At 64.1% G+C, this 57,671-nt stretch carries 44 protein-coding genes and 3 pseudogenes (2 of these 47 running past the window's edge); 21 read left to right on the top strand and 26 right to left on the bottom strand.

The window, feature by feature from the left end:
- Window positions 1-628 carry the 5' portion of a LysR family transcriptional regulator gene (locus tag DXT59_RS27945; RefSeq protein ID WP_116141426.1) on the bottom strand. The gene continues 311 nt to the left of window position 1, outside the view, so the window shows 628 of its 939 coding nt (coding positions 1-628); its start codon is at window positions 626-628; its stop codon lies beyond the left edge, outside the window.
- A 159-nt stretch (window positions 629-787) separates the two neighbouring features.
- Between DXT59_RS27945 and DXT59_RS27940 the strand changes: the two genes are divergently transcribed.
- The 4 genes from DXT59_RS27940 to DXT59_RS27925 are packed head-to-tail and all read left to right on the top strand — an operon-like array spanning window position 788 to window position 5,724.
- Window positions 788-2,371 carry an efflux transporter outer membrane subunit gene (locus DXT59_RS27940; RefSeq protein WP_275895794.1) on the top strand — a complete coding sequence of 528 codons (1,584 nt, stop codon included), beginning with the start codon at window positions 788-790 and terminating at the stop codon, window positions 2,369-2,371.
- Window position 2,372: 1 nt separating this feature from the next.
- The gene (locus tag DXT59_RS27935; protein WP_116141421.1) at window positions 2,373-4,568 is read left to right on the top strand and encodes an FUSC family protein; all 2,196 of its coding nucleotides are present in this window, start codon (window positions 2,373-2,375) and stop codon (window positions 4,566-4,568) included.
- 13 nt (window positions 4,569-4,581) lie between these two features.
- Window positions 4,582-4,782, top strand: coding sequence for a DUF1656 domain-containing protein (locus DXT59_RS27930; protein ID WP_116141418.1), 201 nt, complete (start codon window positions 4,582-4,584; stop codon window positions 4,780-4,782).
- Between the two features lie 33 nt (window positions 4,783-4,815).
- A complete protein-coding gene (locus DXT59_RS27925) occupies window positions 4,816-5,724 on the top strand; it encodes an efflux RND transporter periplasmic adaptor subunit (protein WP_116141416.1) in 909 nt (302 codons plus the stop codon).
- A gap of 83 nt (window positions 5,725-5,807) precedes the next feature.
- On the opposite strand, the gene DXT59_RS27920 is transcribed toward DXT59_RS27925, so the two are convergent.
- Window positions 5,808-7,484 carry a methyl-accepting chemotaxis protein gene (locus tag DXT59_RS27920; RefSeq protein WP_116141414.1) on the bottom strand — a complete coding sequence of 559 codons (1,677 nt, stop codon included), beginning with the start codon at window positions 7,482-7,484 and terminating at the stop codon, window positions 5,808-5,810.
- Between the two features lie 372 nt (window positions 7,485-7,856).
- Between DXT59_RS27920 and DXT59_RS27915 the strand changes: the two genes are divergently transcribed.
- Together DXT59_RS27915 and DXT59_RS27910 are read left to right on the top strand one after the other, a co-directional pair.
- Window positions 7,857-9,119: an MFS transporter gene (locus DXT59_RS27915; RefSeq protein ID WP_116141576.1), complete on the top strand. Its 1,263-nt coding sequence runs from the start codon at window positions 7,857-7,859 to the stop codon at window positions 9,117-9,119.
- A gap of 313 nt (window positions 9,120-9,432) precedes the next feature.
- A complete protein-coding gene (locus DXT59_RS27910) occupies window positions 9,433-10,740 on the top strand; it encodes a S8 family serine peptidase (protein ID WP_116141412.1) in 1,308 nt (435 codons plus the stop codon).
- A 67-nt stretch (window positions 10,741-10,807) separates the two neighbouring features.
- Here the strand turns inward: DXT59_RS27910 and DXT59_RS27905 are convergent, their stop codons facing one another.
- Both DXT59_RS27905 and DXT59_RS27900 read right to left on the bottom strand, forming a co-directional pair.
- Complete coding sequence (locus DXT59_RS27905) at window positions 10,808-11,620, bottom strand: 5'-methylthioadenosine/adenosylhomocysteine nucleosidase (RefSeq protein ID WP_116141574.1); 813 nt, start codon at window positions 11,618-11,620, stop codon at window positions 10,808-10,810.
- 68 nt (window positions 11,621-11,688) lie between these two features.
- Entirely contained in the window at window positions 11,689-14,043 is a 2,355-nt protein-coding gene (locus DXT59_RS27900) for a UvrD-helicase domain-containing protein (RefSeq protein WP_116141410.1), read from the bottom strand.
- 216 nt (window positions 14,044-14,259) lie between these two features.
- Between DXT59_RS27900 and DXT59_RS27895 the strand changes: the two genes are divergently transcribed.
- Both DXT59_RS27895 and galU read left to right on the top strand, forming a co-directional pair.
- Window positions 14,260-17,148 carry a valine--tRNA ligase gene (locus tag DXT59_RS27895; RefSeq protein ID WP_116141409.1) on the top strand — a complete coding sequence of 963 codons (2,889 nt, stop codon included), beginning with the start codon at window positions 14,260-14,262 and terminating at the stop codon, window positions 17,146-17,148.
- Window positions 17,149-17,200: 52 nt separating this feature from the next.
- Window positions 17,201-18,082 (top strand): UTP--glucose-1-phosphate uridylyltransferase GalU, encoded by an 882-nt coding sequence (gene galU, locus DXT59_RS27890; protein ID WP_116141407.1) that lies wholly within the window; start codon window positions 17,201-17,203, stop codon window positions 18,080-18,082.
- Between the two features lie 197 nt (window positions 18,083-18,279).
- Here galU and DXT59_RS31375 read toward each other — a convergent pair whose 3' ends face one another.
- The 6 genes and pseudogenes from DXT59_RS31375 to DXT59_RS27865 all read right to left on the bottom strand — a co-directional run bounded on the left by DXT59_RS31375 (window position 18,280) and on the right by DXT59_RS27865 (window position 22,941).
- On the bottom strand, window positions 18,280-18,591 hold the full coding sequence (locus tag DXT59_RS31375; RefSeq protein WP_162878261.1) for a hypothetical protein: 312 nt from the start codon (window positions 18,589-18,591) through the stop codon (window positions 18,280-18,282).
- 336 nt (window positions 18,592-18,927) lie between these two features.
- A pseudogene (locus DXT59_RS31370) lies at window positions 18,928-19,125 on the bottom strand (RHS repeat-associated core domain-containing protein); the annotation flags it as partial.
- A 228-nt stretch (window positions 19,126-19,353) separates the two neighbouring features.
- Window positions 19,354-19,581, bottom strand: coding sequence for a sulfurtransferase TusA family protein (locus tag DXT59_RS27880; protein ID WP_116141572.1), 228 nt, complete (start codon window positions 19,579-19,581; stop codon window positions 19,354-19,356).
- Window positions 19,582-19,885: 304 nt separating this feature from the next.
- A complete protein-coding gene (locus tag DXT59_RS27875) occupies window positions 19,886-20,941 on the bottom strand; it encodes a Gfo/Idh/MocA family oxidoreductase (protein WP_116141405.1) in 1,056 nt (351 codons plus the stop codon).
- Between the two features lie 112 nt (window positions 20,942-21,053).
- Window positions 21,054-22,067, bottom strand: coding sequence for an inositol 2-dehydrogenase (gene iolG, locus DXT59_RS27870; RefSeq protein ID WP_116141404.1), 1,014 nt, complete (start codon window positions 22,065-22,067; stop codon window positions 21,054-21,056).
- Window positions 22,060-22,941: a MurR/RpiR family transcriptional regulator gene (locus DXT59_RS27865; RefSeq protein ID WP_116141403.1), complete on the bottom strand. Its 882-nt coding sequence runs from the start codon at window positions 22,939-22,941 to the stop codon at window positions 22,060-22,062. Before DXT59_RS27865 ends, iolG begins: the two co-directional genes overlap by 8 nt.
- Before the next feature lie 235 nt (window positions 22,942-23,176).
- On the opposite strand from DXT59_RS27865, the gene DXT59_RS27860 reads away from it, so the two are divergent.
- The 8 genes from DXT59_RS27860 (at window position 23,177) to DXT59_RS27825 (ending at window position 35,495) form a co-directional block, all read left to right on the top strand.
- Window positions 23,177-24,235, top strand: coding sequence for a sugar ABC transporter substrate-binding protein (locus DXT59_RS27860; RefSeq protein ID WP_116141402.1), 1,059 nt, complete (start codon window positions 23,177-23,179; stop codon window positions 24,233-24,235).
- Between the two features lie 118 nt (window positions 24,236-24,353).
- Window positions 24,354-25,514, top strand: a complete 1,161-nt coding sequence (locus tag DXT59_RS27855; RefSeq protein WP_116141401.1) for an ABC transporter permease — start codon at window positions 24,354-24,356, stop codon at window positions 25,512-25,514.
- Window positions 25,515-25,529: 15 nt separating this feature from the next.
- Complete coding sequence (locus tag DXT59_RS27850; RefSeq protein ID WP_116141399.1) at window positions 25,530-26,345, top strand: ATP-binding cassette domain-containing protein; 816 nt, start codon at window positions 25,530-25,532, stop codon at window positions 26,343-26,345.
- A 34-nt stretch (window positions 26,346-26,379) separates the two neighbouring features.
- Complete coding sequence (locus tag DXT59_RS27845; RefSeq protein WP_116141397.1) at window positions 26,380-28,395, top strand: bifunctional 5-dehydro-2-deoxygluconokinase/5-dehydro-2-deoxyphosphogluconate aldolase; 2,016 nt, start codon at window positions 26,380-26,382, stop codon at window positions 28,393-28,395.
- Window positions 28,395-30,350 carry a 3D-(3,5/4)-trihydroxycyclohexane-1,2-dione acylhydrolase (decyclizing) gene (gene iolD, locus DXT59_RS27840; protein ID WP_116141570.1) on the top strand — a complete coding sequence of 652 codons (1,956 nt, stop codon included), beginning with the start codon at window positions 28,395-28,397 and terminating at the stop codon, window positions 30,348-30,350. The genes DXT59_RS27845 and iolD overlap by 1 nt, the downstream gene beginning before the upstream one ends.
- 91 nt (window positions 30,351-30,441) lie before the next feature.
- Window positions 30,442-31,371 (top strand): myo-inosose-2 dehydratase, encoded by a 930-nt coding sequence (gene iolE / locus DXT59_RS27835; protein WP_116141394.1) that lies wholly within the window; start codon window positions 30,442-30,444, stop codon window positions 31,369-31,371.
- Window positions 31,368-32,171, top strand: a complete 804-nt coding sequence (gene iolB, locus DXT59_RS27830; protein ID WP_116141392.1) for a 5-deoxy-glucuronate isomerase — start codon at window positions 31,368-31,370, stop codon at window positions 32,169-32,171. The genes iolE and iolB overlap by 4 nt, the downstream gene beginning before the upstream one ends.
- Before the next feature lie 252 nt (window positions 32,172-32,423).
- Window positions 32,424-35,495 carry a type IV pilus assembly protein FimV gene (locus tag DXT59_RS27825; RefSeq protein WP_116141390.1) on the top strand — a complete coding sequence of 1,024 codons (3,072 nt, stop codon included), beginning with the start codon at window positions 32,424-32,426 and terminating at the stop codon, window positions 35,493-35,495.
- Window positions 35,496-35,499: 4 nt separating this feature from the next.
- Here the strand turns inward: DXT59_RS27825 and DXT59_RS27820 are convergent, their stop codons facing one another.
- The 10 genes from DXT59_RS27820 to DXT59_RS27775 form a co-directional block, all read right to left on the bottom strand.
- A complete protein-coding gene (locus DXT59_RS27820) occupies window positions 35,500-36,222 on the bottom strand; it encodes an ABC transporter ATP-binding protein (RefSeq protein ID WP_116141387.1) in 723 nt (240 codons plus the stop codon).
- Entirely contained in the window at window positions 36,219-37,016 is a 798-nt protein-coding gene (locus DXT59_RS27815) for an ABC transporter ATP-binding protein (RefSeq protein WP_116141385.1), read from the bottom strand. The genes DXT59_RS27820 and DXT59_RS27815 overlap by 4 nt, the downstream gene beginning before the upstream one ends.
- Window positions 37,013-38,266, bottom strand: coding sequence for a branched-chain amino acid ABC transporter permease (locus tag DXT59_RS27810; protein WP_116141383.1), 1,254 nt, complete (start codon window positions 38,264-38,266; stop codon window positions 37,013-37,015). Before DXT59_RS27810 ends, DXT59_RS27815 begins: the two co-directional genes overlap by 4 nt.
- Window positions 38,259-39,197 (bottom strand): branched-chain amino acid ABC transporter permease, encoded by a 939-nt coding sequence (locus tag DXT59_RS27805; protein WP_116141381.1) that lies wholly within the window; start codon window positions 39,195-39,197, stop codon window positions 38,259-38,261. Before DXT59_RS27805 ends, DXT59_RS27810 begins: the two co-directional genes overlap by 8 nt.
- A gap of 1 nt (window position 39,198) precedes the next feature.
- A complete protein-coding gene (locus DXT59_RS27800) occupies window positions 39,199-39,690 on the bottom strand; it encodes an acyl-CoA thioesterase (protein WP_116141378.1) in 492 nt (163 codons plus the stop codon).
- A gap of 30 nt (window positions 39,691-39,720) precedes the next feature.
- Window positions 39,721-41,079, bottom strand: coding sequence for a sensor histidine kinase (locus DXT59_RS27795; RefSeq protein WP_116141376.1), 1,359 nt, complete (start codon window positions 41,077-41,079; stop codon window positions 39,721-39,723).
- Between the two features lie 19 nt (window positions 41,080-41,098).
- Window positions 41,099-41,782, bottom strand: coding sequence for a response regulator transcription factor (locus DXT59_RS27790; protein WP_116141374.1), 684 nt, complete (start codon window positions 41,780-41,782; stop codon window positions 41,099-41,101).
- A gap of 9 nt (window positions 41,783-41,791) precedes the next feature.
- On the bottom strand, window positions 41,792-42,637 hold the full coding sequence (locus DXT59_RS27785; RefSeq protein ID WP_240324711.1) for a MipA/OmpV family protein: 846 nt from the start codon (window positions 42,635-42,637) through the stop codon (window positions 41,792-41,794).
- Between the two features lie 131 nt (window positions 42,638-42,768).
- Window positions 42,769-43,299 carry an NUDIX domain-containing protein gene (locus DXT59_RS27780; protein ID WP_116141370.1) on the bottom strand — a complete coding sequence of 177 codons (531 nt, stop codon included), beginning with the start codon at window positions 43,297-43,299 and terminating at the stop codon, window positions 42,769-42,771.
- 128 nt (window positions 43,300-43,427) lie between these two features.
- Window positions 43,428-44,702 (bottom strand): YbfB/YjiJ family MFS transporter, encoded by a 1,275-nt coding sequence (locus tag DXT59_RS27775; RefSeq protein WP_240324710.1) that lies wholly within the window; start codon window positions 44,700-44,702, stop codon window positions 43,428-43,430.
- A gap of 178 nt (window positions 44,703-44,880) precedes the next feature.
- Here DXT59_RS27775 and DXT59_RS27770 point away from each other — a divergent pair, with 178 nt between their 5' ends.
- Window positions 44,881-45,831 carry a LysR family transcriptional regulator gene (locus tag DXT59_RS27770; protein WP_116141368.1) on the top strand — a complete coding sequence of 317 codons (951 nt, stop codon included), beginning with the start codon at window positions 44,881-44,883 and terminating at the stop codon, window positions 45,829-45,831.
- Between the two features lie 20 nt (window positions 45,832-45,851).
- Here DXT59_RS27770 and DXT59_RS27765 read toward each other — a convergent pair whose 3' ends face one another.
- The 5 genes from DXT59_RS27765 to DXT59_RS27745 all read right to left on the bottom strand — a co-directional run bounded on the left by DXT59_RS27765 (window position 45,852) and on the right by DXT59_RS27745 (window position 50,979).
- Entirely contained in the window at window positions 45,852-46,217 is a 366-nt protein-coding gene (locus DXT59_RS27765; protein ID WP_116141366.1) for a response regulator, read from the bottom strand.
- A gap of 34 nt (window positions 46,218-46,251) precedes the next feature.
- Window positions 46,252-47,214, bottom strand: coding sequence for a chemotaxis protein CheX (locus DXT59_RS27760; protein WP_116141364.1), 963 nt, complete (start codon window positions 47,212-47,214; stop codon window positions 46,252-46,254).
- Window positions 47,215-47,245: 31 nt separating this feature from the next.
- Entirely contained in the window at window positions 47,246-47,782 is a 537-nt protein-coding gene (locus DXT59_RS27755; protein ID WP_116141361.1) for a hypothetical protein, read from the bottom strand.
- Complete coding sequence (locus DXT59_RS27750) at window positions 47,779-48,510, bottom strand: methyl-accepting chemotaxis protein (protein WP_116141359.1); 732 nt, start codon at window positions 48,508-48,510, stop codon at window positions 47,779-47,781. Before DXT59_RS27750 ends, DXT59_RS27755 begins: the two co-directional genes overlap by 4 nt.
- Before the next feature lie 81 nt (window positions 48,511-48,591).
- The gene (locus DXT59_RS27745; RefSeq protein WP_116141357.1) at window positions 48,592-50,979 is read right to left on the bottom strand and encodes an ATP-binding protein; all 2,388 of its coding nucleotides are present in this window, start codon (window positions 50,977-50,979) and stop codon (window positions 48,592-48,594) included.
- A gap of 664 nt (window positions 50,980-51,643) precedes the next feature.
- Between DXT59_RS27745 and DXT59_RS31680 the strand changes: the two are divergent.
- The 4 genes and pseudogenes from DXT59_RS31680 to DXT59_RS27730 all read left to right on the top strand — a co-directional run.
- Window positions 51,644-51,736, top strand: a pseudogene (locus DXT59_RS31680) (capistruin family lasso peptide); the annotation flags it as partial.
- A 74-nt stretch (window positions 51,737-51,810) separates the two neighbouring features.
- Window positions 51,811-52,536 (top strand): lasso peptide biosynthesis B2 protein, encoded by a 726-nt coding sequence (locus DXT59_RS31525; RefSeq protein ID WP_116141355.1) that lies wholly within the window; start codon window positions 51,811-51,813, stop codon window positions 52,534-52,536.
- Window positions 52,475-54,225: pseudogene (locus DXT59_RS31640) on the top strand (asparagine synthase-related protein). Before DXT59_RS31525 ends, DXT59_RS31640 begins: the two are co-directional and overlap by 62 nt.
- Before the next feature lie 24 nt (window positions 54,226-54,249).
- Window positions 54,250-56,019 carry an ATP-binding cassette domain-containing protein gene (locus DXT59_RS27730; protein ID WP_116141353.1) on the top strand — a complete coding sequence of 590 codons (1,770 nt, stop codon included), beginning with the start codon at window positions 54,250-54,252 and terminating at the stop codon, window positions 56,017-56,019.
- A 118-nt stretch (window positions 56,020-56,137) separates the two neighbouring features.
- On the opposite strand, the gene alaS is transcribed toward DXT59_RS27730, so the two are convergent.
- Window positions 56,138-57,671, bottom strand: the 3' portion of a protein-coding gene (gene alaS, locus DXT59_RS27725) for an alanine--tRNA ligase (RefSeq protein WP_116141350.1). It continues 1,091 nt past the right edge of the window; only the last 1,534 of its 2,625 coding nucleotides appear in the window; its start codon lies off the right edge, out of view; the stop codon is at window positions 56,138-56,140.

The following is a 57,671-nucleotide window of genomic DNA, read 5'->3' as shown; positions in this document are numbered from 1 at the left end:
CGCCCGGGCCGTCGAAATTCCATTTGTCGAACACCGATGCCGGCGTCACGATCCGCAGGCACGTATGGTTGGCGAGGTCCGCCGGCGTGCGCGGCACGCCGCGCCGCTCCAAATAGGACGGCGACGCGCACGCGATACTGAAGACGTTGCCGAGCCGCTGCGAAATAAGCCCCGAATCGGGCAGATCGCGCCCGACCACGACCGAAACGTCGTAACCCTCGTCGAGCAGGTCCGGAATTCGCTGAGCAAGCGTCAGATCGACGGCAACGTCGGGATAGCGCCGTTGGTAGCGCGCGACCGCGGGCACGATGTAGCGCGTGCCGAAACTCGCCATCGCGTGCAAGCGAAGCTTGCCCGACGGGCGCGCGTGCGCGTCGCTCGCCTCGGCTTCGGCCTGCTCGACGTACGCGAGAATCTGCTGGCAGCGCTGCAGATAGCGCTCGCCCGCCTCGGTCAACGCGATGCGGCGCGTCGTCCGGTTCAGCAACCGCGTATGCAGATGCGCTTCGAGATCCGATACGGCGCGCGAAGCATATGCGGTCGTCGTGTTCAAGTGCTGCGCCGCCGCGGTGAAACTGCCCGACTCCACGACGCGCACGAATACGCGCATATTTTGAAGCGTGTCCATACCCACCCCTTTGTCCCTGTGCGCTGCGATTGTTGCATGTTCCGCAACGCGGATTATCTCAAAAGAGGCAAGAATGCGTTACATCCTTACGGCTTATTCGACAATCCGCTGAAAAATATAATCGGTTGCGTTCAATAACGTGGCCGAAGGGAGAAAATCGTGCGTTTGCCGTTCGGCAAGGTGTGTCTCGCGAGCGCATTTCTTGCAGTGTCGATAATAATGGCCGGTTGTGCGAGCAGCCGCGGCATTGCGCCGCAACAAACGCCGCTCGATGCGTCGGCACTCGACGCCGGCGCCGCCGTGCAAGCCGCCGAGCGCAGCGCTCGCTGGCCGGATGCAGATTGGTGGCGTGCGTTCCACGACCCGCAGCTCGATTCGCTCGTGGCGGCCGCCTTCGCCGACAACCCGTCGCTGGCCGCCGCCGACGCACGCGTGCGCGAAGCGCAATCGCTGGCCGGCGTGAGCGCCGCCGCGCTGCTGCCGCGCGTGAACGGCAATGTGTCGATTACGCGGCAGCACTGGTCCGACAATCCGCTTTATTACGGGCCCGGCGAGCTCGCCAATCAAAATACCTGGAACAACACGGGCACGCTCGGATTCTCGTACCGGTTGGATCTGTGGGGCGCGGACGAGCACGAGCACGAACGCTCGCTCGACGCCGCGCACCAACGCGTGGCCGACCGGCGTGCCGCGCAGCTCGAGCTCGAAGTGAATCTCGTGCGCGCCTACGTCGATTTGTCGAAACAATACGCGCTACTCGACATCGCGAGCGATACGCTCGCGCGTCAGCAGCAACTCGTGGCGCTCGCTCAACGCCGGCTCGCCGGCGGCATCGGCACGCAACTGGAACTGGCGCAGGCGCAGGCGCCGCTGCCCGAATACGAACGCCGCATCGAAGCGCTGCACGAGGCGATCGATCTCGACCGCAACGAGCTTGCCGCCCTGACGGGCAAGGGCCCGGGCTTCGGCGCCGCCCTGAACCGGCCCGCCCTCGCGCTCGATGCGCCCGTCGCGTTGCCCTCGGCCCTGCCCGCGGAATTGATCGGACACCGGCCCGACGTCGTCGCGGCCCGCTGGGCCGTCGCGGGCGCCGCGCGCGGGATCGACGTGGCGCATGCCGCGTTTTATCCCAACATCGATTTGATGGCGTCGCTCGGCGGATTCGCGGCCGGCGGCCCATTGTTCCAATTCCTGCACGCGGCCAACGGCGCCTGGACCGCCGGACCGGCGCTTTCCTTGCCGATCTTCGAAGGCGGCGCGCTCCGGGCAAGGCTCGGCGCCGCGGCGGCCGGTTACGACGAGGCCGTCGACCACTACGATTCGACGGTCGTGGCCGCCCTCAAGCAGATCGCCGACCAGATCGTGCAGTTGCATTCGCTCGCCGCTCAGCAAGGCGACGCCGAGCGCTCCGCAAGCGTCGCCGAACGCAGCCTGCGGCTCGCGCAAGTCGGCTATAAGCGCGGCTTGAACGACTACGTCAACGTCGTCGTCAGCGAAACGCAATGGCTCGGGGCCCAGCAAGGCGTGGCCCAGATACGGGCGGCGCGGCTCGCCGCCTACGCATCGCTGATGGGCGCATTGGGCGGCGGGCTCACGGTGCCGGCCGACGGTCCCGATACCGACGCCATGCAGCCCACGCCGCATGTTTCGCTCGGCGAGCGGGTGAAGCATCGCCTCGCAGCGGACAGCGCGGCCGGCCGCGGCGCGCACGAGGCCGGCGACGCGCCCGCCGCCTCCCGCTAGGATGGCCGCCATGCCGGATCCCGCCTTGCATTCGCCGCGTTCGCTGCCCGCGCTCCAGGCCGCTCTTTTCGATTGGGCGCGCACCGACGGGCTCACTTGGATCTATCTCGTCAAGGCGCTCGCCGCAGCCTTTCTCGCCCTCGGCATTGCGATGCGGCTCGATCTGCCGCAACCGCGCACCGCCATGACGACCGTCTTCATCGTCATGCAGCCGCAGAGCGGCGCCATTCTGGCCAAGAGCTTTTACCGTATCGGCGGCACGCTCGTCGGCCTCGTCGCAACGCTCGCGCTCGTGGCCGTGTTTGCGCCGCAGCGCGAACTCTTTCTCGGCGCGCTGGCGCTGTGGACCGGCATCTGCACCGCCGGTGCCGCGCGCAACCGCAACTTCCGCTCCTACGGTTTCTTGCTTGCCGGTTACACGGCCGCGCTGATCGGCATCCCCGCGGCGCAGCACCCCGATACCGCCTTTCTGTCGGCGCTGACGCGCGCCGCGGAAGTCACGCTGGGCGTGGTCTGCGCGGGCCTCGTCGGCGCCCTCGTTTTTCCGCAGCAAGCGAGCACGCAAATGCGGACCACGGTGCGCGCCCGCTTTTCGGCCTTCGTCGAATACGTCGCGGCCGCGCTGTCGGGACACGTCGATCGCGCGCAAATCGAGAAGCAAAACGCGCGCTTTCTCGCCGAGATCGTCGGCTTCGAGGCTATGCGCAGCGTCGCCGTTTTCGAGGGGCCGGAGTCGCGCGGCCGCAGCGGGCGGCTTGCGCGGCTCAATAGCGAGTTCATGACGGCCTCGACGCGCTTTCACGCGCTGCATCAACTGATGAATCGCCTGCGGGCCGCCGGGGCAATGGATGCCGTGGACGCGCTCGAGCCGTATTTCAAGGAGCTTGCCCCGCTGCTGCACACCCCCGGGGAGCCCGTGCTGAGCGCCGCCGATGCCGCCGGTTCGGCAAGCAAACTCGAGGCATTCAAAGCCGCCCTGCCGCGGCGCGTGCGCGAGCAACGCGCGGTGCTGGCGCAGCGGCCCGGCTTTGCGCTGCTCGACTTCGACACCGCCTCGGAACTGCTCTACCGGTTCGTGGACGACATGCATGCCTATGCGTTGACGTATGCGTCGCTCGCCGCGTCGACGCACGCGCGCGAGCGCACGCCCGAGCGCTACGAGCCGAAGACCAACGCCGTCCTAACGTTCGTGGCCGGCGTGCGCGGTGCGATCGTGATGGCCGTGCTCAGCACGTTCTGGATCGCCTCCGCTTGGCCCAACGGCGCGACGCTCGTGCTGAACGCGGCAGCCGTATGCGCGCTGGCCTCGTCCTCGCCGCGCCCCACGCGCATGACCTATCAGATGGCGCTCGGCACGACCCTGGCCACGGTAACCGGATTTATCGTCGTGTTCGGCGTCTACCCGCACATCGACGGCTTCCCGCTGCTGTGCGCCGCGCTGGCCCCGGCGCTCGCCCTCGGCATCTTGATGACGACGCGGCCCAAATTCGCGGGCTACGGCGCCGGCTACTGCATCTTCTTCTGCGTGCTCGCGGGCCCCGACAACCTCGTGCATTACGACCCGGCGGGCTACGCGAACGACGCGGCCGCGCTGATTTTGTCGATGATCGCGAGCGCGGTCGCCTTCGCGGTGCTCCTGCCGCCATCGACGCCCTGGCTGCGCCGCCACCTCGTCGCGGATTTGCGGCGCCAGGTCGTCTGGGCCTGCCGGGCCCCGATCGCTCGCGTGCGCTCGCGCTTCGAAAGCCGGGCCCGCGATTTGGCGTTTCAAGCCCATGCTTTGATGGAACACGATCCGGCCGAGCAACGCCGCTCGCTCGCGTGGCTGATCGCCGTGCTGGAAGTCGGGCACGCCGTCATCGACCTGCGCCGCGAACTGAGCGCGTTGCCGAGCGACGCACGCTACGCGCGCACGATGCCTTGGCGGCGCGCCATCACACTGTCGGCCAAGGCCCTGACCGCACTCTTCACGCAACCGACCGATGCGCGCCTCGACGCGGCGCTGGCCGCCAATTTCGATGCGATCGCCGCCACGCAGCAAGCACTTGCGGCATTCGCGCCGCCGCGCGAGGACCGGCACCGTCTGCAACGTATCCTGAGCTACCTGCACTTCGTCCGCACGGCGCTCATCGACCCTCAATCGCCGCTCGCGCGCTATGCGGGCGAGGCTCGCCGCGATACCGCGGCGGCGGCTTGAAGGAGCTTTTCCCATGACTCGCGAGATCGCCGTGCTCGGCGCTTATATTCCCGGGCTCATCCCCCTGTGCATCGGCGGAGCGGCGCTGACCTGGCTGGCCGACCGCCTGCTGGCGCAGATCGGCTTGTACCGTTTCGTCTGGCATCCCGCCCTCTTTCGCGCGAGCCTGCTCGCCTGCATCTGCGGCGCGCTCGGGCTCGCCGTCTACCGTTGATTTTTTCGCCGATCGCTTTTTCTCACCGCCATCATGACGCTTCGACAACTCATCGGTTTCATCGCCACGGCCCTGCTGCTGGTGCTCGCGCTGGCGATCGGCCAGCGGCTCTGGGTCCATTACATGGATGAACCGTGGACGCGCGACGGCCGCGTGCGCGCTCAGATCGTCAATATCGCACCCGACGTTTCGGGCGCCATCGTCGAATTGCCGGTCGCCGACAACATGCTCGTCAAGAAAGGCCAGGTGCTGATGCGGATCGACCCGTCGCATTATCAAGTGGCCGTCGAGCAAGCCGAGGCGCAAGTGGCCGCACGCCGGGCCGAGTGGCAGATGCGCCGCGCCGAAGCCGCGCGGCGCGCCGACATGGACAGCTTGGTCGTATCGAAGGAAAACCGGGAAAACGCATCGAGCGCGGCGACGGCCGCCCAAGCGCAGTATCAGCAGGCCGTGGCGGCACTCGACGCCGCGAAGCTGAACCTCTCGCGCACGACGGTTATTTCGCCCGTGAACGGCTACGTCACGAACTTGTCGGTATTTCGCGGCGACTATGCGACGGCCGGCACGCCCAAGCTCGCGATCGTCGATAGCCATTCGTTCTGGGTGTATGGCTATTTCGAGGAGACGAAGCTGCCGCGCGTGAAGGTCGGCGACCCCGCGCAGATCCGCCTGATGAGCGGCGGGGTGCTGCAAGGCCATGTGGAAAGCATCTCGCGCGGCATCTACGACCGCGACAATCCGCAAAGCCGCGAGCTCGTGGCCGACGTGAATCCGACCTTCAACTGGGTGCGCCTTGCGCAGCGCGTGCCCGTGCGGATCCATATCGACAGCGTCCCCAACGACATCGTGCTCGCCGCCGGTACGACCTGCACGGTAGTGGTCTCGCCCGCGGCCCGGCCCGCATCCAATGCTGCGCGCCATCCCGGAAACGCCGTACGTTAGCGGCGGAACAACGCCGCAAGGCGCTCGCCGCAACGAAAATGGGCCGCTTGCGCGGCCCATTTTCCATTCGATCACAGGGCGCGTCAGTGTCCGGCGCGCAGCTTGAACTGCCCTACGAGACGCTTGAGCGCCTGCGCTTGATCGTCGAGCGAACGTGCGGCGGCCGTCGCTTCTTCGACGAGCGCGGCGTTTTGCTGAGTACCGGCATCCATCTGCGTGACGGCGCGGTTCACTTCCTCGATCCCCGCGCTTTGTTCGGACGATGCCGCGGAAATCTCGCCCATGATGTCGGTCACGCGCTTGACCGCCTTGACCACCTCGTCCATCGTCTGCCCCGCATCGCTCGCGAGACTCGAGCCATTGGCGACGCGTTCGAGCGACGTGTTGATGAGCGTCTTGATTTCCTTGGCCGCCGCCGCGCTGCGCTGGGCGAGCGAGCGCACTTCGCCGGCCACGACCGCGAAACCGCGGCCCTGTTCGCCCGCGCGCGCCGCCTCGACGGCCGCGTTCAGCGCCAAGATATTGGTCTGGAAGGCAATGCCGTCGATCACGCCGATGATGTCGCCGATGCTCTTGGCGCTGTCGTTGATTTCGCCCATCGTCGTGACCACGCGCGACACCACGTCGCCGCAAGTGGAGGCGATCTCCGATGCGTTGTTGGCCAGCGAACTGGCCTGCTTGGCGTTATCGGCATTTTGCTTCACGGTCGAAGTGAGCTGCTCCATGCTCGTCGCCGTGCGCTCGAGCGAGACGGCCTGCTGTTCCGTGCGTTGCGACAAATCGAGGTTGCCCATCGAGATCTCGCCGGCGGCCGAGGAGATCGCCTCCGCGCTGGCGGCGATCTCGCCGACCGTGGCGGCGAGTCCGGTCTGCATCTCTGTCAGCGCGAACAACACGCTCGAATTGTCCTTCTTGCCGAGCCGGATATGGTTCGACAGATCGCCGGCCGCGATATGGCTCGCGATTTCCTTGGCATAGGCCGGTTCGCCGCCGAGTTGGCGCGTGAGGCGCCGCACGACCCATTCGCTGACGACGAACGCCACGAGGATCAGCGCGACCGTCATCGCCGCGATCATGACGAACGAGGACTTGAAGATGAAGGCCGACGCGCTGATCGTCGCCTTCGCCGCGGTGCCGCGGCGCTCCACGAGTTCGTCGACGAGCTTTTCCAGCTTGCCCGTCTCCACGAGTAGCGAGACGTCCTGCATCCCGACCTGCCAATTCATTTGCGACAGATCGAGCGACTGGCCTTTGATGAGCGTCACGAACGTGCGCAGATGGCCGGCCCACGCGCCGACGGCTTGGGCGAACTTCTTTTGCTCGGCGATGCCGTCCGCGTCGGAGGCGTCCGTGTATTTTTGCAGTGTGTCCAGTTGGCCGTTGATGGCGCCGAGCCCCTTCTCGACGTCTTCGCCGAGCTCATCGCGCTCCTTGGCGGTCGTCGCCGTCAGCAGCATTTTTTGCGCGCGGCTCGCGCGCAGCACGTTCGCCCGTAGTTCCTCCACGGCGCGGCTCGCGACGTGTCCCTGTTCGTAGATCGATTGCGTCGAGCCGTTCAGGCGCTCGATCTGCATCAACGAAAACACGCCGATCAGCAGCGTGCCGACGAGCACGATGGCAAATGCCAGGCGCAGCGAAGCCTTGACCGAGAGGGCATTGAGCTTCGACTTCGCCGTGCGCTTGTGGGACCGCCCTGCCGCCCCGCTGCCGTCCGCCACGAACCCCGCGCTCGAACGTTTGCCCAGCGACACTGCCTTCATATGAATCCCCTTCTTTTTTCACTTGCCGCCGTGGGTTGGGCGGCGCAATCCTTGATGACCTTCTCGGGACTACGGCATCCGAGCTGCACTTCTTTAGTGCGCGATCGTTAGGTAAACCCTCTAGCGGGCGTTTTTGACGCGCGGCCGCAGACGTTATAACCGGACAAAAAGGCCGCGCGGTGAAATGCGACCGTCAAAAGAGCCGCGTCGGCTCGCGCCCGACGTGTCTCGTACGCGACAAACTTTGTCCGGTTATTGTTTTCAGGACAAATTACACTCGGTACACATACCGCCGACGAATCGCGCCGACGTCTCCATTTCCCGCGCGCGTTTCTGGCGGCGCACGTTTTTCTTTTTTCCAAAGTGCCCACGATGCAAACGAGTATTCAGAAAAATACCCTTGCCGGGGACCCGGCACCGGCCATACCGGCGTCCACCCACGCAGCGTCCGGTGCCGTTTCGCGCACCGCCTACGGCGTGCTCGGCGCGATCAGCTTCTCGCATCTGCTCAACGACATGATCCAGTCGCTGATTCTCGCGATCTACCCGATGCTGAAGCAAAACTTCTCGCTGTCGTTCGCTCAGATCGGCCTCATTACGCTGACCTATCAGATCACCGCCTCGCTGTTGCAGCCGCTCATCGGGCTCTATACGGACAAGCGGCCGCAGCCGTTTTCGCTGCCGGTCGGGATGGGCTTCACGCTGAGCGGCCTCGTGCTGATGTCGATCGCGCCGAACTTCGGCGTGCTGCTCGTGGCCGCCGCGCTCGTGGGCTGCGGCTCGTCGGTCTTCCATCCGGAATCGTCGCGCGTGGCGCGCATGGCCTCGGGCGGGCGCTATGGGCTCGCACAGTCGCTCTTTCAAGTGGGCGGCAACGCCGGCTCCTCGCTCGGGCCCTTGCTTGCGGCGCTGATCGTCATCCCGCACGGCCAACGCAGCATCGCCTGGTTCTCCGTGGCCGCGCTCGTGGCGATCGTCGTGCTGTTCAATATCGGCCGCTGGTATAGCCGTCACCCGGCCACCAAGAAAAAGGCAGGCGCGAAGGCCGCGCACCCGTCGCTGCCGAAGTCGCGCGTGGTGCTCGCCGTGACGGTGCTCGTGCTACTCGTCTTCTCGAAGTACTTCTATCTCGCGAGTCTGAACAGCTACTTCACGTTCTATCTGATCGACAAATTCCACCTGTCGGTGCAAGCCGCCCAGATCCATCTGTTCGTATTCCTCGCCGCCGTGGCTGCGGGCACGATCATCGGCGGCCCGATCGGCGACCGCATCGGCCGCAAATACGTCATTTGGGCGTCGATCCTCGGCGTGGCGCCGTTCACGCTGCTGCTCCCCTACGCCAATCTCTTTTGGACGGGCGTACTCACGGTCGTCATCGGCGTGGTGCTCGCCTCGGCGTTCTCGGCGATCATCGTGTACGCGCAGGAACTCATTCCGGGCAATGTCGGCATGGTGGCGGGCCTGTTCTTCGGCTTCGCCTTCGGGCTCGGCGGCGTCGGCGCGGCTGTGCTCGGCGACTTGGCGGATGCCACCAGCATCGGCTTCGTCTACAAGGTCTGTTCGTTCTTGCCGCTGATCGGCATTCTCACGATGTTCCTGCCCAATATCGAGAACAAGCGTCAGGCGCGCGCGTGAGCACCGCCCTCGACGGCCCCTCGCCACACGGGCTTCCGTCGGTCTGAAAGCGTTCGCGCCGACAGCGGGAGGCGACTGAGAACGGTTAGTTTGCGGCACCCGACGGTTAGCCCGTCACCGCAAAGGATCCGTTGATGACCGTTCCGAAACGAGGCCGTACTCCCCGGCCAGCCGCACATCCTCCGGCGCCTCCTGCGCCGCGCACTTTCCTCGCCGCCGCCCTCGCCCTCGCGCTCACCGCCTGCGGCGGCAGCGAGGAGGCGCCCGCACCTAGCGCCGCGCGCGAGATCCACGATCCGTTGTTCCCCTACCAATGGCATCTCGTCAATACGGGGCAGGTCGCCGACCCGCATCTTCTGTTGCGCGGCACGCCGGGGGTCGACATCATAGCTGGGGGAACCACTACGCCCTCATACCCCGTCCGCGAAACGACATCTATGAAGCCGTGGCCCGCCGAGGCGTCGACCGGGGACGCAACGGCAAAGGGATCGTCTATGTCTTCGCGGCCGGCAACCTCGACAAGGACGGCCGAGAGCCATATCCGCGCACGGCTCACTTCCAATGGGCCAATTTCGACAATTTCTTGCCCAAGCAAGCGCTCGTCGTCTGCGCAGTCAATGCAAACGGATTAGGCTCCGACTATTCCACGAACGGATCGAACCTGCTCGTCTGCGGCCCCAGCGACAACGGGTTCACACCGTTCGGCGCGCAGCAGCCCGGCATCACCGCCCCGGTCACGGACAACGGATACGTTCACTACTTCGGCGGCACCTCCGCAGCGGCGCCCGTCGTATCGGGCGTGGTTGCGTTGATGTTGCAAGCCAATCCCAAGCTGACCTGGCGGGACATCCGCTTCATTCTGGCCCGAACCGCCCGCATCCTGCCTTCGATGGCGGACGCCCCGGCTGCGAACTGGATCCATACGGCGGCGCACAACCCTTACACCGGGGGGGCCTATCGTTACAGCACGCGGTACGGCTTCGGCTTGGTCGACGCCGATGCCGCCGTGTCGTACGCGGAACGCTTCGTGTCCGTCGGCGGGTCCTCGGCGCAGTATTGGCAACAGGGGTGCCACGGCTCGTTATCGTTGCACGGAGAGCGGGACGGCAACGCGACGACGGCCGCCAGCCTCGCACAGGCGATCCCCATGCATTGCGGCCCGGATCGGACCGTGGAATTTCTCGAAATCGAAATGGGGATAGAGGTCAAAGTACCGCTTTATCGGCAACCGAGGCTGCAAGCTTCGTCAAATCGGCCGCCCGCGTCCGCCAGTTCGCCTCGCGTTGTCGCTAGGCGAGACGAACGATCCATTTACAAACGTGCGGTCGACGACCCACGCGGATACACCGTCTATTCGATAACAGCGGACCCGCGCGGATCATCGCTCCTGGTTCAAGCGCCGGGCGTCCTATTCACCGTCGATGACGGCGCAAGCACCCATCGCGTCCAGCAATGGCTCGCCGCGCGCGGCCTGCGCGCTAGGCCGATCGCGGGCGGCGCGGCATTCGAGGTCGACGGTATCTCGGGCGAGAAAGCGCTCGATCTCGCGAACGCGCTCTATGAGAGCAAGCTCGTTCGACACGCTCGGCCCAATTGGGTTACCGATTCAGGCAGACGCTAGGCTGATGCACGCGCGCCTACCGCGATCGTCTCTCTCGTGCACCGACGGTTCGACAGTGAAAGGAAGACTAGACACCGGCCCTCGCGGCCGCATACGCCCCGAGGAAACGCCGCAGCACGCCCGACGAATAGGCGCCGGCGATATCGGTCAAGAAATTCGTAAACGAAGCCGTTGCGTGATCGTCGGCCGTGTCGGAAATGGTGCGGACGATCGCGCACGGCACACCGTGTTCGTAACAGACCTGGGCCATCGCCGCCCCTTCCATCTCCACGGCCATCGCCTCGGGCAACGCCTGCGCCAGCGCGCGCACTTCGCTCGCGCTCGAGACGAAGCGGTCGCCGCTGATGATCAACCCGCGGTGCACGCTAGGTGCGTGAAAACCGAAGCGATCTGCGAGGGCCGCGCCCTCCTCGGCAACGAACGTCCGGCACGCGGCAGCGAGCGCATCGGCCAGCGGTGCGTCCGCGGGAAACTGGGCGCGCTCGAGCAGCGGCACCTCGTAGCGCGGAAAGAGCGGCGAGGCGTCGAGATCGTGCTGCAATAGCGAATCGGCGACGACGATGTCGCCCACGCGCACGCCGCGGCCGACGCCGCCCGCCACGCCCGCGAACACCATCGCATCGACGCCGAATGCATGAATCAGCGCGCTCGCCGTAGCCGCGGCCGCGACCTTGCCGACGCGTGCCAGCGTCACGACGCACGGCACCCCATGCGCGTTGCCGACATGGTAGTCGCGCCGCCCCAAGGTGACCGTGCGCATCCGCCCTTCGGCGCGCATCGCCTCGACGAGATCGCCGAGTTCCTGCGGCAGCGCCGCCAGTACCGCCAAGCGTCGCACCGCGCCAGTGCCGCCGTTATCGCTTTCTTCGTTCATGCTCATCGGAATATGCTCGTTTGTGCCGCTACGGCGCGTGCCGGCGTGCACTCTCATTCGACATCGAAGTGACGTTATTCGATCACTTGTAGCTTGGCAACCGACAAAGCGAGCCATTTCTCGCCATGGCGCTTGAAGCGAACTTGCGCGCGCGCATCGCCGCCGCTGCCTTCGAGCGCCGTGATCGCGCCCTCGCCGAATTTCGTGTGAAACACCTGCTGACCGACCCGAAAACCCGTGTCCGCCGCGCGTTGCTCGTTCGCGAACGCCGGCAACGGCGCCGCTTCGAAATTCGCCGCGGGGCCGCCACGATCGGGACGGGAGAACCAATCGCGCCCCCACCCGGCACTGTCCGACCGGCCGCCCCAGCGCGATCCCGCCTCGGCTTTCGGCGTCAACCATTTCAGCGTGCCTTCGGGCAATTCATCGAAAAAGCGCGAACGCACGTTGTAGCGCGTCTGCCCATGCAGCATGCGGCTTTGCGCCAACGACAAGTACAGCCGCTCCTTCGCGCGTGTAATCGCCACATACATGAGCCGGCGTTCCTCTTCGAGCCCGTCGGTTTCCTTGGCGCTGTTTTCGTGCGGGAAGAGTCCCTCCTCGAGCCCGGTGATGAAGACGGCCGTAAACTCGAGCCCCTTCGCCGCATGCACGGTCATCAACTGAACGGCGTCTTGCCCCGCTTGCGCCTGGCTCTCGCCGGCCTCGAGGGAGGCGTGCGACAAGAAGCCCGCGAGCGGCGTCATCGTGTCGGGATTTTGGGCCGGATCGCCGAAACCGGCGGCGTCGATCACCACGGTCTCGTCGTCGAGCGAAGAAGCCGCGAGCTCGGGCGCCGCCGTCGCGCCGGGCGCGAGGCGGATCGCACGCGCGGGCGTATCGAGGCCATAGCCCTCTTCGCTGACGAACGCAGTCGCGGCGTTGACGAGTTCCTGCAAGTTCTCGAGCCGGTCCTGGCCTTCGCGTTCGTTCTGATAGAACTCGGCCAAGCCGCTCACGCGCACCACGTACTCGACCGTTTCGGGCAAGCTCATCCGCTCCGTTTCGGCGCGCATCTTCGCGATCAGATTCGCGAACGAGCCTAGGCTCGTGCCGGCCTTGCCCGTGACATAAGGAATCGCGGCCGCCATCGAGCAGCCGTACAGACGCGCCGCGTCGGCCAATTGCTCGATCGAGCGCGCGCCGATGCCACGCGTCGGGAAGTTGACGACGCGCGCAAACGCCGTATCGTCGTTCGGATTGTCGATCAGGCGCAGATAGGCGAGCGCATGCTTGACTTCCTGCCGCTCGAAAAAGCGCAGGCCGCCGTAGACGCGATAAGCGATCCCCGCATTCACGAGCGCATGCTCGATCGTGCGCGATTGCGCGTTGCTGCGATACAGGATCGCAATCTCGCCGCGCGTCAAACCCGTGTTGATGAGCGCGCGAATTTCCTCGACGATCCAGCCCGCTTCCTGCGAATCGGTCGCGGCTTCGTAGACGCGCACGGGCTCGCCGTGGCCCGCGTCCGTGCGCAGATTCTTGCCGAGCCGCCGCGAGTTATGCGCGATCAGCGCGTTCGCCGTATCGAGGATGTGCCCATGCGAGCGATAGTTCTGCTCGAGCTTGATCAAATTGCGGACGTTGAACTCGCGCTCGAAGTCCATCATGTTGCCGACGTTCGCGCCCCGGAACGCGTAGATCGATTGATCGTCGTCACCCACGGCGAAGATCGCATTGTTTTGTCCGGCGAGCAGCTTGAGCCAAGCGTATTGCAGCTTGTTCGTATCTTGGAACTCGTCGACGAGAATCTGCTTGAAGCGCGCTTGATAATGCGCGCGCAGCGGCGCGTTGTGCGCGAGCAGTTCATAGCAGCGCAGCAGCAGTTCGGGGAAATCGACGACGCCCTCGCGCTGGCATTGCTGCTCGTATGCGCGGTACAACTCGACGAACTTCAGGTTGAAGCTGTCGGTCGCGTCGACCTGGTCCGGTCGCAGACCCTGCTCCTTCGCGTTGTTGATGAAGTACTGCAGGTTCTTCGCCGGGTATTTTTCGTCGTCGACGGTCAACCCCTTCATCAGCCGCTTGATCGCCGAGAGCTGATCGGCCGTATCGAGGATTTGGAACGTGGCGGGCAGCCCCGCATCGCGGTGATGGGCGCGCAGCATGCGGTTACAGAGCCCGTGAAACGTGCCGATCCACATGCCGCGCGTGTCGATCGGCAACAGCGCCGACAGCCGGCTCATCATCTCGCGCGCCGCTTTGTTCGTGAAGGTCACCGCCAGCACCGTGGCCGGCGAGGCGAACCCTTGCTGGATCAACCAAGCGATGCGGGTGATGAGTACGCGCGTCTTACCGCTGCCCGCGCCCGCCAGGATCAATGCCGGTTCGTTCGGCAACGTGACGGCGGCGTATTGTTCGGGATTCAGATTGGCGAGCAGTTCTGGCATGGAGAAAGCGGTCCTTCAGCGGGCGGACGGAGCGTGCAATGCCGCATGCGGCAACGCTTCGCGAGCCCATCATTATAAGGCCGCGCGCGGCAGGCATCGCCCCTCCCCTTATAATTGACGGTTTCGGACTTGCAAACCCGAGCCGGCTGCGGCTCCAAGCAGGTTCCTACCCGGATCATCCATATCACCTCAGGCATTTTTCGGCGGATTTCCAACATGACCGACACTACGCTGGCGAAAAGTTTCGAGCCCCAGACGATCGAGGCCCAGTGGGGCCCCGAATGGGAAAAACGCGGGTATGCGAAGCCCGCCTTCGCGCCCGATCCGGCCCGGCCCGACGAAGCGCATTCGAACTTTTCGATCCAACTGCCGCCGCCGAACGTCACCGGCACGCTGCACATGGGGCACGCGTTCAACCAGACGATCATGGACGGCCTCACGCGCTATCACCGCATGCGCGGCGCCAACACGCTCTGGCTGCCCGGCACCGATCACGCCGGTATCGCCACGCAAATCGTCGTCGAACGCCAGCTCGATCAGCAAGGCGTCTCGCGGCACGACCTCGGGCGTGAGAAATTCGTCGAACGCGTATGGGAATGGAAGGAGCGCTCGGGCTCGACGATTACGAACCAGATCCGCCGTCTCGGCGCGTCGATCGATTGGTCGCGCGAGTACTTCACCATGGACGAGCGGATGTCCAAGGTCGTCAGCGAAGTGTTCGTGCGGCTCTACGAGCAGGGCCTCATCTATCGCGGCAAACGGCTCGTCAATTGGGATCCGAAACTGATGACGGCCGTCTCCGACCTCGAGGTGTCGAGCGAAGAGGAAAGCGGCCATCTCTGGCACATCCGCTACCCGCTCGCCGACGGCAGCGGCCATTTGACGGTGGCCACGACACGGCCCGAAACGATGCTCGGCGACACCGCCGTAATGGTGCACCCCGAAGACGAGCGTTATGCGAGCCTGATCGGCAAGACGGTCAAGCTGCCGCTTAGCGATCGTGAAATCCCCATCATCGCCGACGATTACGTCGACCGCGAATTCGGCACGGGCGTCGTCAAAGTCACGCCGGCGCACGATTTCAACGACTACCAAGTCGGCCAGCGCCATGGCCTGCCGCAAATCGAAATCCTCACGCTCGAAGCAACGATCAACGATAACGCGCCGGCCGCCTATCGCGGGCTCGACCGTTTCGAGGCGCGCAAACGCGTGGTCGCCGACCTCGATGCGCTCGGCCTGCTCGAATCGGTCAAGGAGCATCGGCTCATGGTGCCGCGCGGCGACCGCACGGGCGTGGTGCTCGAGCCGATGCTGACCGACCAATGGTTCGTGGCGATGAGCAAACCCGCGCCCGAAGGCACGTTCCATCCGGGCAAGTCGATCGCGCAGGTCGCGCTCGACGTCGTGCGCAACGGCGAAATCGCGTTCGTGCCCGAAAACTGGACGACGACTTACTACCAGTGGCTCGAAAACATCCAAGACTGGTGCATTTCACGGCAACTCTGGTGGGGCCACCAAATCCCCGCGTGGTACGGCGAGAACGGCGAAGTGTTCGTCGCGCGCGGCGAGGACGAAGCGCGCGCGCAGGCGCAAGCGCGCGGCTACACGGGCGCGCTCAAGCGCGACGACGACGTGCTCGATACGTGGTTCTCGTCCGCGCTCGTGCCGTTTTCCTCGCTCGGCTGGCCGAGCGAGACGAAGGAGTTGGCCGCGTTCCTGCCCTCCTCGGTGCTCGTCACGGGCTTCGACATCATCTTCTTCTGGGTCGCGCGGATGATCATGATGACGACGCACTTCACGGGGAAGGTGCCGTTTCACACCGTGTACGTCCACGGCCTCGTGCGCGATCACGAAGGCCAGAAGATGTCCAAGAGCAAGGGCAACACGCTCGACCCGATCGACATCGTCGACGGCATCGATCTGGAAACGCTCGTCGCCAAGCGCACGACGGGGCTCATGAACCCGAAGCAAGCCGCGACGATCGAGAAAAAAACGCGCAAGGAATTCCCCGAAGGCATTCCCGCGTTCGGAACCGATGCGCTGCGCTTCACGATGGCCTCGATGGCCACGCTCGGACGCAACGTGAACTTCGACCTCGCGCGCTGCGAGGGCTACCGCAATTTCTGCAACAAGCTCTGGAATGCCACGCGCTTCGTGCTGATGAATTGCGAAGGACACGATTGCGGCTTTTCGAAGCCCGGCGCCTGCGCGCCCGGCGATTGCGGCCCCGGCGGCTATACGGACTTCTCGCAAGCGGACCGCTGGATCGTCTCGCTGCTGCAACGCGTGGAGGCGGAGGTCGAAAAAGGCTTTGCCGATTATCGGTTCGACAATGTCGCCAATACGATTTACAAATTCGTCTGGGACGAGTACTGCGACTGGTACCTCGAGCTCGCGAAAGTGCAAATCCAAAACGGCACGCCCGAGCAGCAGCGCGCAACGCGCCGCACGCTGTTGCGCGTGCTCGAAACGATTCTGCGGCTCGCGCACCCAATCATTCCGTTCATCACGGAAGCGCTCTGGCAAAAGGTGGCGCCGTTGACCGATGCCTACCCGGCCGGTGCGGCAAGCGGCGAGGCGTCGATCATGGTGCAACCTTACCCGCGCGCCGAAGAGAAAAAAATCGACGAAAATGCCGAGCAATGGGCATCGAATTTGAAGGCGGCGATCGACGCTTGCAGAAATTTACGTGGTGAAATGAACCTATCGCCCGCAACCAAGGTCCCTCTGCTAGTGCACGGCGATGCGGGTCAATGGCAGACGTTCGCGCCTTACGCACAAGCGCTCGCGCGTTTGTCCGAGGTGCGCATCATGGCCGATGAGGCGACGCTCGACGCGCAATCGCAGGGCGCCCCGATCTCGATCGTCGGCGGCGACAAGCTCGCGTTGCTCGTCGAAATCGACGTGGCGGCCGAGCGCGAACGCTTGGGCAAGGAAATTGCTCGGCTCGACGCGGAAATCGTCAAGTGCGAGGCGAAGCTCGGGAACCAGGCTTTTGTCGCAAAAGCACCGGCTGCCGTGGTGGAGCAAGAGCAGAAAAGGCTGTCACAATACCGGGACACCATTGCGAAGCTCAGCGCGCAACTCGCGCGCCTGCCCGCTTGACCGTTTGCATCGATTGGGCACGTGGTCCCACCAGTACAACTAGGGTAACGCCATGCTAAAAGTCACCAAGGCAGTCTTTCCCGTAGCGGGCCTCGGCACGCGCTTTCTTCCGGCCACCAAGGCAAGCCCGAAGGAAATGCTGCCGATCGTCGACAAACCGTTGATTCAGTACGCGGTCGAAGAAGCCATGGCCGCGGGCATCACCGAAATGATCTTCGTGACCGGGCGCAGCAAGCGCGCAATCGAGGATCACTTCGACAAGTCGTACGAAATCGAGGCCGAACTCGAGGCGCGCGGCAAGGAGAAGCTGCTCGAACTCGTGCGCAGCATCAAGCCGAGCCATGTCGACTGTTTCTACGTGCGCCAGCCCGAGGCCCTCGGCTTGGGCCACGCCGTGCTGTGCGCCGAGAAACTCGTCGGCGACAACCCGTTCGCCGTCATCCTCGCGGACGACTTGCTCTACGCCGAACCGCCCGTCATGAAGCAGATGATCGACGTGTTCGATCACTACCATAGCTCGGTCATCGGCGTGGAAGAAATTCCGCCGCAAGACACGCGCTCGTACGGCATCGTCGACGGCAAGGAGTGGGAAGACGCGATCATCAAGATGTCGGGCATCGTCGAAAAGCCGGCGCCCGAAATCGCGCCGTCGAACCTCGGCGTCGTGGGCCGCTACGTGCTCAAGCCGCGCATTTTCGACCACCTGCGCGCGCTCAAGCCCGGCGCGGGCGGCGAGATTCAGTTGACCGACGGCATTCAGTCGCTGCTCGGCGACGAACAAGTGCTGGCCTATAAGTATCACGGCACGCGTTTCGATTGCGGCAGCAAGCTCGGTTATCTGAAGGCGACCGTCGAGTTCGCGCTGCGTCACCCCGAAGTGGCCGAGGATTTCGAGCACTATCTGCGTACGCGCTCGCCGGTGATGGATAGCTGATCCGCCGTTGAGCGGAGCCGGGCGGCCCTCGATCAATCGAGGGCCGTTTTTTTATGGGTGGCCCACCAAAGTTAAGGCCCGATCGCCCCAAACAAGACTTGTTGGTTGTCGGTCGGGGCGGCCCAGTAGCGCCTGTACCCATACCCCGCTGGCGTTGGACCCTATGCCTGTCGCCCGGCAGTTGAAAAAACGCGCATTCAGTTGGCGTTCGAACTTCCGCCGAACCGGAAGACGCTCTCACCCGTCGCGTCGACCTCGTCTCTGAGTGTTGGATATAGATCCCAAGCTTCTCGGTGGATCGCTCCGACTCTTTCCTGAAGGCCGCGTATTTCAATGCGCTCTTTTTCGAACTCTCCCGCGCGCCCTGCCAGTTGCATTTCGACCTGGCTCAATTTCGTGAGGAGATCGTCGGCCTCCAGCGCAACTTGATGAACCGCCAATCTCGCTTCTTGCGCCACGATCGGATCGGGCAGTCCGAGCGCTGCCCGTTCCATGCGCGATTCGCGCATCAAGGCGGGCCATTGCTGCCGCAGAGCGTTTGCGCCGCGTTCGAGGGCATCGGCCGCCCTCCGGTACCTCGTCAACGATCGGCTTAACGCGTCCAAGTCGGGGGCGCCGTGCCTCAAGCTATAGGGCAACACCAAAGAAGCGGGTCGCGGCCGCCTCGCTCGCGCAGGGAGCGGCCCCCCGGCGCTCGGCGCGTTGGCCGTTCCACTTGACGACGGTGCGGTTCCGCTCGCCTCTTGCGCCGCACTCTCCGACGCTCTAGCCGCGAGCGACGCCGCGTCCTCGTCCGTCACCTTACCAATATCGGAGGCCAAGCCATTGAACATATGCCCGCTAGGATCGCTGCGGTTGATTGGATCGGCCGCGCAGTAAGCGTACGCATTGCTGCCGCCGGCGCCGAATGGGCTCAAGCTGTCCGGAGCATTGAAGCGCATCAGCCAGGGTAGATACCATCGATAACCATTGCCGAGCGGATTCGCGAACGTCGCGCAATCCCGATATGCGCCGGTAAATCCCGCTGGAGCGTTGCGAACCATGGACCCTCACCTCGTTAGCCGTCGCGGCGGTTTCGAAGACCGCCGCTCCGTCTTCCGAGCTAACGACCTACCGGCTTCATCGTAGGTGGCGCGCCGTGCTTCGTCAAAGCCGCTTCGGCGCGGAATCAAAGCGCATTCTCACCTTCTGACTCGCCCTACGGACGAAGCGCCGGCGACGCGCATGCCGCCTAAAGAGAAATGGAATCGCGAAGACGATATGCGAGCCGCTCAGCGACGGCGCATCAAAAACACAAACGTCTTATCTTGCGTCGAAGTCTCGACGATTTCGTTGCCGGTTTGCTTGGCGAACGCGGCGAAGTCGCGCTGCGAACCGGGATCGGTTGCCAAGACCTTCAAAATTTGACCGCTCGTCATGTCGGCCAACGCCTTCTTGGCGCGCAAAATCGGCAGCGGGCAAGTCAATCCGCGCGCATCGACTTCCTTATGAATTTCCATCGACAATCGGCCTTTACAGTGAAGCGCCCTGCTTACGCTTGGGCGGTGCGCGATCGAGCGCACATTGCCTAGCCAAAAGACGCAAAAGAAAGGAATTTTACCCCACGCACCCCGACCGCGCTCCAGGCCGATGAAGGCCGCTGCGTTTTCGGCAACTCGATCGTCGCCGCGAGCGCGGCCGATCAGCAAGCACCCGGCGCGAGTCCGTGGGCGAAGCGTTTTTCGACGATCGATAACGACGGATTCGCGGGGCTTTACGGCACCCTCAGCGTCTCGAAGCGCCCTCGCCTACCCTCGCGTGCGGTTACAGCGTGACGGGCATCCCGGTCGCGCATGCCTGCCGCAGCGCATTGCCGATGCGGGTCGCCTCCAGCGCATCGGCCAGCGTGGCGCCGGCCGGCGCGGCGCTGGCCTCGCCCGCCAGCCGCGCCGACACCGCTTGCACGAACGCGTTGGCTTCATGCAAGAAGGCGTCTTCGAAACGATCGAAGAACGTCGGCGTGCTTTCGCTGCGTACGCCGAGCGCGTCGTAAATCTGCACGCGATTCTTGCGCGGATCGTGACCGATCGCGAGCGCCCCGTTCGTGCCGATGACCTCGCTTTGCGTGTCGTTGCCGTGCGCCATCGTGCGCGAGGCGTAGAACACGGCGAGCCGGCCGCCTTCGAATTCGACGACGCCCACCCCGTTGTCGACATCGCCGCACGCGCGCAGCCCTTCGTGCAATGCAATGGTGCCCGTCGCGAACGCGCGCGTCGCCCGCGCGCCGCCGAAGAACCAGCGCGCGACGTCGATATCGTGCACGGTGCAATCGAGAAAGATTCCGCCCGAGGTGGGCGCGAAGCGCACGAAGAACCCATCGGGATCGTTTTGATCCGTCGTTTGCGAGCGCACCATGAAGGGCCGGCCGATGGCGCCCGCGGCCGTCTTCTCGTACGCGTCGCGATAGCTCGGATCGAAACGCCGCATGAAGCCGATCGTCGCCTCCAAATGCGGATATTCACGCGCCACCGCGAGCACGCGCTCGCATTCCGCCATATCGAGCGAGAGCGGCTTCTCGCAAAACACATGCTTGCCGGCGCGCAACGCCGACACGATTTGGTCGGCATGCAGCGAAGACGGCGTCACGAGCCACAGCGCATCGATTTCACGGTCCGCCAGCAATGCTTCGTAGTCCGAATAAAGCCGCGGGTCGACGAGCGTCTCGCGGGCCCAGTCGAGTTCCTCGTCGACCGGGCTGCATGCCGCCGCCAGCACCGCGCCGGGCACGCGGTAAGCCAAATTCGTCGCGTGCCGCTTGCCTAAGCGGCCCAATCCCGCGATGCCGATCCTGACCGGCCCGCGCTTTGCCTTCGTCGTCACTGTCTCGCTCCTTGCCCTATCGTTTCAAGCTCATTCGCCCGGCCCGCGGGCACGCCGGTCACGACGCGCCCGCGCCGCCCGCTTTATCGCCTACTCGACGCCTACTCGACGCTTACTCGCCGAGCGTCACGATCCGGCCTTCCCGCCACGAACGCGTGGCCGCCTCCGCCAGTTCGAGCGCCTTGACGCCGTCCGCGATCGTCGTTCGCACGGGCGCGCCTTGCGTCACGGCGTCGAAGAAATGCGCGATCTCGCTCGCGTAGGCGGCGCGATAGCGTTCGAGGAAGAACGCCTCGGGTACGTCGGTCGATACGGCGTTCGCCGTGTAGGACACCACCTCGGTCGGCCGCACGTTGCCCGCCTGCAGCATGCCCGCGCTGCCGAGCACCTCGAAGCGCTGGTCGTAGCCGTACGCGGCGCGACGCGTCGTGTTGATTTGGCACAGGCGCCCGCGCTTCGTGCGGATCGTCACGGCAGTCGAATCGACGTCGCCCGCATCGAGAATCGCGGGATCGGTCAGGCAGCTACCGTTCGCATGCACGGTCGCCGCTTCGTCGTCGAGGATCCAACGGAAGATGTCGAAATCGTGGATCAGCATGTCCTTGAAGATGCCGCCCGAGCGCCGGATGTACTCGACGGGCGGCGCGCCCGGATCGCGGCTCGTCACGACGAGCATCTCGGGCGTGCCGATTTCACCGGCATCGATCCGCGCCTTGACGGCGGAGAACGTCGGATCGAAGCGGCGCTGAAAGCCGATCATGCAGACGACGCCCGCTTGCTCGACCGCACGGGCGCAGGCCCGCGCGCGCGCGAGTTCGAGATCGACGGGCTTTTCGCAAAAGATATGCTTGCCCGACGCAGCCGAGCGTTCGATCAAATCGGCGTGCGTATCGGTGCTCGAACAAATGACACTCGCGCCGACGGCCGGGTCGGCAAGCGCCGCGTCGGCCTCGACGACCGTCGCGCCGTACTGCGCGGCAAGCTCGGCCGCCGCCGCGCGGTTCACGTCGATAACGTACTTGAGCCGCGCGCCGGGATGACGCGCGAGATTGCCCGCGTGAATGCGGCCGATACGGCCCGCGCCGAAAACCGCGACGTCGATCGCGCCGCTCCAGGTGTTAGTCATCGTATCCTCCTGTGTCTTTGGATTCTTCAACGTTCAACTCGAGCCGGTACGCAAGCGCCACGAACAGCGCCTGGCACAGACAAATGGTGCTCGTCAGCGCGCGAAACGCGAACGCGCTGCCTTCCTTCACGAACAATTGCGCGCTGGCGTAGCGCGCGAGCGGCGACAGACGGCTATCGGTGATGACGAGCGTCTGCGCTTGATGGTGATGCGCGATGCGCAGGCAATACTGCGTTTCACGCCCGTACGGCTCGAAGCTGATGGCGATCACGACGTCGCCCTTCTTCACGCTGCGCATCTGCTCGCGGAACATGCCGCCGAAGCCGGAGACGAGATGGACGCGCTTGGCCGTATGCTGCAACGCGTAGACGATGTAGCTCGCTACCGCGAACGAGCGCCGCACACCGATCACATAGATGTTTTCCGCGTGCTGGAGCATGGAGACCGCCGCTTCGAATTGCTCGTCGTCGAGCGTCGCTTCGAGCTCGTCCAGGCCGTTGCGGCACGCGGCCACGAACTCGCGAGCAACGTTGCCGCCCGAAAGCCGCCCCGGCTTTTCGTCGATGAGCTTGCGAATGCGCTGCTTATACGTTTGCCCGGACGGGTTCTGCCCGGCATAGGCCTGCTTGAACACCTCCTGCAAATCCGAAAACCCCGAAAACCCGAAGCGCTGCGCAAAACGCACGACGGCCGACGGATGCACGCCGCAACTCGTGGCGATGTCGCTCGTGCGATCCACCATCACGCTGGAGCGGTGCTGCTCCAGATACGAAGCCACGCTTTTCAACTGCCGCGGCAACGAATCGTATGCCTCGGCCACGCGCTGCATGAGCTCGTCGACGGTAGGCAGCTCGCCGGTGGTGTCTTCCTGCATGACGCTTTGTCCTTGTTCTCAGTGGGCAACGGCGGCGTACCGGCCATGCGGCCCGCGCCTCCCGACGATGCGGATTATAGGCACGGTCGCCGCAAAATGGAACGGATTTTCCATTTTCCATAGCAATGAAATTTTCTTTGCAATCGCGAACGACTTGGCCTAATCTGTTTCGTGAGCGACGCGGCCACGTGCCGCCGTCGCTCCCAACGACATAACTTCGAATAGGTGGAGACAAATGAGACTTTGCACCCGCAAGGCCGCTCTGAGAACGTTCGCGGCGGCATTCACCTCGGCGCTCGCATTGGCGTTCGGTCCGTTCGCGGTCCAGCCGGCGCAGGCGGCTGACGCTCACTTCGTGCTCGTGAGTCACGCGCCCGATTCCGATTCCTGGTGGAACACGATCAAGAACGCGATCAAGCAGGCCGACGAGGACTTCAACGTCGAGACCGACTACCGCAATCCGCCGAACGGCGATTTGTCGGACATGGCGCGGTTGATCGAACAGGCGGCGGCGCACAACTACGACGGCGTCGCTACGACGGTGGCCGACTTCGACGTGCTCAAAAGCTCCATCAAGAAGGTCACCGACAAGAAGATTGCGCTCGTGACGATCAACTCGGGCACGCTCGAGCAGAGCAAGCAACTCGGCGCGATCATGCACATCGGCCAGCCCGAATACGTCGCGGGTCATGCGGCCGGCGAGAAGGCGAAGGCGGCGGGCATCAAATCGTTCCTGTGCGTGAACCACTACGCGACGAATCCGGCCTCGTTCGAACGCTGCCGCGGCTTCGCCGAGGCGCTCGGCGTCGACTTCAAGGCGTCCACGCTCGACGCGGGCCAAGATCCGAACGGCGTCAAATCGAAGGTTCAAGCCTACTTGCGCAATCACGCCAATACGGGCGCCGTGCTCGCGCTCGGACCGCTCTCCGCCGATCCGACGATTCGCGCGCTGAAGGACATGGGTCTGGCGGGCAAGCTCTGGTTCGCGACGTTCGACTTCGACAACGATATCGCCGGCGCGATCAAGGACGGCACGATCCAATTCGCGATCGATCAGCAGCCGTACCTGCAAGGCTATCTAGCCGTCGCCGTGCTCGCGATCGCCAAGCAAAACCACACCACCGATCCGTTGAAGATCGAAAAGACGCTGCAAGGCAATCCGAAGTTCCAAAAGCGGCTCGAAACCTATGGGCTCCAGCCCGTGTATCAGCCCGACACGATTCTTTCCGGTCCGGGCTTCATCACGAAAGCCAATATCGACAAAGTCGAGAAATACGCGGGGCAGTACCGCTGATTCCCGCGAGCACCCATCGCTCGCGGTTTGAAAGAGCGGCCTTTGCAATCCAGCTATAAAGCATGACGGCGCGGCGCGGACCGAGCGGTTCGCCCCGCGCTGCCCAAGGAGACATTCGATGGGCGTCGCCGATCACTTCCACGCCAACCTACGCAAACACGCGCAGCAGAACCCGCCGGGCGGATCCGGCTCGCTCGACGAACGCGTGCGCCGCGAATCGCGGTTCAAGCAGTTTCTTTCCCGCCCCGAGTTCGCCTCGCTCGCGGGCACCGTCATGGTGTTCCTCGTCTTCGCGATCGGCGCCGGCAACTCCGGCATGTTCAATCTCGACGGCATCATGAACTGGTCGCAGGTCGCGGCCTATCTCGGGCTCATCGCCGTCGGCGCCTGTCTGCTGATGATCGCAGGTGAATTCGACTTGTCGATCGGTTCGATGATCGGCTTCGCGGGCATGATGGTCGCGCTGCCGACCATGTACTTTCACTGGCCCATCGAGCTGGCCATCGTATTCGCATTCGTGGGTTCGATGCTGCTCGGCGCGCTCAACGGCTACCTCGTCATGCGCACGCGGCTGCCCTCGTTCATCGTCACGCTCGCGTTCATGTTCATCTTGCGCGGCTTGACGCTGGCCCTCTCGGTCATGTTCGCCGACCGCACGATCATTTCGGGCGTGGGCGACGTCGCCGCGCAAAGCCCGCTGGCGCATGCCTTGTTCCAAGGCGTCGCGTTCCACGGCCTGTTCCGCTGGCTCGGCCATCTCGGCCTCGTCAAGCTGCTCGACTCGGGCGAGCCGCTCGTGCCCGGCGTGCCGAAGGTCATCGTCTGGTGGCTCGCGCTCGCCGCCGTGTGCGCCTTTACGCTCGCCAAGACGCGCCTCGGCAACTGGATCTTCGCCGTCGGCGGCGATGCGAACGCCGCCAAAAACGTCGGCGTGCCCGTGCGCCGCGTCAAGATTCGCCTGTTCGTGCTGACGGCGTTCTGCGCCTGCCTGTTCGCGGTGCTGCAAGTGTGCGATATCGGCTCGGCCGCCGCCGACCGCGGATTGCAAAAGGAATTCGAAGCGATCATCGCGGCCGTCATCGGCGGAACGTTGCTCACGGGCGGCTACGGCTCCGTGGTCGGCGCGTGCTTCGGCTCGCTGATCTTCGGCGTCGTGCAGATCGGCATCACCTACACGAGCATCGATTCCGATTGGTTCCGCGTGTTCCTCGGTCTGATGCTGCTGTTCGCCGTGCTCTTCAACCACTACGTGCGCAGCCGCGTCGCGCAATCGCGTTGAGCCACGGAGGAAACGATGACTACCGCCACTCCCATGCAAGATCGAAACGACGACACCATCCTCGCGCTCGAAAACGTCAGCCGTTATTTCGGCACCGTGATCGCGCTCAAAGACGTCACGCTGCGGCTGCGGCGCGGCGAGGTGCATTGCCTGCTCGGCGACAATGGCGCCGGCAAATCGACGCTGATCAAGACGCTCGCGGGCGTGCATCAACCGAGCGAAGGCCAGTACCTCGTCGATGGCCAGCCGGTGGCGTTCGCCTCGCCCAAAGATGCGCTCGATCTCGGCATCGCCACCGTCTATCAAGACCTCGCGCTGGTCCCGCTGCTCTCGGTCGCCCGCAACTTCTTCATGGGCCGCGAGCCGAGCAAAAAGCTGTTCGGGCTCATCAACGTGCTCGACATCGAAACGGCCGCGACGACGGCGCGCGAGAAGCTCGCCGAGATGGGCATCAACGTGCGCGATCCGCATCAGCCGATCGGCACCATGTCGGGCGGCGAGCGTCAGTGTCTGGCCATCGCGCGCGCGATCCACTTCGGCGCGCGCGTGCTGATCCTGGACGAGCCCACGGCCGCGCTCGGCGTCAAACAAAGCTTCAACGTGCTCAAACTGATTCACAAGGCGCGCGAGCGCGGCATCTCCGTCATTTTCATCACCCACAACGTGCATCACGCCTACCCGATCGGCGATTCGTTCACGTTGCTCAATCGCGGCCGTTCGATGGGCACCTTTACGAAGGATACGATCAGCAAGGAAGCCGTCCTCGACATGATGGCGGGCGGCGCGGAGATGCAGAAAATGATTGCCGAGCTCGACGGCGCAACGATCTAACGCGGTTCACGACGCTCACTGAAGGATTCCTTTCATGGCTGCCTCTCCTACCTCTAACATGACCACCAGCCGCTTCGCGCCGGGCCGAACGCGCGACATCATCTGCCTCGGCCGCCTCGCGGTCGATCTGTATGCCCAACAAATCGGCGCGCGGTTGGAGGACGTCACGAGCTTTGCGAAGTATCTCGGCGGCTCGTCGGCCAATATCGCCTTCGGCTGCGCGCGGCTCGGGCTCGCCTCGGCCATGCTTGCACGCGTTGGCAACGATCACATGGGGCGTTTTCTGACCGAAACGCTCGCACGCGAAGGCTGCGACGTCAGCCATACGCGCACCGACGCCGACCGGCTCACCGCGCTCGTCCTGCTGGGCATCAAGGATCGCGACACGTTCCCGCTGATCTTCCATCGCGAGAACTGCGCGGACATGGCGATCGATGAAAGCGACTTCGACGAAGCGTTCGTCGCCTCGAGCAAGGCCCTGCTCATCACGGGCACGCACTTTTCGACGGAGCGCGTGAACCGCGCCAGCCGCCGCGCGCTCGAATACGCGCGCCGCAATCAAGTGCGCACCGTCCTCGATATCGACTATCGGCCCGTGCTGTGGGGGCTGACAGGCAAGGCCGACGGCGAGACGCGCTTTATCGCCGACGAAAACGTCACCGCCCATTTGCAGCGGATTTTGCCGCTGTTCGATTTGATCATCGGCACGGAAGAGGAATTTCGCATCGCCGGCGGCAAGCATGAACTCGTCGACGCACTAGCCATGGTGCGCGCCGTCACGCCCGCGACGCTCGTCGTCAAGCGCGGGCCTCTGGGCTGCACGATCATCGAGGGTAGCGTACCCGCCTCGCTCGACGACGCCCCCACGGAGCACGGCATGCAGGTCGAAGTGCTGAACGTGCTTGGCGCCGGCGATGCGTTCGCGTCGGGTTTTCTCTCCGAATGGCTGCGCGACGCGCCGCTCGCGCGTTGCGCGCAAACCGCCAACCTCTGCGGCGCGCTCGTGGTCTCGCGCCACGCCTGCGCACCGGCCATGCCGACGCCGGCCGAACTCGACTACTTGCGCGATGCGCTCGCACGCGATCCGGCCAGCATGCGCCGGCCCGACCTCGATGCCAAGCTCGCGCGGCTGCATCGCGTGAGCGTGCCGAGGCCCGTCCACGAGGAAGTACTCGGCTTCGCGTTCGATCACCGCAACCAGTTCTTCGAACTGGCTCAGCAAACGGGCGCCAGCATCGCGCGGGTCTCCGAACTGAAGCAACTGTTCGTCGATGCCGTGGCGCAAACCGAACGAGCGCTCTCACTGCAGGGGCGCATCGGCGTCCTGATCGACGACCGCTACGGCCAGGACGCCCTGAATGCCGCGACGGGACGCGGCTGGTGGATCGGACGCCCGGTGGAGCTGCCCGGCTCCTCGCCGCTCGTGTTCCAGCACGGACGCTCGGTCGGCACGGCGCTCGTCGCGTGGCCGCACGAGCACGTGGTCAAATGTCTCGTGCAATACCATCCCGATGCGCCGATGGACGAACGCGTCGAGCAAGAGGCGCAATTGCGCGCGCTTTACGACGCGGTGCAGGCAAGCGGGCACGAATTATTGCTCGAAGTCATCCCGCCCAAGCGCGACACCCTCCCCTACGCGCCCGATACGGTATTTCGCGCGCTGAAGCGGCTGTATAACCTGGGCATCCAGCCCGAGTGGTGGAAACTGGCCCCGCTCGCCGCCGACCAATGGCAAGCGATCGATGCGCTGATCGCCGAACGCGATCCGTATTGCCACGGCGTGGTGCTGCTCGGTCTCTCGGCCGGCGTCGACACGTTGAGCGAAGGTTTCCGCGCGGCAGCCGCCTCGAAAACGTGCAAGGGATTCACGGTGGGACGGACCATCTTCCACGAGCCGAGCCGTGCATGGCTGGCCGGCGAGATCGACGATGCGGCGCTTGTCGCGCAAGTGCGGGCAACCTTCGAGACGCTGATTCATGCGTGGCGTTCGGCCCGCCAAGAAAGCGGCGGAGCCGTGCAAGCGCACGCGGCGCGGCGGGAGGCGGCGTGATGAACGTACGACTCGAACAACCATCGGCCGGCGATGCGCTCGCGGGCCAAGGCGAAGCGCCGGCATCGACGATTCGATTGACGGCCGCGCAAGCGCTCGTGCGGTATCTGGCCGCCCAGCAGGTGGTGGGCGAAGACGGCGCATCGACGGTGCCGATGTTCGGCGGTGTCTTTGCGATCTTCGGCCACGGCAACGTCGCCGGCATCGGCGAGGCGCTCTACCAACACCGCGACGTGTTGCCGACCTATCGCGCGCACAACGAGCAAGCGATGGCGCACAGTGCCATCGCCTATGCGAAAGCGCACTTCAGGCGCCGCATGATGGCCGTGACGACCTCCATCGGCCCCGGCGCGACGAACCTGGTCACCGCCGCCGCGCTCGCGCACGTGAACCGCCTGCCCGTGCTGCTGCTGCCCGGCGACGTATTCGTATCGCGCGCGCCCGATCCCGTGTTGCAGCAGGTGGAGGACTTCCAGGACGGCGGCGTCTCCGCCAACGACACGCTCAGACCGGTCTCGCGCTACTTCGACCGTATCGTGCATCCCGCTCAGTTGCTGAGCGCGTTGCCGCGCGCCATGCGCGTGTTGACCGACGCGGCGCTGGCCGGCCCCGTCACGCTCGCGCTGCCGCAAGACGTGCAAGCGATGGCCTACGACTATCCGCGCTCGTTTTTCGAACCGCGTATCGTGCGCTTTCACGCCCCCGCCCCTGTCGAAGAGGAACTCGAAGCGGCCGTGCAAGCGTTGCGCGCCGCCTCGCGGCCCGTCATCGTCGCGGGCGGCGGCGTGCTCTACAGCCGCGGCGGCACGGATGCGCTGCGCGCGTTCGCCGAGCGGCACGGTATTGCCGTCGGCGAAACGCAAGCGGGGAAAGGCGCGCTTGCTTGGGACCATCCCCTGAACGCCGGCGCCGTCGGCGTCACCGGTGCGAGCGCGGCCAATGCGCTGGCGCACGACGCCGATTGCGTGATCGCCGTGGGCACGCGCTTGCAAGACTTCACGACGGGCTCCAACACGCTGTTTACGCAAGCGCAGGTCGTCGGCATCAACGCCAATGCGTTCGATGCGCTCAAACACCGGGCGGCGACGATCCTATCGGATGCCCGCGCGGCGCTCGATGCGCTGAGCGAGCGGCTCGGCGATTGGCGCGCCGCGCCGGCTTGGACCGAGCGCGCGCACTCGCTCTGCAGCGCATGGCGCGAGACGGTGCGCTCGCGCACGCACGCCTCGCCGACGGCGGGCGCGCTGCCCTACGACGCCGACGTCATCGGCGCCGTGCAGCGCTCGGGCGCGGCCTCGCCGCAGCAAGACATCGCCGTTTGCGCGGCGGGCACGCTGCCGGCGGAATTGCACAAGCTATGGCGTGTGGGCCGGCCCGGCGGCTATCACGTCGAGTACGGCTATTCGTGCATGGGTTATGAAATCGCCGGCGGGCTCGGCGCGAAACTGGCGCGTCCGGAGCGCGAGGTCATCGTGTTCGTCGGCGACGGCAGCTACCTCATGATGAACAGCGAGATCGCGACTTCGGTCATGCTCGGCGCGAAGCTCATCGTCGTCGTGCTCGACAACCGCGGCTACGGCTGTATTAACCGCCTTCAGCAAGCCTGCGGCGGCGCGCCGTTCAACAACCTGCTCGACGACTGCCTGCAAGGCCCGCTCGGCGCGCCGCAAATCGACTTCGCCGCGCATGCGCGCTCGCTCGGCGCGGTGGCCGAGCATGCCGCCGATATCGGCGCGTTCGAAGCCGCGCTCGCACGGGCCCGCGCGGCCGATCGTACGTCGGTGATCGTCATCGATACCGATCCGGCGCGCACGACGGACGACGGCGGCTGGTGGTGGGAGGTCGCCGTGCCCGAGGTCTCGGCGCGCGACGGTGTGCGCCAAGCACGCGCCAGGTACGAGGCGAAGCTGGCCGAACGGGACGGCACACAGACGAACGAGAGCCGCGTCGATTGAACGCGGAGAACGCGGCGGCCCGCTAGCCTCGACCACGAACATCGATATCCACATCGCACATTGCAACAACACGCGAACAAAGGAACGCAGCATGACCGATTTTCAAGTGCGCATCGGCGTCAATCCGCTTTCTTGGATGAACGACGACCTGCCCTCGCTCGGCGGCGAGACGCCGCTTTCCGTCGCGCTGACCGAAGGCCGGCAGATCGGCTACGAAGGGTTCGAGCTCGGCAATAAATTCCCGCGCGAGCCCGCGGCTTTGAAGGCCCTGCTCGCGCAATACGATCTGGCGCTCGTCTCGGGCTGGTATTCGGGGCGCTTGGCCGAGCGCAGCGCCGAGGAAGAAATCGAAGCCGTCGGCCCTCATCTCGAATTGCTGGCCAAGAACGGCGCCGACGTGATGGTCTACGGCGAAGTCGCGCAGACGATTCAAGGCGCGCCCTTGCCGCTTTATCAACGTCCGCGCTTTTTTACCGGAGCGCAGTGGGATGCCTATGCCGAGCGCCTCGATCGCTTCGCGCGCTACACGCTCTCGCAAGGCGTGCGGGTGGCGTACCACCATCACATGGGGGCCTACGTCGAAACGCCCGCGGACGTCGAGAATTTGATGAAGCGGACCAGCGACGCCGTGGGTCTCTTGCTCGACACCGGTCACATCACATTCGCGGGCGGCGATCCGCTCGCGACGCTCGAAGCCTACGCGCCGCGCATCTGCCACGTCCATTGCAAGGACGTGCGGCCCGAGGTGATCAAGCTCGCGCGTAACCGCGACTGGAGCTTTTTGGAAGCCGTCATCAATGGCGCCTTCACCGTGCCCGGCGACGGCGCCGTCGATTTCGCCGCCGTCATCGCGGCATTGAAGCGCCATGGGTATCGGGGTTGGCTCGTCGTCGAAGCCGAGCAAGATCCGGCCGTCGCGCCCAGCTACCAGTATGCGGATCTGGGCTATCGGACCTTGCGCAAGCTCGTCGATGCGGCGAATGCGCCCGAGGGCGCCAAGAACGTCAAGGAGCCGGCATGAGCCTACTGGTCAAAGCCCAGCGCGAGGGCATGACGATCGCGCGCGTGACGCCGGAGTCGGCCGCTTGGCGCTATGTCGGCTTCGTCGCTTATCGTCTCGCCCCAAACGAGGTGCTCTATGTCGACGAAACGACACGCGAATCGTGCATCGTCGTGCTCTCGGGCGCAGTTACGATCGAGGCCGGCGGCGAGCGCTACACGAGCATCGGGGCGCGCGATAGCGTCTTCGAGGACAACGCCCCCTACGCGCTTTACCTGCCGCCGCGCGTGCGGGCGACCGTGCGCGCGGAGCGCGATGCCGAGATCGGCGTAGCCAGCGCGCCGGCCGAGGGCCGCTATCCGGCGCGACTCATCGAGCCGTCGCAGATGAAGCGCTCGGTGCGCGGCAAGGGCGCCAACACGCGCTACGTCTGCGACATCCTTCCGCAAACGGAGCCGGCCGAATCGCTGCTCGTCGTCGAAGTGCGCACGCCGAGCGGACACTCGTCGAGCTACCCGCCGCATAAGCATGACGCCGATCATATTCCGGTAGAGAGCGCGCTCGAGGAGACGTATTACCATCGGCTCAACCCGCCGCAGGGATTCGCGTTTCAGCGCGTCTATACGGATGCGCGCGACATCGACGAATCGATGGCCGTCGAGGATCGCGACGTCGTCATGGTGCCGCGCGGCTATCACCCCGTCGTCGTGCCATATGGCTATGATTCGTACTATCTGAACGTCATGGCGGGTCCGCAGCGCGCATGGCATTTCAAGAACGACCCCGCGCACGATTGGATCGCGCAGCGCGACGCGCGATAGTGAAAGCGGGCGATAGGAGCAAACGTTCTCCACCTCATTGCCAGGATCCAGTAGGCGTCAAACTTAGAAAGATGAAATCAACGTTGACGCTTACGGATCCTCTGCATTGTCGGCCTCGATACGACGTCCGATACTTAGCTCCGTACTAGCACTGCCGATTCGATAGCCCATCCACCCGTGGCCTGTCGACGATCCGGCAGCCGGCTCATCGATCCGCACCCACCTGAGTGCGATCCACACAGCGGAGCAGCGATGGCATTGGACACGATTTCCGACGGCATACCCATTTCACTGTATCGACCGCAGGCTCCGGCTCAACCGCCGCAGCCGGCGACGACCGCGAGCACGCCCGTATCGGCGCCGAGCGTCGCCCCCGCCTCGGCGAACGGCGCGAAGCCCGCGCAGACGACGGCTGGGACGCCCGCTCCCGCCGTTCCCGACCCAGGTCCGCAGGGCATCGCGCAGTTCATCGTCAAACCGGGCGATTCGTTCTGGTCGCTGCTCTCTCGACAGAAGGTGGTCGACAAGAATGCGCAGTCCGACGATGCGCTGCTCAAGCAAAATCTGGCCGCCACGCCGTGGCTCGACCCGCAGGCGTTCGGCACGCGCCCGGGCAATGGCGATTGCTCGCTGGCCGATATGCCGCCCGGCGCCACCGTCACGATGCTCGATCCGCAACGGCTGGGCTTTTTGAACGAACAGCGAGCGGCGCTGGCGGCGGCGCCGGGCCTTTCCAACGAACTCTCGGGCCCGCAGGCGAAGTTGCTTTCCGCCGACGAGCGGGAGCACATGGTCGCGCCGATCGCCAAGCCGATCATCGACGAAATCAGCTATACGCTGCTCAAGAACGGCGTCGTCACCGACGCGCAGATCGATGCGGTCATCAGCACGATCGCGGCGCGCGCCCCTAACGATCGCGCCTTTCAGCAAGCGATCGGCATGGCGCGCGTGCAAGTCTACGCGGAGCGAGAGCGCGACGGCCGCACGCCGGATCAAGTCGGCAAACTTCAGCAAGACGCCGCGGCTGGCAACCTCGACAAGCTCAAAAGCGACATGCGCGAGCAATTGACGGCGGTCGCGCAAGCCGCGCTCGCCAAGTCGGGCGGCGACTCGGCGCAAGCCTATGCGGCGATTACGGCGCGCACGGGTGTCTATCAAACGTATTTCGGCACGAACAACGGCGACTTGGTCAAAGACGTGGCGGGCGACGTGCAGCAGCAAGTGTTGATCAAAGACCCCGTGCAAAGCGTGGTCGACGCCTACGAAAAGGGCCTGAAAAGCGGCGGTACGCGGCAAGCGGCCCTCGACGCGGCCGCACAGTGGCAAGCGGTTACAGACCCGAAGACGAAGATGCCGGGCCAAGTGTCGACGATCATGACCACGCTCATGGACACGCGCGTCAGCCCGTCCGACTCCGAGCCGATCTTAAAGAAGATCATCGACGGCTTGGCCGACGGCATGACGGACGTGTATGGCGATAACGCGACGTTCAAGACCATGGATGCCGTTGCCGCGGCATTGCAGCATACCTACGACAGCGACCCGCCGAAGAAGGCCGGCGACAAGTCGAACGAGCCGAGGCCTGGCCAAGCGATAGTGGATCAACTGGCCGGCTATCTGATGCAGACGTTCAAGTCGAGACAGGACGTCAAGCAGGTGGTCGAGACCAATCCGAGTACATTGATCGAGTTGCTGCAAAGCGGCGTGCAAAACGACGGCGATATCGCGCTGACCGCGTCGCTCGCGGCGCAGTCCAACCGGGCGGGCGACAAGCTCTATACGACGATGGCCGACAGCGCAATCGCGAACGGACTCGACGGATATCGCAAGGAAACGCTCGACCCGCTCGCGACGCGCACCGGGATGGACGCCATCGCCTACACCGAGGGGCCGAAAGACTGGGGGAACCTCAATAGCCCGGGACAGGGGCAAGCCGCTCTCGCGGCGCTCAAGACCGTGCCTCATGGCGGCGACGTGTACGCCGATATCGCGCAGAGCGGCGACGCATACGACCGGTTGCAACACATGAAGGCGACGCTCGACCGCTATGCGGGCGATATGCGCGGACCCGGTTTCGACAAACCCGTGGCCAGCCCGTATTGGGGCTCGCATGAAGACGATGTGACCCATGCGCTCCAAGAGGCGATCAAAGCCGTACCCGCGCCGCCGCAATCGGGCTCGGCGGGCGACATCGATCAAACGCAATGGTGGTGGCAAAAGCGCGTGATGACGAGCGCGGCGGCGTACTACGCCGAGCAGGCTGCGCAGGTCTTGATGGTGGACCCACGACTGGGCGGGCCAAGCGAGAACTTCGTCAACTTGTTCGGCGACGCGGAAAAGAACATCGAAGGTAAGGTAACGATTGCCAAGAACGGGTTGCTCGGTGCCCTCTTCATGCTCAATGGCGCGTCGGTGATGAGCTCGCTGCAAACCCCTTCGACGGATCAGCGGATGAACGTCGACAATGCGCTCTTCGCGGGTCTTTATACCGGTGCCGGCGTCACGACGCTGCTCGATGGGCTTGCGCCGGGTTGGAAAAAGACGCTGTTCGATACGACGGCGAAAGGCGATGCCGCGACGCTGCAGCGCAAGATGCTCGAAACGCTGCTGCAAAAGTTCGACAGTTGGGGCGCCGGCGATATGACCACGAAGATCCTGAAGAACTCCGCCCGCACCTTGCTGGCCAGCACGGGTGACGTAGCTACGCTCGTCCTCGCCGGGGGCGGCCTCGTCCCGCTGTTCGCGGATCCGACGACGAACCCCGGCCACGAGGGCGCTTACGCCGTGGCCGCCGCGACCGATTTCGGCACGGCCGTCGCGAAGCAAGTACTCACGACGGCGGCGGAGCGCGTATTGGCCGGCGGCGCCGGCGAATCGGCCGGGGAAGAGCTGTTGTGGGGCCTGGCCGAAAACGGCTGGAAAGGCGTCGGCATTGCCGGAAACATCGTGGCCTCCGGCATTCAGTACCTCGCCAATCAATACGACCTCGCGCATCTGGGCGACAAGGGCGTCACGCAGTACCTATTGGCTCTCGGCGTCAAGCAGGCCGTCGCGGAGCCGTTCGCGCGCCATGCCATGACCCTGACGAGCGGTGTGAGCGCCGGCCCGGCTATCAACGCCTACTTCCGTGCGCTGGGGAAGGGTACGCCCGAGATGGTCGCTTGGATGAACACGATCGCGAACGGCCACGATGCGGACAACATCGCGTCCTACTTCAAGGGCATCAGCCCCGGTAAGGATAAGGACGGCCACTATGTCCTGAACCAGACGCAACTCGCGGATATCCGAACGTTCCTGACCAATAACCGCTTTCCGGTGAGTTGAGCCACTAGCGGCGGGCGCCCAGTGCGATCCATTCGTCGACCGTTGCCGCATCGAGCGCATCGACCGTCCCGTCGAAAACGATACGCCCATGCCCCATCACGGCGATTCGATCCGCCAAACGCTGGGCCATGGTCAGCCGTTGTTCGATCAAGAGCACCGCACCGCCCTGCTCGCGAAGCGACTGCAAGCATTGCGCAACGGCCTCCACCGCCTGCGGAGCCAGTCCCTCCGCGGGCTCGTCGACCACGAGCAAACGCGGTTCGCCCAACAGCGCGCGCGCCAGCACGAGCATCTGTTGCTCACCGCCCGAGAGGACGCCCGCCGCAGTGCCGCGCCGTCGAGCAAGCATCGGAAAGCGATCGAACGTTTCGTCGATCCGCCGCTTCGCCAAGCGGCCGGTTGCGGCCTGTCCCGGCATGATGCCAAGCCGCAGGTTCTCTTCGACGGAAAGCGTCGGGAACACGTCACGTTGCTCCGCCACATAGCCGATTCCGCGCCGCGCGATCTCGAAGGTGAGCCGCTCGGCGATCTCCTCGCCGGCGAAGACGATCGAACCCGCTCGACGAACCAAACCGACGAGCGCCTTCGCCAACGTCGAACGCCCGGAACCATTGCGTCCGCATAAGAGCACGAGCTCGCCGGCTTCGATGCTCAGATCCACGCCGCGCAGCACCTGCGCCTCGCCGTACCAAGCGCGGACCGAGCGCGCCTCGAGCAACGCCGTCATGACGTTTGCCCCCCGGGAAGCACGCCCAGGTATGCCTCGCGCACGCGCTGATCGGCGGCGACTTCCAAGGGCGTGCCGCTCGCGAGGATCCGGCCTTGAACTAGCACCGACACTCGATCGGCGAGCGCAAACACCGCATCCATGTCGTGTTCGATCGCGAGCAGCGTTTTGCCGGCCGTCATGGCGCGCAGCCACTCGACCGTGCGCGCGGCCTCGTCGCGGTTCATCCCGGCGGTGGGCTCGTCGAGCAGCAGCATGCGCGCGCCGCGCGCCACCGCCACGCCCAGATCGAGCCTGCGCTGAGCACCGTATTCGAGCGTCCCGGCAGGGTGTCGCGCCGCATGTTCGAGTTCGAGTTCGGCGAGCACGCGCTCGGCTCGCTCATCGATCTCGCGCGAGCGCCGCCACAAAAGCGCCCATTGTGAAAGCCGGGCCGCCGCGCCGCGTGCGCCCTGCGTCGCCATCACGCCGCACCACGCGGCGCAACGCAGATTCTCGAGCACGGTCAAACGGGGGAAGACGCGCGTCGTCTGAAAACTGCGGCCGAGCCCCGCGCGCGCAAGACGATGGGGGCTGCGGCCCGTCACGTCCACCCCGTCGAGCCAGACCGTCCCGCGATCGGGCCGCAGCGTCCCGCCGATGATGTTGAACACCGTCGATTTGCCGGCGCCGTTGGGACCGATCAAGGCGTGACGCTCGCCGGCCTCGATGGACAGATCGACGCCGTCCAACACGCGCGTCGCGCCGAAGCGCCGGGCGATGCCTTCGAGTTTGAGTGCAACGGCGTCCGTCATCGGCTGGTCCTTTCGCCATGCTGAGCCGACGCGCCCCGCCCTGTCCTTGCCGCAAGCCGCGCCGCACCGCCAACGGCAACGAGCGCCGCAATGCACCACCAAGTCCGCGCCGTGCTCCAATCGAAAGCCAGCGGCCCGATACGCCAAACGCCGCCGGCATCGGCAGCCAAACGCCGTGCATAGAGCGACTCGACCACCAAGACGAGCGCGGCAATCCAGGCAACAGCGGCGATCCCACCGAACGCGTATCTGAGGCCGAACGCAAGCGCGCCATGCCGTTCGACGCGCGCACGAAGCTCGCGCCACCCGCCTGCCACGCCATCGGGAAAACGCAAGACGACGGCGACGAACAGCAACCCAAGGTAGACAGGCCATGCTCGCGTGACGCCGGCCAACGCAACATTGAACGCAACGAGCACCAGCGAGCCGAGGAGCGGCCCGAAGAACGCCGACGAGCCGCCGATGACGGTGGCAACCAACACCGCCCCGGAACGCGCCATCCCGACGCTTTCGGACGAGGCCAGTTCGACGTCGATCAGCGTCAGCGTCCCGGCGATGCCCGCGAAAAACGCCGCGAGGACGAACATGGCGAGACGAATACGGCGCGGATCGACACCGAGCGCCGCGACGCGGACCGCGTTGTCGCGCACGGCATTGGCCATGCGGGCGAGCGGCGTGCGGGTCAGCGCGAACATGGCGACGATCGATAGCGCCGCCCAACTCGCGATCAGTGCATAGGCCGCGCGTTCGGAACCGAACGACAGACCACCCGGCGCTTGCACGCCGCCGCGATCGATCGCGACGCCGGCCGCGCCGCCGAATCCTTCCGGCAGCGTCCACACGGCCGCGGCCACGAGTTCGCCGACGCCGAGCGTAATCATGGCGAAGGCCGTCCCGGCGCGCCGCGTCGCGACGAGACCGAAGAGCAACCCGAAGGCCGCGCCACCGGCGCCGCCCGCGAGCGGCAACCAGGGCAGCGCGATACCGCCGCGATTGAACAAATGGGCCGCGACGAACGCGCCGAGGCCGGCGAACGCGGCGTGGCCGAACGAGAGCAGCCCCGTCTCCCCAAGCAACAAGTTGTACGAGAGCGCGAATACGATCATCGCCGCCGCTTGCGCGAAGTAAGCCAGCAGCCAACGCTCGTGCACGAGCGCGAGCGGCAGCACGAGCAACGCAGCCACGGCAATCCAAGGTGCGGCGCGAGTAAGCGCCGCATGGCGCGGGAGGGACCTCAAGGGATCAGACATCGTCTTGGCGCGTTCCGAAGAGCCCGCGCGGACGGCAGGCCAACATGACGACGAGCAACGCGTACGGCAGCAGCGGCGCGACTTGCGCGACCGACAATGCGGCCCAGACGGCCGGCAGCGTGATGCCGGCGGCTTGCGTGATGGTACCGAGCGATGCCGCGCTGCCGGCCGCCCAGGTCTGGACGCATCCGATCAAGAGCGAGGCGGCGAACGCGCCGCCGAGCGAACCGAGCCCGCCGACAATCACGACGACGAAGACGATAGAGCCGACCGCCTCGGCCATACCGGGTTCGACGACCGCCAACGGCGCCGCGATGACTCCGGCCAGCGCCGCGAGCGCGGTGCCGACGGCGAACACGAGCGTGCCGATGCTCGCCACGTCGTGACCTAGCGCCTTCACGGCGCTCGGATGCGTGAGCGCCGCGCGCAGGACCAGGCCCGTGCGCGAGCTGCGCAACAGCGCATATAACGCGGCCAGCGTCGCGACGGACGCCCCCATCATGAATGCGCGATAACGCGAGAACGCGGCGTCGCCGAGCGTGAGTAGCGGCCCATCGAGCGCGGGAGGCAACGCAATCGAGACGCTGCCGAGGCCCCAGACGAGCTTCACGATTTCGGCGAGCAGATAGGCGAGCCCGAACGTCAGCAACAATTCGTGCAACGGCCCATTCGCACGCGCCCGGCGCAGCAGCATGCGCTCGACGATCGCACCCGCGGCACCCACGGCGATCGGCGCGCCAACGAGCGCGAAGCCGAAGCCCCAATGCGCGGCCATCGTATATCCGAGGTAGGCGCCGAGCATATAGAAGCTCGCGTGCGCGAAGTTCAGCACGCCCAGCATGCTGAAGATCAGCGTCAACCCGGCCGATAGCATGAACAGCAGCAGCCCGTAGCTGACGCCATTGAGCGTGGCGACGGCGAATGCATGCACCTTAGGCGCGCTCCTCGCCTGCCGCGCGCTCGACGAGGAGCGTTTCGAGCGCCGAACGTAGCGCTGCCGGCAGCGTGCCGACGGGGCGGCGCGTCGCGCGATCGACATAGACATGTACGAAGTGCCCCTGCGCGGCGGCTCGCGCCTCCCCTTCCTTAAACAGCCCGACCTCGTAACGCACGCTCGATGCTCCGATGCGCGCAACGCGCAACGCGGCCTCCACGCGCTCGGGGAACGCGAGCGGCGCGAAGTAGCTGCATTGCGTCTCCACGACGAGACCGATCGTCGCGCCGTGTTCGAAGTCGAGCACACCGGCGCGAATCAAGTATTCGTTGACGACGGTATCGAAGTAGCTGTAGTAGACGACGTTGTTGACGTGCCCATAGACGTCGTTGTCCATCCAGCGCGTGGTGATCGGCAGGAAGTGGCGAAACGCCTGCCTGTCCCATGGACTAGCCTTACGCCCGCCTGCGCCAGCCGCGTTGTTTTCCATAGCGCCCTCTTCGATCGTTCAAGAACGCGATCATAACCAGACAGTGAACCGAGTTCCAACTGCCTGCGAGCTTACGGTCAGCGTCCAATCGTGCGCCAACGCGATTTCGTTGCAAATCGCCAAGCCGAGGCCCGCCCCATCATACTGCGCGCCCGGGGCGCGCCAGAATCGCGTAAACAGAAACGGCAGATGCTCGTCGCGAATGCCGGGGCCTTCGTCGCAAATCGCAATCGATCCGCTATCCACCGTCAATATCACGATCCCATCGGCAGGCGACACGTTGATCGCGTTTTCGACGATGTTCTTGAGCAGGATAAAGAGCGCGCCCTTATCGGCTCGTACTTTGGGCGCGGCGTGCCGGTCCTCGATGGAGAGCCTAACCTGCCTTGCATCGGCCTTGCGGGTCAAATATTCGAGCACGTCGTGCGCCACGCCGACCGGGTTCACTTCGGCGAAATCGAAATTCTGGGCCTCGCTGACCTCGGCCAAATGCAGCAGTTGCCGCACTTGGCGCGACATCAGATCGATCTCGCGGAACAAGAGTCCCTTCCCTTCGATCTCGGGCTGAAGCTCGATCTGCCCGCGAATCAACGTCAACGGCGTTTGCAACTCGTGCGCGGCCGCCGCGAGAAATTGCTGCTGCACGGCGAAGCCCTTTTCCAAGCGAGCAAGGGCCTCGTTGAACGCATCGATCAGCGGCTTGATCTCGGTCGGAACGCCGCTCGTGGACAGGCGCGTTTTCAAATGGCTCGGCCCGATCCGGGCAGCGGCCCGGGACGCCTCTCGCAGCGGCCGGAGCACGCGGTAAATGGTCAACGGGAGCACCAAGCCGAAAATGACGATCGCAACCATGACGACCGTCTTGACCATGGTGGGGATCGGGGCGACCTTCAATTCGATCAGGGCATCGACGAAACGTGCGCTCGTCGCCGTCTGAACGAAAAACGAGAGGCGGCCCCCTTCGACGCGCCGCGTCGCGACAAAAAACGGCCGCCCGCCGATAGACTGGCGCACGATTCGGCCGCTGGCTTGCGCGAGCCCCGCGCTCGTGAGCCACGGTCCCCCGCCCACGGCGCCGCTGGACGCCAGCATGACGGTCCCGCTTGCATCGAGTACGCGGTACTTCAATTCTCCCGGCGCGGCCTGGAAGAGCCACGCGTCGTGCTCCGGCAACTGCACGGAAACGGGTTGGCCGGCGTTGTCGAAGCGAACCCCGGCCACCACGTTGCGTACGATCTCGATTTCCTCGCGCCGCCCCAGTGTCTGCTCCGGGTAGCGATCGAATACATAAATGAGCAGTCCGGCCAGCGCGGTGAGGCCGGCGGCGAGCGCAACCACGGTCGTCACCCATAGCCGCGCCGATAAACTTCCAATCCAATGATCGAGCATCACACGCTCGCGTTTGCCGTCATCGCTCGATCGTCTCCTCGAGTGCAAAGCCCACCCCGCGCTGGTTCCTCAAGCGTACCCGTGTATCGAGCACGGCGAGCTTCTTTCGCAAACGGTGCACCGTCACTTCCAACGCATTGGGCGTCACGGCTTCGCCGAGACCCCACGCGGCATGCTCGAGCATCGCGTGCCGAACGGTTCGGCCGCCGGCTCGAACCAGACAGAGCATGATCTGCAATTCCGCCGGCGCCAGCACGACCGAAAACGACCCGCACCGCATTTCACGGTGTGCTGGATCCACCGAGAGGCCGCCGTACGACTCCACGAGCGCGGTCAGCGCCACCGGACGCCGCATCAGGGTGCGCACGCGGGCCACCAGTTCGCTCATCGCGAAAGGCTTCGTCACGTAGTCGTCGGCGCCGCTTTCGAGGCCCTCCACGCGATCATGCAACGCATCGCGCGCCGTCAGCATGAGGCAGGGCGCCGTCTGCCCTGCCGCGCGCAACGCGCGCAGGAACGCAAGCCCGTCGCCGTCGGGCAGACCCCGATCGACGATGAGCACCGCGTAGTCGCCTTGACGCAAACCATAACTCGCCTCGGAGATGCTCAGAAACAGGTCGGCTTCGATCCCCACCGCGGCCAGCGCGCGCGCCACCATATCGGCCAGACGCGGATGATCTTCGACGATTGCGACTCGCGACATAAACGTTGATCACTTGAACCGGTAGATGTATCCGGCCTTGACCTCGGGGATGAATCGCTTCCCGACGAGCGGGCTATCGGTGACGCCGCCGCCGAGGCGCGACACGCCGACGTCGAGAAGAATGCTCTGGTGAGGCGTCAACGCGTAATCCACGCTCGCACCGAGCGACGCGTTCCAAGTCGCCCGGCCGGTGTAAGCGGGACGGCCCGCAAGCGCTTCCGAGGGCAGCACGCCGTAATAATAATCGACGTACTTGGCGCTCAGCCATTGCACTCCCGCGTGCGGCGTGAGCGAAACCTTCCCGAATTCGAACGGTTTGCGGTAATCGACGCTGGCGCGCTCGCCTTTGTTCCCGCCCACGAGGTAGTCGGCGGAGAGCGTGCCGAAGGCGGTGCGACACGCAAGCGCGGGACCGTACCAGAACGCGCTGCCGTTGCGGTCGTCCATGCCGTTCAGGATCGGCGCGTCCGATTGCTTGTACCCGTCGCCGAGCGAAAACTGTCCGCGCAGCGAAACGCTCAAGCCGTACCAGTTTCCGACCTTGACGTCGATCGTGGTACCGAAAACATGCACCCACTTATCGTCGAAGTAGACGAGCGGGAGCGGATCCACCTTCGCGCCGTAGCCCTTATAGGGCGATTCGGCCACGCCGACGCCGGCGCCCAGGCCCCAGCGCGTGACGTTCGTCGCATTGCTCAGGATCGTAAATCCCGGTTCCGAGGCATCGACCTGGCCGGGGTCGACGCCTTCGGCCCGCGCCATTGCGGTGGAGAGCGCGAACAAGCATAGGGACAAGGATAAGGATAGGGCCCCGGGCACGAACAGGCGGTGCAGAGGCGAAGCAAAATTTTTCAATTTTTCTTCCAGGAGGTCGTTGGACACGGGCGACTTTAAAGTGGCCCGACTTACCGGTTACTTACCGGTCCAATAACCTCCAAGAAGCTTACGCGGCGAGACCTCGGCGTCTCGGGGGCATTACCGCTGCTTCACTGCCCCGCCTTTTCGACGAACTCGAACGGCAGGCCTTTACGGCGCATCCACTCGCCGAGCGCTTGCCCGGTGCCCGAGCGCCACGGCCGCAGTTTCGCCGGCTCGACCAGGCGGTATTCGAGTAATTCGGGCGAGAGCTTGACCGAGCCTTCGGCCTTCACGTGATAGGCGATGATGAGCTCGTTCTTGCGGATGAACTCATAGACGCCGATGAGTTCGGTCTCGCGCACGTGCAGCGACGTTTCCTCGAGCACCTCGCGGGCGATCCCGGCCTCGGGCGTCTCGCCCTGCTCCAGAAAACCCGTAATCAGCGCGAACACGCCTTCGGCCCAAGCCGCGTTGCGCGCGAGCAAGATCTTGCCCTCGTACTCGACGATGGCGGCCACGACCGGCACGGGGTTGTTCCAGTGCACGTAGCCGCAGGTATCGTCGGGACAGACACGGCGCAAACGCCCGCCTTCCTCGGCGGCGTCGGGCCGCTCGATCAGCGCGTTCGCGCAGTGTGGACAGAATCGATAGTCGCTCATAGGTCTTGAAAACGCTGCGGACAACCGGCGCCCGTCGGCTCGAATGGGTTCGGACGGCTCGGAACGCGCCCATTCTAGCGGCTTTGATCTGACGAAGCGATGAACCCGTCGTCCGCGCGCCGACACCCTCAGCGCGACTTCGCCGCCAGTATCGCCAAGCCCGCGGCACCGAGCATCAACACGCCCGCGGCCAGCCACAGCGCCAGGGCGAAGGAACCCGTGTGCGCCGCGATCGGCGCGGCCACGAGCGGTCCCGCGATCTGCCCGATGCCATAGGCCGCCGTCGCGTAACCCATCAAACCCGCCGCGTCGTCACCATGCAACCGACGTGCCTCGCGCATCGCGAACAAGGTAATCGCCGTGAACGGCAATCCGATCAACACGCTGCCGATCGCGAAACCCGCTGCCGTCGGCCATACGATCCCGAGCGCAATGCCGGCCGCTTCCACGACATAGCAGGCGGCGAGCAATAGCCGGTTGTCCCAACGAAGCGGCAGACGCGCGCCGACGATTGCCCCCGGGATCAACGCCGCCCCGAACATCGGCCAAAACAGATCGGGCCAACTCGATCCCGGCAAGGCGTGCCGAGCGATCACGGGCAAGAACGTAGCCGTAATGATGTAGCCGAAGCCCGGCATTCCATACAGGACAACCAGCCAGATGCTTTGCATCCGGCGCGCACGCGCACTCGCCCGCGCAGCGGCCGTGGAGCCCTCGGGCGCAAGCGATGGCGAGGAACGCCCGGGCCCGCCGGCCGGGGCCGGGCGCCCTTCTCTCGTCCGCGCCCCCGCCTGCGTGGAGGACGGCGACGGCGCGAGCGTGCGCCAAACGGCGGCCGTCGCGGCGACGCACAATGCGCCGAATGCGAGCCAGCCCCCATTGGCGCCGAGATTAGCCGACGCGCCGACGATCAAGCCCGTCGCCACGATGCCGATCCCAGGTCCCGTGTAAATCACGCCGCTCCATGCCGGGGCGCCGAGCCTGGCCAGGCGCGCGAGACCCCACTGCGACGCGAATACGAAGGTCCAAGCGCTGACGATACCCGCCGCGAATCGAATCGCCATCCAAACCGGGAAACTATCGATGACGCCCATCGCCAGCGTCAACGCGGCGGTGGCGGCGAGGCCCATGCGCACCACCGTCGCGTGCTCCACGCGCAAAAATGCACATGTCACCGCGCCGACGAAATACCCTGCGTAATTGGCCGACGCCAGCCAACCGCCCGAGCGCAAATCGAGCGAACCGGCATGCAACATCAGCGGGAGCAGCGGCGTGAACGCGAAGCGCCCGATGCCGAGCGCCACCGCGAGCGCCACCATGCACGCCACGGAAACGCGCCAGGCGCTTGCCGTGCCTCCCTCGCGACGCCACGCGCGCGCACCTGTCGAATTGAACTGAACCATAAATCACCCGTTACCAGCCATCGCACCGCCTACCACCGCTTCTCGACCAAGACTGCGAAGCATGCGTCGCGCCGCGCCAGGTCCGAGGCGCAAGCCTTGCCCACCAGCGAACATTACCGCGCTGCAAGCATCACGAAAAATGAATAATATTGATGCAATCCATCCGTCGGAGAGAATCATGGATCTGGCCGCGCTGACAATCTTTCGGGCCGTGGTGCGGGAAAACGGGGTGACGCGCGCCGCCGCCAAACTGAACCGCGTTCAGTCGAACGTGACGATGCGCATCAAGCAGCTCGAGGAGCAGCTCGGCACGCCGCTGTTTGTCCGTGAGGGGCGACGGCTCGTGCTGACGCCGGCGGGACGAACGCTCTTGCCCTACGCCGAGCGGCTGCTGGCGCTGGCCGACGAAGCCCGGCATGCGCTGCGCGAAGATCGCCCGCGCGGCAGACTGGCGTTGGGAGCAATGGAGAGCACGGCTGCAAGCCGCCTCCCGCGCATACTGGCCGCCTATCACCAGCATTGGCCCGAGGTTGAGCTCGAACTGGCCACCGGCACGACGGGTTGCCTGATCGAGCGCGTGCGCGAATTCGAGGTCGACGCGGCGCTGATCGCGACGCCGCCCGATGCGTCATTGCTGACGCAGGAGTTCGAGTCCGTTCCCGTCTTCGAGGAGCAATTGGTGATGGTCACGCCGCGCGGCCACCGGGCGATTCAGGGGGCCAACGACGTCGCGCTCTCCACGTTGGTTGCGTTCGAGCGCGGTTGCGCCTATCGCAGCTACGTGGAGCAGTGGTATGCCGACCATGGTCTGCGGCCCGCGCGCACGCTTGAATTGGGCTCGTACCATGCGATCGTCGCCTGCGTGGCGGCGGGCGCCGGTGTGGCCGTGGCGCCGCGCTCGGTGCTCGATGTGCTGCCCGGCGGCGCACGCGAAGTCGCGATCCATCCGCTCGGGCCGCTCGGCATCGTGCCGACGCTGCTTATCTGGCGGCGGGGCCACGACTCTGCGGCGCTTCACGCGTTGCGCGAAGCGCTACTAGCGGACGGCCTCGGCGGCAGCGCCGCGCGCGGGCAAGGGCCGCGGGCAAACGACGACAACGCCCGCGACGCGGCGGTCGTCTCCGGCTGAGCGTCGCGCGGCCGGTTTCCTCAGCTTGCCAGCTTCTTGAACGTTTCGAGCACGGCCTCCCCCTTGAACGGCTTGACGATCCATCCTTTCACCCCGGCCGCCTTGCCGCGTTCCTTCATGGCGGGGCTGCTTTCGGTCGTCAGCATGATGACGTTGACCGCGTTCATCGGGAGTTCGGCGCGCATTTTTTCGACCATCGTCAGGCCGTCCATGTTCGGCATGTTGACGTCGCTGATGACGAGCCGCACGCCCGGGTTCGACTTCATTTTGGCGAGCCCGTCCTTGCCGTCGACGGCCGTGTCGACATCCAAACCGCTTTTGCGCAGGAAACCGGCTACTTCGTCGCGTACGGTGCTCGAATCGTCCACCACCAGAATCTTTGCCATCTCTCGCCTCTCGAATGAACGTTGATCTAAGAAACTAAAAAAGCTCGAGTTCGCCGGCTTCGATCATCGCGTCGACATCGGCGCGGGAGCCCGGGAAGTCCTCGGGCGACCAACTCAAGCTGAAGATGAAGCGCTGATCGAGCGCGACGGACGCACCCGTCGTTTCATCGGTCAGCCGATACTTGAAGCACAACTGCGGGTTGTCCGTGCCGAACGAGATGTAGCGATGCTTGTGATTGACGAGCAGCGGCACTTGCACCTGCGAGCGGGCGAGCAGTTCCGGCGCGCCGAGGAAGCGGTCCTTGAACGCGCCCCAGATCAAGTTCGTCAGTTCGCCGAGCAACTCGTTCAAAGCGCGGAAATCCACGTCGGCGCCGCGCGCGAGCGCACTGCCGCGCACGACGGCCGCAAGCGGCGCCTCCTCCGTTTGCATCAGCATGTAGCCGCGGCACCAAGCGCTTTCGAGCGCGATGAGGCTGAACAGCTCGCCGAAGATGATGCGGTCGCGCACGATGCAAGGCGTGTCCCAGCTCACGCTCAGGTGCTTGAACATTCCGGCCAAGCGCGACTCCGTGATTTCGGAGATGCCGCGCACGAGCACGTTCGGATAGTCGAGGCTGAACAGATACTCGTCGATGGCGGCCACGAGCGGCGCCGTATCGTCCGCGCGATAGGTGGCGCAAACGACATCCGCCAGCGCGGGCGGCAGGCCTTCTCGCCCGCCTTGCCCCGTGCGCCGCAAGATGATCGGCAACTCGGGCCGCAATGCGTCGATGCGACTCGCCGTGGCCGCGCTTTGGGCGGCTGAGCCGCCGTAGTCTTCGGCCAGCAGCACGGCGCCCAGATCGATGTTCGAGCGCAGCACGCTCGTGAGCCGGCTCTTGCGGGCTTTGAGTCCGATCAGGTTGTGCTCGTCGCAAAAGCGCCGAATTGCCGCGAGTTGCGCGGGCGAGTCCTCGAGCACGAGGACTTTGCTGACGGGTTTGTTCGTGTTCATGCGTCACTACCTTCGCGATGCCGTGCGCCGCTCAGAACAGCTCGAGTTCGCCGGTGTTCTCTTGCACGTCGGCCACCTGCGCGACGAAGTCCAGCGAGCGTTGCGCGCATACGCACAACGTCGCGCGCAGCCGCGCCGTCTCCTCGATCGTGATGTCGTAGGCGGCAACGTGCTGCGGATCGAGCTCGTTCAAATAGCCCATGCAATCGCTCGATAATGCATAAGGCGTGGACATACCGAGGTCGGGAAAATGCTCGACGAGCTGTTGATTGATCGCGCCGCAGCACAAGTTGCCGATTTCCATCGCGCTCTCTCGCAGCGAACGGCCGGCGCCCTGGCCCGCGTAGTAGCCGCGCGTGGCGTCGTCGTCGGCGAACTGCAACAGCAGCACGATGCGAAAGTCGATCGACGCGATCGTCAGCACGATCACCTCCGCGCTGGGCCCCCTGTCGTCTTGACGGACCACCCGCGCGATCTCGCAGGCATGGCTCGCATCGACGGCCAAACGCGTGCGCGCCGCTTGAAAGAAAATCCGCTCAAGACTGTCCAGCGCCGCGTGAGTAATCACGTCGCCCGCCTCTCGAGCTTCGATTCGAATTGCGCGGCGAGCGCCTCGACGCTCGCGAGCGCCGCCGTGATCATCTTGCCGCCCGCTTGGATGTCTTGGAACGTCGCCGTCGTCACGAGGTCGTTGCGATCGAGGCTATCGCGATAGCTCTTGGACAACTCCTGCGAACGCGTCGCGAGCGCGCGAACCTCGCCCGCCACGATCGAAAAGCCGCGTCCCGCCGCGCCCGCGCGCGCCGCTTCGATCGACGCATTGAGCGACACCATCAGCACGTGATTGACGATGCGCGCAAGCTCGTGGTTCTTATTGTGCATGTCCTGGTTTTGGGACATCAGCGAAATCATCTGCTCGTGCCAGCGCTCGAACGTCGCCGAGAACTGCTTGAGCCGCGCCGCCTCCGCCTCGATCTTGTTGGCATGGGCAAGCAGATCGTCGCGGCGCGCTTGCGCCGATTCAAGCGCCGCCCGCGCTTGGGCAAGCTCATCGGACTCGCGCGCGAGCGATTCGGCCAAGCGGCTGTTTTCCGCGCCAAGCTCGGCGAGCCTCGCCTCGCGCGCGGCCATCTCGGCGGCGGCGCGCGAACGCTCTTGCACATGCGCTTCGTTCAGGCGCGCGATCGCCTCGTCTTGCTTGCGCGACGCGTTCGCGCTTGCGCGCTTGGCGCCGGCCCATGCCGCTATCGCCGCCACCGCGAGCAAGCCGAGCACCGCCCCCGCCCCCGCCCCCATCCATTCCGTTAGAACCACAGCTTTCCCCAACTCGAACCGCTAGTCTTGCTCGCTTCGCCCATGCGCCTCGTCTCGCCCGATTCACGCGAGCGCATCGTCGCGGGCGGCCTTCGTGTCCCGACCCACCGGCGCACCGAGGCTATCGACGGCCCACGACTCGGGCAGATGCACGATCGTTTGAAAGCGGCGGAAATCCGCGCCGCGCCGATCGTCCGTAAAGCGCAATTCGATACGGCCATGCTCGCGCTCGAGCATCTCCTTGACGGCATCCATCCCCACGCCGCGCCCCGACACCTCGGTGACGGTCTTGGCCGTCGAGAAACCGGCACGGAAGATGAAGCGGGCAACGGCTTCGTCGTCGATCGACTCGTCCGCGGCAATCCAACCGCGCTCCGCGGCGATCGCACGAATCCGGGCCAGCGCGAGACCGCGGCCGTCGTCGCTGAGCGTCAGTTGCAGCGCGCCCGCATCGACGCCCACTTCGATCTCGATCGTCCCGGCCTCGCGCTTGCCCGCGGCCACGCGCTCCTCGGCGGGCTCGATACCATGATCGACGCTATTGCGCAGCAGGTGCACGAAAACGTCGCGCAGCGCCGCGCTCGCGTGGCGGCGCAGGCGATAGCCGTTGTCGTCGATGACAACCGTCGGTGCACTCTTGCCGAGTTCCTTGGCCAGCGAAGGCAACGACTCCATCGGTCCCGACAGTGCTTCGCCGAAGCTCTCGGTATCGAGCAGACGCAGCGTGCGGCGCACGGCGTCGCGCATCGCGACGAGGCCTGCCAAATCGTTGTCGTTCACCGACTCCACCAGATTCAGACTGTCGTCGATATGGGACCGATCGACGACCATGTATCGACCGCCTTGTGCGCGATGCGCCGCACCGCCCGGGCCCTTGCGGCCCAGATTGACTTCATTGATCGTCGCGTAATGTTCGACGGCCTGTTTCACGCGCGCCAACTCGGCGATCGACGCTTCGCGGTCCCAAGCCTCGCCTGCGCCGAGGCGGCGCATTTCGTCGTAGCGCTGCTCCGCCTCGTGGACGATGCTCGTCAGATGCCGCAGACCGTAGGTGCGTGCGTTGCCCTTGATCGTGTGCATGTTGCGGAACAGCTCGGCGACGGCCGATTCGTCGGCATGTTCATGCTGGCCGATGATGCGTTCGTTCTCGTGAATGAAGCCCTTCGCGCTCTCGACGAACTGATGGAATTTCTCCTGGCTGACGGCCAGAATCTCGCCGATCATTTCGAGCTGGCGCTTTTGCTCGGTCGATTCCGCCGTCAGGCGGCGCAGCTCGGTCACGTCGCGCACGCACAGCATCAGGCGCATGACCGTATCGGTTTCGTCGGTAATGGCCGACCAACTCAAATCGAGCGTCTTGACGCGGCCGTCGGCCATCGTTTTTGCTACTTCGTTGACGAGCAGGTGTTCGTTGAACGAAAAATTGATGGCATCCTCGCCGATGCATGCGTGAATCGCGGCTTGCACTTGCGAGCGGGTATCGGCGTCGAGGCTCGTATCGTCGAATACGAGCGACATCACGTCGCGCCCGGCAATGTCTTCCGTCTCGAAGATGGCTTCGAGATAGGCCGAATATTCGCCATGTACGAGGCCGTTATCGACCACCGTCAAGATGCCTTGCTGCATGTTCTGCAGCATCGCTTGAATGTCGGCCGTCTTTTGTTTGAGTTGCATCGAGCTTTGCTCGATCTTCTCGATCATGTCGTTGAACGCGACGATCGAGCGGCCGATCTCATCCATCCGTGCAACGGGCACGCGTCGCGCGAAATCCTGGCTCGACGCAATTTCGCTCATTTCAGCTTGCATGCGCGTGAGCGGGCGCGTGATCTGGCGGTACAGCAAGACGCCGACGATGGTCAGCAGCGCGATCGCCGCGGCCGTGGCACCGCCGATCGCGGTCGTCGTCGTGGCGAGCATGCCGTTCAGCGCGCCGATCGCGGCGTCCTTCTGGCGATTCTTCTCGATGCGCATCGTCTCGACGATGCCTTCGAGTTCGTTGCGGTATTCGCCGACGTCGGCGAATAGGAAGGCTTGCGCGAGTGCGTCCTTGCCCGAGGCCTTCATCTGCACGGTCTGATCGATGGCCGCAAAGTAATTCGCGATGCTTTCCCGCGCTTGCGTGACAAGGCCCTTCTGCGCATGGCTTGCCGCGGCTTGCGCTTGCACTTCTATGGCTTGGCGCAGCGCGGCTTCCTTCGCTTTCAACTGCTCTTGAGCCTGCGAGACCATGTTCGCGTCAGGGGCGTAGACGAGCGTCATCGTCGCGAGCTGAACGTCTTTGACTTCGGAGACGAGATCCGCGGATGCGAGCGCGCTCGGCACGACGCCCTGAGTGACCGCGCGCACTTCGCCGGCGCTGCGTCGTGCTTGATAGGTCGCATAGCCGCCGATCGCCGCGAGCGCGACGAACATGAGCAGCACCAATAAGGTGATGCGATGACGTATCGTCATTTGGAACCCCGATGCGTGGTTTGTCGCACGGCCCTCGCCGCGCGCAACGTTCGTATGTAGTGAATCTTTAATTTCGTTTGGCGTGATTATCGGGGGTTGCCTATGACGAATTGATGACTGACACATGGGCCTCGAGAAGCGTGGCCGTCAGACTTCCTCGAAATTGGATGTACGCTTTTGCAGGCGTCAGTTCCTGCCATGTATTGGGCGCGATCCCCAGAAGCATCCGCCTTCCCCGCCGGCTATCGACGCACAGCTCTGCCATATCTCGAATTTAGTGCTCCATTTCTTATGCGCAATAGCTGCTATGCAGCGAGAGACAAAGCGAATTCATGAATATATCGGAGCCCTTTGATCGTCACTTAACAAGCGAGCGCACCACTTCCGCATAAATCGATTCGTCTTTTTTATCAATGGCTTAATAGATTCTTTGACGGTCAGCCGAAACTTCTTCTGCTTTTCGCGGATGAGCGGGAGCGCTTGGCGAGAGGGCGCAGACGCACGAGATGATCAATTTTTTGTTGCGCTTCACCTCAACAATACCTTACATTTTTATTACAGCAACACCACGTGTCGCTGTCATGTGCGCCATGCAACGATCTCTTTCACCTCATAGGAGGTTGCAATGCTTCGACTGTTTCGTATGTTTTTCGGGCTCACCGCAGGCATCTCGCTAAATGCGGTTACCTCAACCCATGGCAGACCGGGGTTCCAGACCCCGGACGGCCGAGTGGTTTCCAGGACCGGCCTAAAGTAATTACGCCGGCCTCGGTGGGACCTATGGTCCCACTGGATCGTTTCGATTCATCCGATTCACAACGAAATAATCGAATGACTGTCTCAAGCCACTGCAGGATAGCCTTATTCAATCATATGATCGTCGTGCTTGATCTAAAAAGATCATGCTATCTTCTATATGATGACGCATGTGCAAAATCATTTGCCTCATATTATCTTGATCTTCGACACCACAATATACCGGCATCGCTACAACCATTGATCACCGATAAAATAATTCATCCGAGATCATCCCAACCACCATCAGGAAAACATGAGCAAATCTCTGACTATCGAACCATGACGTTCGAAACGTTCGACACGGGCGCCTGGGGAAGCCGAACACTCGGGAGGCGCAGCGTTTCGAGGTTCGAAACCATACCCTTTCTTCAAATTATCAAAAGCGTAGCGATGTTGAAGGCATTTGGCTTTAGCGCGCTCCTCTCACTTGAAAGATTGCGACCGCTTCCTCGCAACAGCCTTGCAGCGAGAGAAATAGATCTACGCAAAGTTCTTGAGCGCTACCTAAGCGCCTCAATGTGGTCACCGTTTCCTGTCACTTGTCTACCGTTATCGTTTTCACTCACCACGCATTTGAGGCACGCCAATATTCCGGCCCAATTGGTCATTGGGGTGCGCCCCACTCCTTTTGTGGCGCATGCTTGGGTCGAAATTGACAAACGTGTATACGGAGATGAACAGAATCTTAAAAAAAGCTATGGCGAAATCTTTCGAACACCGCGATACGGACAAACCGGGCAATCCCGCGTGGACACTTAGTCGTCATGCTTGGCTAGACCAGATCGCATCGCGGTATAGCGACGTCCTGCTTGATCAGGGCCGCGACAATCGAGCCGTATCCGCGAAGTTGCTGACAATCAGCGACTTCGGAAAAATCCGGACGAAAACATCATACCTCCGGATAAGAAGCAAGCTACAACAAGCAAAAAACTTCTCAGAGGCGGTAGACGTTATCCTTGATGTCGCGTGGGGAGCATATATTCTCGTACTTGATGAGATGATTTCTTCACGCCGCCTTTTCATGGCCGACCCCTTATATTCTGTAAGGCTCTATTACACTGCCGACACAAATGGAGACATTCAGATCGATACGAGCGTGGAGAATCTGCTCAAACATACCTCAATACGTTGGAACCTGAATTATCTAAGCGAATTCGCAACGACCCAGTTCGGCCCCATCGGAGAAACCGCATTTTCTGACATCAAGGTGGTCCCACCTGGCTGTGCACTCGTCATCGACCTTAGCGGAAAGTGCGTGATCGAGCGCGTTTGGCGGTCCTCGCGGGTATGCGTTCCAGACATAGACTTAGTCTGTGCGGAAGCAATAGGCGACGTGTATTCGAGCATCGCGGAAGGCTATCCCAACGTCTGCGCGGCGATATCCGGCGGAGTCGACTCATCGTCCGGTGCTATTTTCCTGCGAAAGGCCCTCGGTCCGGATACCCGCTTCGGGCCATCCATCTGTTCTCAACGTCGTCACCCGAGTTCAACGAACGGAGCATGGCGACGCAAGTCGCCGATTCCATCGGCGCGGAACTGGTTTGTATAGATGTCGATTCGTGCCTGCCATTTTCAAACCTCGTCTCGGCAAACCCGCCGTCCAGCTTGAGCCAAGATATGTTGTTTCTCGGTATCGACAAGGCTATTTCGCAAGCGGTTGGACCATCGTCAGTGTTGCTCGAAGGCCAAGGCGGCGATTTGCTATTCAACGCAGTGCCTGACGTCCGGGCTGTCCTCGATGCACTGCGAGACCGGGGTTGGTCGTTTGCGCTGCAAACGGCCGGGAAGCTGGCCTTGTTACACAACGAATCGATTCCCAGAATCTTGTTGATGGCCGCGAAACTCGAAGCCAGGCGACGTGTTTTCCGCAGCGATGCAAGGACATCCAGTGAGACGATGTCTAGGCTGCTCCACCCGCTTGACCGCTGCGTAACAAGTGTTCGTTCACATAGCTGGTCGCCACATGAGCCCGGTGATTGCCACTTTTCGCAACAGGAGCTTGACCAGTTTCTATCCGTGATGACGCCTGTTACGGATCTTTTCATCACGCGCAGAATCAATCCATTCCTTGCTCAGCCCATCGTTGAAGCGGCTGCGAATATCAGGAGCTACGCCAGCTTCGATGAGCGAAACGATCGGATCGTATTGCGAAAAATCGCAGAGAAAATCACACCGATTGACGTGCTGAGGCGCAGGACGAAGGGAACATTCGATGTTGGCTTCATCAACGGAATCCGCTCCAACCGTGACGCATTCCATGAACTCGTCCATAACGGTGTTCTGATGCAAGCGGGCAGGATTGACGAACTCGAAGTGCGACGGGCGCTTAAGGCCGTTCAGGTCGGGCAGGGCACGGCTGCAATCAGCCTCGCCCTGCTGGGATGCGTGGAGATTTATTGCGCGTCCTGGCAAAAATTCATAGCGTCCCGGCCGGGGTCGCCTTGTTGATCGACCGCCTGGAGTCTACTCGGCATGAATCTATCGGTACTTCGATCCTTAGCAGACAGCATCCGCGTGATGCTAGAGAAAGAAACGCATGCGAGGAAATATGTCGTTTGGGGCGTGACGATCGAACTGTTTACGTCGATTGCCATGCTACTGGGGCCCTTCACGTTGAAGCTGGCAGTGGACTCGATGTCGCGCCCGGATTTCAATCTGTTCGCAACGTCGGCATACGTCGTGCTCTTCGCCCTCCTCTGGTCGGGGTCCGCCGTGTCGTCGGCCGCTGTCTTGGCCTATACCAACAGGATCGTCAACCAGATGTCCAATGTCTTGATGATACGAGCGCTCGGCGTACAGCTTCCGTCGCTGGCCAACCGCTCGTCGGCGGATAGCGGTTACATACAAGGCTTGCTCGAACGCTTACCGTTCAGCCTCCAGGTCATCGTCGAAGGCGTGCTATGGAAGATTGCACCCGTGATGATTCAACTGGCCGCGGCGCTCGTGCTGATCTCCGTCCTAGTGCCGGTTCAATACACGGCAGTGCTCTTTTCTGTCCTAGCTGCGTATTTCGTCTTTTCGCACCTATCAGCCGAGCAGTATGAAAAAAGCGCGGAATCGACCAATCAGGCCGCGGGGGCGTTGTCGGCGTCCCTCGGCGACGTACTCAGAAACGCGCCTCGCGTTGTCTACAACGGCGCAGTCAGTCGCGAGATCGGTTACGTGGGGGCCGCGGCGCATTCGCGGCTGGAGGTCGACTGGCGCCGCTCCTGGCTGCTCACGTCGGCCGCCATCCGCCAATACGGCATTATCGCTGTCGGCATGGCCCTGATGTTCGTGATGTGCGTTCACGATATCCGCCATGGCCGGATCACACTCGGCGATTTCATGTTGCTGCAAACCTATGCGCTTCAGTTCGCCCTGCCCCTAGGATCGTATGGCTTCGTGCTGCATCAGGCCGGTGCTGCATTTGCCAATCTGCGGGAAACACTCGAAATCGCACCGCTAGCGCAAGAGGTCAGCGACACCGAGCCTCCGGCACTGGATGCCCGCGCCGCGCAAATCTCGGTCCGACAAATCGCCCTGAGTAGGACGAACCAGTTCGCGCTCAAGTCGATGTCTTTCGACCTCCCTGCCGGCAGTTTCACCGCGATCGTTGGTCATAACGGATCAGGCAAGTCCACGCTGGCCAGAGTGATTGCAGGCTTGCTACCTCCGGACGAAGGCAAGATCGATTACGATGGAGTCAACCTATACGACATCGACGTACTCGAACGCAGCCGACACGCTTTGTATGTGCCGCAGGAAGTAACCCTTTTCAATCGCTCACTGAGGGAAAATGTCCGCTACTTCCCATCGCAGTTGAGCGATGCCGAGGCGGTTCATTTACTCGAGCGCCTCGCCTTCCGCAAGGAGGAACAAAGTATCGACCTGGAGGCCGCGGTCGGTGAAGGCGGGGCCTATCTATCGGGTGGGCAGGTGCAAAAAGTCGAGCTTGCGCGATTAATGGGCGTGGCCGTCCCTGCGATCATCCTTGACGAAACGACGTCCGGACTCGATCCGAGGAGCGATGTTCTTGGCATTGCAATGCTGCGCGAGCGTCTCGGGCCGCGTACGACCCTCGTCATGATCACCCACCGCATAGCCAACGTCATCGCGGCCGACCAGGTGGTGTTCCTGTCCGGTGGAAGCTTGGCTGGAATCGGTACTCATCGGCAATTGATGACCGAATGCGCTGAATACCGTTCGTTCTGGACCAGCCTGCCGCAAGACAAGGGTGAACAAATGCGTTGTCCGTCGTAAAAAAGGCTGTCTGCAAGTCACCTTGCGGACAGCCTTCGATTCAGCAGGCGAGACTAGCCGTCATTGGACAATGCCGACGACGCCGGACTTTCGCCCTGAATGACCTGTTGCGCGTTCGTTACAACTGCCCCTGCACCCACTCCTTCACGCCGGCCAGCGCGGCCGGCAGCTTCGCGGGTTCGGTGCCGCCGGCTTGCGCCATGTCGGGCCGGCCGCCGCCCTTGCCACCCACCTGCTGCGCGACAAAATTGACGAGCTCGCCCGCCTTGACCTTCTTGCTGGCCTCCGCCGTGACACCGGCGATGAGGCTCACCTTGCCGCCATCGACGGCGGCAAGGACGATCGCCGCATGCTTGAGTTTGTCCTTGAGCTTATCGACGGTCTCGCGCAGCGTCTTAGAATCCGCCCCTTCGAGCGTCGCGGCCAGCACCTGAACGCCCGCCACCTCGACGGCTTGCGCCGCGAGTTCGTCGCCCTGGCTCGATGCGAGCTTCGACTTGAGGGCGGCCAATTCCTTCTCGAGCGATTTGACTTGATCCTGCACCTGCGCGACACGCTGCGTCAGTTCCGAGGGCTGCGCCTTCAAGGCCGCGGCCACCGCGTTGACGCGGCTCTCCAGCCCCTGCACGTAACGCACGGCGTTATCGCCCGTAATCGCCTCGACACGGCGAATACCGGCGGCCACGCCCGTCTCGGCGACGATTTTGAACAACCCGATATCGCCCGTGCGATGCACGTGCGTGCCGCCGCAAAGCTCACGCGAGAAACCGAGGTCGAGCACGCGCACTTCGTCGCCGTACTTCTCGCCGAACAGCGCCATCGCCCCGCCCTTGACGGCCTCGTCGTACGGCATCACGCGCACGATGCCCGGCGCGTTCGCGAGCACTTCGGCGTTGACGATGTCCTCCACGCGCCGCACTTCGTCATCGGTCATCGGCGCGTTATGCGCGAAGTCGAAACGCGTCTTTTCGTCGTCGACGAGCGAACCCTTTTGCTGCACATGACTGCCGAGCACTTCGCGCAGCGCCTTGTGCATCAAGTGCGTCGCCGAGTGATTGCGCGCCGTGCGGGCGCGGCGAACCGCGTCGATCTCGGCCTTGACGACGTCGCCCACCTTCAGCGTGCCCTGCTCGAGCGTGCCGTGATGGCCGATCACGTCGGCCTGCACCTTCAGCGTGTCGGCCACGGCGAAACGCACGCTCGCGTTTGCGAGCAGACCGGTATCGCCGACCTGACCGCCGGACTCGGCATAAAACGGCGTGTGATCCAGCACGACGACGGCGTCTTGCCCCTGCTTGACTTCGCCGACCGCCGAGCCCTCGACGTAGAGCGCGACGACCTTCGCATCGTCGAAGATCGACTCTTCATAGCCGTGGAACGTCGTCTTCGCGCCCGAGTATTCGAGCCCTTGCGCCGCCTTGAACTTGCCCGCCGCGCGCGCTTGCTCGCGCTGACGCGACATCGCTTCGTCGAACGCGGGCTCGTCCACCGTCATACCGCGCTCGCGGCAAACGTCGGCCGTCAGATCGAGCGGAAAACCGTAGGTATCGTGCAGCTTGAACGCCAATTCGCCCGACAGGATCTTCGCGCCCTTGGCATCGAGTTCGGCCAGCGCGCCGTCGAGAATCGACATGCCGTGTTCGATCGTCTCG

The organism is Trinickia diaoshuihuensis (assembly GCF_003390925.1).
Taxonomy (GTDB): domain Bacteria; phylum Pseudomonadota; class Gammaproteobacteria; order Burkholderiales; family Burkholderiaceae; genus Trinickia; species Trinickia diaoshuihuensis.
The sequence above is the reverse complement of the archived record's forward strand: the minus strand, read 5'-3'. Positions and strand labels throughout refer to the sequence as shown.

What these genes read in the sequence shown, in the direction of transcription:
- DXT59_RS27935 (WP_116141421.1), top strand. Translation starts at nt 2,373, where the DNA reads ATGGCCGCCATGCCGGATCCCGCCTTGCATTCGCCGCGTTCGCTGCCC.
- DXT59_RS27930 (WP_116141418.1), top strand. Translation starts at nt 4,582, where the DNA reads ATGACTCGCGAGATCGCCGTGCTCGGCGCTTATATTCCCGGGCTCATC.
- DXT59_RS27925 (WP_116141416.1), top strand. Translation starts at nt 4,816, where the DNA reads ATGACGCTTCGACAACTCATCGGTTTCATCGCCACGGCCCTGCTGCTG.
- DXT59_RS27920 (WP_116141414.1), bottom strand. Translation starts at nt 7,484, where the DNA reads ATGAAGGCAGTGTCGCTGGGCAAACGTTCGAGCGCGGGGTTCGTGGCG.
- DXT59_RS27915 (WP_116141576.1), top strand. Translation starts at nt 7,857, where the DNA reads ATGCAAACGAGTATTCAGAAAAATACCCTTGCCGGGGACCCGGCACCG.
- DXT59_RS27910 (WP_116141412.1), top strand. Translation starts at nt 9,433, where the DNA reads ATGGCATCTCGTCAATACGGGGCAGGTCGCCGACCCGCATCTTCTGTT.
- DXT59_RS27905 (WP_116141574.1), bottom strand. Translation starts at nt 11,620, where the DNA reads ATGAGCATGAACGAAGAAAGCGATAACGGCGGCACTGGCGCGGTGCGA.
- DXT59_RS27900 (WP_116141410.1), bottom strand. Translation starts at nt 14,043, where the DNA reads ATGCCAGAACTGCTCGCCAATCTGAATCCCGAACAATACGCCGCCGTC.
- DXT59_RS27895 (WP_116141409.1), top strand. Translation starts at nt 14,260, where the DNA reads ATGACCGACACTACGCTGGCGAAAAGTTTCGAGCCCCAGACGATCGAG.
- galU (WP_116141407.1), top strand. Translation starts at nt 17,201, where the DNA reads ATGCTAAAAGTCACCAAGGCAGTCTTTCCCGTAGCGGGCCTCGGCACG.
- DXT59_RS31375 (WP_162878261.1), bottom strand. Translation starts at nt 18,591, where the DNA reads ATGCGCGAATCGCGCATGGAACGGGCAGCGCTCGGACTGCCCGATCCG.
- DXT59_RS27880 (WP_116141572.1), bottom strand. Translation starts at nt 19,581, where the DNA reads ATGGAAATTCATAAGGAAGTCGATGCGCGCGGATTGACTTGCCCGCTG.
- iolG (WP_116141404.1), bottom strand. Translation starts at nt 22,067, where the DNA reads ATGACTAACACCTGGAGCGGCGCGATCGACGTCGCGGTTTTCGGCGCG.
- DXT59_RS27865 (WP_116141403.1), bottom strand. Translation starts at nt 22,941, where the DNA reads ATGCAGGAAGACACCACCGGCGAGCTGCCTACCGTCGACGAGCTCATG.
- DXT59_RS27860 (WP_116141402.1), top strand. Translation starts at nt 23,177, where the DNA reads ATGAGACTTTGCACCCGCAAGGCCGCTCTGAGAACGTTCGCGGCGGCA.
- DXT59_RS27855 (WP_116141401.1), top strand. Translation starts at nt 24,354, where the DNA reads ATGGGCGTCGCCGATCACTTCCACGCCAACCTACGCAAACACGCGCAG.
- DXT59_RS27850 (WP_116141399.1), top strand. Translation starts at nt 25,530, where the DNA reads ATGACTACCGCCACTCCCATGCAAGATCGAAACGACGACACCATCCTC.
- DXT59_RS27845 (WP_116141397.1), top strand. Translation starts at nt 26,380, where the DNA reads ATGGCTGCCTCTCCTACCTCTAACATGACCACCAGCCGCTTCGCGCCG.
- iolD (WP_116141570.1), top strand. Translation starts at nt 28,395, where the DNA reads ATGAACGTACGACTCGAACAACCATCGGCCGGCGATGCGCTCGCGGGC.
- iolE (WP_116141394.1), top strand. Translation starts at nt 30,442, where the DNA reads ATGACCGATTTTCAAGTGCGCATCGGCGTCAATCCGCTTTCTTGGATG.
- iolB (WP_116141392.1), top strand. Translation starts at nt 31,368, where the DNA reads ATGAGCCTACTGGTCAAAGCCCAGCGCGAGGGCATGACGATCGCGCGC.
- DXT59_RS27825 (WP_116141390.1), top strand. Translation starts at nt 32,424, where the DNA reads ATGGCATTGGACACGATTTCCGACGGCATACCCATTTCACTGTATCGA.
- DXT59_RS27820 (WP_116141387.1), bottom strand. Translation starts at nt 36,222, where the DNA reads ATGACGGCGTTGCTCGAGGCGCGCTCGGTCCGCGCTTGGTACGGCGAG.
- DXT59_RS27815 (WP_116141385.1), bottom strand. Translation starts at nt 37,016, where the DNA reads ATGACGGACGCCGTTGCACTCAAACTCGAAGGCATCGCCCGGCGCTTC.
- DXT59_RS27810 (WP_116141383.1), bottom strand. Translation starts at nt 38,266, where the DNA reads ATGTCTGATCCCTTGAGGTCCCTCCCGCGCCATGCGGCGCTTACTCGC.
- DXT59_RS27800 (WP_116141378.1), bottom strand. Translation starts at nt 39,690, where the DNA reads ATGGAAAACAACGCGGCTGGCGCAGGCGGGCGTAAGGCTAGTCCATGG.
- DXT59_RS27795 (WP_116141376.1), bottom strand. Translation starts at nt 41,079, where the DNA reads ATGCTCGATCATTGGATTGGAAGTTTATCGGCGCGGCTATGGGTGACG.
- DXT59_RS27790 (WP_116141374.1), bottom strand. Translation starts at nt 41,782, where the DNA reads ATGTCGCGAGTCGCAATCGTCGAAGATCATCCGCGTCTGGCCGATATG.
- DXT59_RS27780 (WP_116141370.1), bottom strand. Translation starts at nt 43,299, where the DNA reads ATGAGCGACTATCGATTCTGTCCACACTGCGCGAACGCGCTGATCGAG.
- DXT59_RS27775 (WP_240324710.1), bottom strand. Translation starts at nt 44,702, where the DNA reads ATGGTTCAGTTCAATTCGACAGGTGCGCGCGCGTGGCGTCGCGAGGGA.
- DXT59_RS27770 (WP_116141368.1), top strand. Translation starts at nt 44,881, where the DNA reads ATGGATCTGGCCGCGCTGACAATCTTTCGGGCCGTGGTGCGGGAAAAC.
- DXT59_RS27765 (WP_116141366.1), bottom strand. Translation starts at nt 46,217, where the DNA reads ATGGCAAAGATTCTGGTGGTGGACGATTCGAGCACCGTACGCGACGAA.
- DXT59_RS27760 (WP_116141364.1), bottom strand. Translation starts at nt 47,214, where the DNA reads ATGAACACGAACAAACCCGTCAGCAAAGTCCTCGTGCTCGAGGACTCG.
- DXT59_RS27750 (WP_116141359.1), bottom strand. Translation starts at nt 48,510, where the DNA reads ATGGGGGCGGGGGCGGGGGCGGTGCTCGGCTTGCTCGCGGTGGCGGCG.
- DXT59_RS27745 (WP_116141357.1), bottom strand. Translation starts at nt 50,979, where the DNA reads ATGACGATACGTCATCGCATCACCTTATTGGTGCTGCTCATGTTCGTC.
- DXT59_RS31525 (WP_116141355.1), top strand. Translation starts at nt 51,811, where the DNA reads ATGACTGTCTCAAGCCACTGCAGGATAGCCTTATTCAATCATATGATC.
- DXT59_RS27730 (WP_116141353.1), top strand. Translation starts at nt 54,250, where the DNA reads ATGAATCTATCGGTACTTCGATCCTTAGCAGACAGCATCCGCGTGATG.